Source organism: Desulfovibrio sp. X2 (genome assembly GCF_000422205.1).
Lineage (GTDB): Bacteria > Desulfobacterota > Desulfovibrionia > Desulfovibrionales > Desulfovibrionaceae > Alkalidesulfovibrio.
Genome location: NZ_ATHV01000055.1, coordinates 1 through 55225 on the forward strand (window position 1 = coordinate 1; position 55225 = coordinate 55225).

Below are 55225 nucleotides of genomic sequence, written 5' to 3' on the forward strand. Positions count from 1 at the left end.
GTGGAAGGTAGAAAACAAAAAAAAGCCGGGCCGGAAACGAGGGTTGCCGGCCCGGCTTTTTTTTGTAGTTTTTTGTCAGGCCACGTGCAGGAAATCCGTGCCTTCCACGTAGCCGCGCATGGCCAGGTACTCGCCGATCTCCTCGCGCGCGCCGCGGCTGCCCACGTAGCTCAGCACGAAGGTCTCGCCCGGCGCGGGCAGGTCCTCGCGGCCGATGACCGGCACGCCGTGCACGTGGTTGCCGATCTTGCGCGGGTCGATGTCCACGTAGGCGACGATGCGCGCCCCGTGCCCGCCGAGGAGCGCCGCCCTGCGCCGCGCCACGCGGCCCGCGCCCCAGACCGTCACCTCGGGCCAGGTGAGGGCGCTCTGCGCCAGCCACTGCGCCAGGTAGTCCGCCTTGGTCGCGTAGAAGGCCTCGGGCGCGTAGTTCTCGTGCGTGCGCGAGAGGCGGCCCGGCGGGTCGTTCCAGACCAGCAGCTCGTCCGGGCACTTGGCGAAGCGCGCGCCCAGGGCGAAGAGCCTGAGCCAGAGGTCGTAGTCCTCTGGAAAGCGCCCCTCCCGCCAGCCGCCGCATGCCCGCAGGAGGTCCGCCCGGACCATGGCCGAGGGGTGGGCCAGGGGCGCCTCCACGAAGCGCGCCTTGGCCATCTCCTCGTGCGAGAGGAGCGAGTTGATCCAGTCCACGTAGCCCGCATACCCGGCCGAGGCCGTCCGGCAGCCGCCGAAGCGCACCCGGCAGGAGGCCACGCCGAGGCCGGGGTCGTTCGCGAACAGGGCCGCCTGGGACGCGAGGCGGTCGGGCAGGCAGACGTCGTCCGCGTCCATGCGCGCGACGAGGCCGCCCCGGCAGTGCGAAAGCCCGGCCTGCAGCGCGGCCACGATGCCGCCGTGCGGGATGCGCAGGGGCCTCACGCGCGCATCGCGCGAGGCGAAGGCCGAAAGGACGTCCCAGGTGGCGTCGCTCGAGCCGTCGTCCACGGCGACTATCTCGAAGTCGGGAAGGGTCTGCCCCACGAGGCTTTCCATGGCGGCCGCCAGGGTGTCGGCGGCCTGGTAGCAGGGCATGAGCACGGAAACGAGCGGCATGACGGGCACTTACCCGAGATATGCAGCGAGGGGAAGGGGAGGGGGCGGCGTAAAAAAGAGAGGCGGCCGAAGCCGCCTCTCCCGGGATACCTGGTGATGCCTGGTGGTGCCTAATGATGCCTGGGGGGCCCGGCTCGGCTACATGCCGTTCATGTGCGCCAGGACCTTGTACAGCCCCTGGGTGCCCAGGTCCTCGTGGCCGAGCGCCTGCGCCGCGATGTAGAACTGGTGGGCCAGGGCGAGGCCGGGCAGGGAGAGGTTCATGGCCTTGGCCTCGGCCAGGGCGATGCCCATGTCCTTGACGAAGTGCTTGATGAAGAAGCCGGGGTTGAAGTCGCCCTTGGCGATGCGGCGGCCCAGGTTGTTGATGGACCACGACCCGGCCGCGCCGCTGCCGATGACGTCGATGACCGCGTCCAGGTCCATGCCCGCGCGCTGCGCGTAGAGCAGCGACTCGACCACGCCGATCATGGTCCCGGCGATGAGGATCTGGTTGCACATCTTGGTGTGCTGGCCCGCGCCCGCGCCGCCCATGAGGCGCACGTTCCTGCCCATGAGGTCGAGGAGGGGCTTCACGCGGGCAAACGTCGCCTGCTCGCCGCCGACCATGATGGCCAGTGTGGCCTCGCGCGCGCCGAGGTCGCCGCCGGAGACCGGGGCGTCCAGGGCCGTGAGCCCGGCCGCCCGGGCGGCCGCGTCGATGCGCTGGGCGAGCGAGGGCTCGGAGGTGGTCATGTCCACGACCACGGCGCCCTTGGGCGCGTTCGCGACGACGCCGTTCTCGCCCAGGATGACCTCCTCCACGTCGCGCGGGAAGCCGACGATGGAGAAGATGACGTCGCTCTCGCGGGCCACGTCGGCGGGCGAGTCGCAGACCACCGCGCCCTTGGCCGCGAGGTCCGCGGTCTTCTCCTTGGAGCGGTTGTAGACGCGCACCGGATTCCCGGCCGCGAGAAGATGCCCGCACATGGACCGGCCCATGACGCCGGTGCCTATCCAGCCAACGCGAACTGTCGCCATTTCGTGCCTCCGAAAATGTTTTGAGCGCTCAATGTACCGACATCCCGGGAGCATGTCACCCCGCATCGCCCGACTGCGGGTATCGGCGGCCCTCCGGCCCGTGCCGGTCCGCATGCCGCGCGCGAAGCGGGGCGACGGGGCATCCCGCGCGCGGGAGAGGCCGGGGAGGGGCCGCGGCCCCGTGTGGGGATGCTTCCTTCCCGGCCGCCGGAGCATCCCGCCTCCTTCCTTTCCTTTTCCTGCCTTATGCGAACAGCGCCCAGACCGTGGCGCCGACCATGAGGGTGGCGGCGGAGACGTTGCAGGCGGTGAGCACGCGCTGCGAGCGCAGGAGCTTCAGGAGCGAGGAGCCCGCGGTGAGCCACAGCGTGTGGAAGGTGGCCTGGCTGACGAGGAAGATGAGGACGAAGGCGCCGACCTGGGGCAGCAACGCGCGGCCCGGAGTCATGAACTGGGCCGCGCCGGTGAGCGACATGGCCAGGCTCTTGGGGCTCAGGGGGTGGAGCATGACGCCTTCGAGGAAGGTGAAGCGTCTGGTCGTGCGGGCCTCGCCGATCTGCATGCCGAGGATCTTGACGCCGAGGTAGACGATGTAGGCCGTGCCCGCGACCTTGAGCACGAGCCCGGCCGCGGGTGACGCGGCCACGAGCTGCCCCAGCCCCAGCCCGCCCACGCAGTTGAGCAGGCCCATGCCCAGGAAACAGCCGAGCAGGAAGGGCAGGCCGCTCCGAAAGCCCGTGCTCTGGCCGATGGCCAGCAGCGTGAGGTTGGCCGGTCCTGGCGTCCCGGTCATGAGGACCACGAAGATGATGAACGGACCCAAGTGCTCCAGCATGTCTGTCTCCTGTGGCGATGATTGTCATGGATGATTTCTATGATTGTCTGTGTATTGTTGACAGATTGTCTCGGTCAATGTATTTATTGTCACCATGACAACATGGATGCCGCATCTGCACGGAGGAGAGGGGCCGCTGTATCTGGCCCTGGCGGACGCCCTGGCCGCAGACGTGGCCGGGGGCTCGCTCAGGCCCGGGCAGCGGCTGCCCACGCACCGCGACCTGGCCGACGCGCTGGGCGTGACCGTGGGCACCGTGACCCGGGGGTATGCCGAGGCCCAGCGCCGGGGACTGGTCACGGGCACGGTGGGCCGGGGCACTTTCGTGGCCCAGGCCGTGAGCGTGGACCCGTCCATGGGCTCGGGCCATCCCTTCGAGCCCGGCATCGCCGAGCTCGGGCTGGTGGCGCCGCCGCCCGGCGATCCGGACCTGGGCGAGGGGCTGCGCCGCCTGGCCGGTAAACCCGGGATAGACAAGCTTCTACGGTACCATCTCACGCCCGGCCTGCCGCCGCACCGCGCGACCGGCGTGCGCTGGGCCGCGCGCTACGGCCTGGACGTGGATCCTGGCGCGGTGATCGTCGCCGCCGGGGCGCAGCACGCGCTCACCCTCTGCCTCATGGGGCTGCTCCGGCCCGGCGAGCGCATCGCCTGCGATCCGCTGACCTATCCGGGGCTCAAGACCCTGGCCGCGCAGCTCGGGATACTGCTCACGGCCGTGCCGGGCGACGAGGCGGGCATGTCGCCCGAGGCCCTGGACACGGCCTGCCGCCGCGACGAGATCCACGCCGTGTACCTCATGCCCAGCGTGCAGAACCCAACCACGACGTGCATCCCGGTCGGCCGACGCGAGGAGCTCGCCGCCGTGGCCGCTCGCCGCGGCCTGGTGATCATCGAGGACGACGTCTACGCCCTGACGCGGCGCGAGCAGGGGGTGCCGCTGGCCGCGCTGGCCCCGGAGCACACCGTGTTCATCGCGGGGTTGTCCAAGGTGCTCTGCGCCGGGCTTCGCATCGCCTTCATCGTGGCGCCTCCGGCCTATCGCCGCCAGCTTTCCGAGGCCCTGCTGAACACCATGTGGATGGCCCCGCCGCTGATGGCCGAGCTGGCCGCCATGTGGATCGACGACGGCACGGCGGACTCCGTGCGCGAGGCGCGGCTCCTGGAAGCCGAGCGGCGCAACGCCCTGGCGGTCGAGCTGCTGGGGGCGGGCGTGTCGCGGGGCTTCGCCAGCGGCTATTTCCGCTGGCTCACGCTGCCCGCGGGCTGGTCCGGGGCGCTTTTCGAGGCCGCGGCGCGCGAGGCCGGGGTCAACGTCTTCGCCGCGGAGCGCTTCGCCGTGGGCCATGCTCCCGTGGACCCGGCCGTGCGCGTGGCGCTCACCGCCACCGAGGGCCTTTCCGAGCTCGGCCGTGCGCTGCGCACGCTGGGAGACCTGATGGCGAGCGGCGAGAGCGGCATGGGGCCCGTGGGCACGGGACCCGTGTTCTGAAGACGTCCGCGCCGATTCCGCCCAAGGCCGATCCCTTCGGCGGTTCCCCGCCATGACAAAGGCCCGCCCGGACTATCTCCGGCGCGGGCCTTCTTCATTCGTCGGTCCCATGCAGCGGGACGCGACGGGCGTCGGCGTTTCCGCCGGGGCGTCAGCTTCTGCGGCGCAGGCGACGGCTGCCCATGCCCAGCAGGCCGACACAGACCAGAAGCATGCTGGCGGGCTCAGGTGTCGCGACCGGATCCACCACCACCTCTCGCTCCAGCTTCTGGAAGACCGCATCCTGGAAGTCTGCAAAGCTGTCCGCAACGGTTATGAAGCTGCCGGGGCCACCGATGACGTTGTTCTGGTACCAGGTGTCCAGCCCGCTTTCGCTGCCCAGGATCGGCAGGCCGTTGATGGTGAAGCCCGCGGCCACGGCCGCGTCGCGTGCTGCGCTGGTGCTGGTGCCGGAGTTCTGAGAGCCGTCGCCGGAGACGTCGATGACCAGACGGCTGCCCTCGAACCCGTTGCCGTCGAAGAGCGGCAAGGTGTAGTTGATGGCCGAACCGGGGGCTGTCAGGCCGCTGAATGCGCGGCTGGTGGCGGCCAGCGAGCTGGCAAAGGCCTGGGCGCTGACGAGATCGGTGATCAGGGTCCACTGCACGAGCTGCGCTTGCTCGGAGCTGCCCGCCCACTCGATGTAGGTCACCGCGAAGGGATCGAACGAGCCGAAGCTGGCGATGTTGTTGAAGACGTTGATGTAGCCGTTCTTCTGAAGCGCGTATTCGCTGCTGTCCACACTTCCGGACACGTCGACGAGCAAGGCCAGTTCGAGGCCGACGGGCAGGGCGCGGGCAGTCCCGGCGAGGCCCAGACAAGCCAGCAGAACGACAAGGACAGTAATCTTTTTCATTGTGAACCTCCTCTGGTGTTGTTTTCGGAGGCAACGCTGCAGAAGGTATGCCCTTCGTCAAGGCTTTGAAAAAATATGAAAAAGGATAATTTTTACTGTCGCCTGATGTAAAGATGGGCGACACCACTGTCGGACTGGCATGCGCCGGAAACTGATGATATTCAATTAATACAGCGTGATATTACCTCGACAATGGCGCGGACTGCAGAAGCTCTCACGGCATCCGCTACAGTGTTTCCCCCATATGTCCTGCGGGAACATGACACCATTGTTATGTCGTTCATGTCGGCTCGCATTTCGCTCGCAGAATTCTGCTTCGCAATGTCGAGCAGCATCAGTTCCGCAATGTATTTCACACAGAATCGTGGGAAGCATCCATCGCGGATGGTCGAGGGGAGAAAGTCCGTGTTTCCAGGACGAAAATGCGGGGATGGCGGGACGGACGCGAACGGCACGAACGTGCGGAACGCGCGGATAGATGAATTATCGCTGAATGTTTGTTCAGGCTGGAAGGCGGCCGGGCCAGGGCTGAAAAACGCTGCAGGACGGCTGGCGGGAGGGGGACGAGAGGAATCCCGAGGGATGCGGAAAAGGGGAGGCTGTGGCGCTTATGCGGGAGGGGCGGGGAGGAACCATCCTCACCGGGGCAAAGCCCCATGCGGATGATCCCTCGCCGCCTGCCCCGAGGCAATCCCGGCGGAGGGGAATGCCTGCCTTCATCAGCCTACTTCTGGCCGAGCCATTCCTTCACCATGTCCGGATTCTCGGCCATGAACTTCTTGGCGTTCTCGTAGCGGTCCGCGCCGGGCTGCTGGTTCCAGGCCATGACCATCTGGAACTGCTCCGGGCTCTTCCAGTGGAAGCGCTTCAGGAAGGCGTAGACCTCGGGCATGTCCTTCGAGAGGCCCTTGCGCACGATGGTGTCGATGTGCTCTTCCTTGCCCAGGGAGCCCTTGGGGTCCTTCAGGTACTTCAGGTGCCAGCGGCCGAACATCCAGTGCGGCGACCAGGCGGTGACCACGACCCACTTGTGGTTCTTGATGGCGTCGCCGAGCGCGGCGGTCATGGTGGCGCCGCTGCCTTCCATGAGCTCCATCTTGTTCATGTCGTAGTCCTTGAGCGCCTTCTCGGAGAGGCGCATGAGGCCCGAGCCCGGGTCGATGCCGATGACCTTGCCGTCGAACTTGTCGGCATTGGCGTTGACCTGGTCCATGGAGTCGATGGTCACGTAGTCGGGCACGGCCCAGCCGAGCTTGGCCCCGGTGGACACGACGCCGATGTCCTCGACCTTGTCCTTGACCTTGGCGTAGTAGTCCGCATGGGTCACGGGCAGCCAGGCGGTGACCATGCCGTCCACGTCGCCGGAGGCCACGGCCTGCCACATGGCGGCCGCGCTCACGGGCAGGGTCTCGACCTCGTAGCCCATCTTCTCCTGCAGCACGGCCTTGACCATGGCGGTGCTGGTGGCCGCGCAGTCCCACTCCACGTAGGCGATGCGGACCTTCTTCTTGGCCGCGGCGGCGGGCAGGGTGAGGCCCAGGCACAGGGCGGCCGCCAGGACGGCGGTCAGGATCTTGGTGATGCGCATGTTTCTTCTCCTCCTTGGGTTCGGGGGGGGGACGTGGGGCCTTCTCCGCCCATGTCCGACAGGGCGGGGCGGTCTCCCACTGGATGAGAGCCTGCGGGCAAAAGAAAGCGGGGAGGTTTTGGCCCTCCCCGCTCGCAGCTGACGCTCCTTGGAGCGGGACCGTCCGCGTTGTCCGAGGCTATTTCCGGCCGAGCCACTCCTTCACCACGTCAGGGTGCTCGTCCATGTACTTCTTGGCGTTGGCGTACGGGTCCGCGCCGGGCTCCTGGTTCCAGGCCATGACGGTCTGGAAGTCGGCCAGGCTCGGCCAATGGAAGCGCTTGAGGAAGGCGTAGACCTCGGGCATGTCCTTCGAGAGGCCCTTGCGCACGATGGTGTCGATGTGCTCGGCCTTGCCCAGAACGCCCTTGGGGTCCTTCAGGTACTTCAGGTGCCAGCGGCCGAACATCCAGTGCGGCGACCAGGCGGTGACCACGATCCACTTGTGGTGCTTGATGGCGTCGCCGAGCGAGGCGGTCATGGTGGCGCCGCTGCCCTCCATGAGCTCCATCTTGTCCATGCCGTACTCCTTGATGGCCTTCTCGGAGAGGCGCATGAGGCCCGCGCCCGGGTCGATGCCGATGACCTTGCCGTCGAACTTGTCGGCATTGGCGTTGACCTGGTCCATGGAATCGATGGTCACGTAGTCGGGCACGGCCCAGCCCAGGCGGGCCCCCGAGACGATGGGGCCCAGGTCCTCCACCTTGTCCTTGACCTTGGCGTAGTAGTCCGCGTGGGTCGCGGGCAGCCAGGCGGCGACCATGGCGTCCACGTCGCCGGTGCCCACGGCCTGCCACATGGCGGCCGCGCTCACGGGCAGGGTCTCGACGTCGTAGCCCATCTTCTCCTGCAGCACGGCCTTGACCATGTTGGTGCTGGCCGTGGCGCTGGACCATTCGACGTAGGCTATGCGGACCTTCTTCTTGGCCGCGACGGCCGGAAGCGCGAGTCCCAGGCTCAGGGCGGCCGCGAGGACGGCCGTAAGGATCTTCGTCATTTTCATGGTTACTCTCCTTCTTTTTCTCAGGGAGTTACTTCCCTCGTCTGCCCACGTGCTGCAGCACCCGGTCGAGCACGATGGCCACGATGACGATGCCGATGCCCGCCTCGAAGCCCGCGCCCATCTGCAGGCGCTGGATCGCGCGCCAGACCTCGCCGCCCAGGCCCTTGGCGCCGATCATGGCGGCGATGACGACCATGGACAGGGCGAGCATGACGGTCTGGTTGACGCCGGCCATGATGGTCGGCGTGGCCAGGGGAAGTTCGAGCTTCACGAGGCGCTGCCAGCGCGATGAGCCGAAGGCGTCGGCGCATTCGCGCAGCTCGCGCGGCACCTGCTGGATGCCCAGGCTGGTGAGCCGGATGGACGGCGGCATGGCGAAGATGACCGTGGAGAACACCGCCGCCACCTTGCCCAGGCCGAAGAAGGGGATGGCCGGGATGAGGTAGACGAAGGCGGGCATGGTCTGCATGACGTCGAGCACCGGCATGACGATGCGGCGCACGATGGTGCTCATGGCCGCGGCGATGCCCAGCGGGATGCCCAGGGCGATGGCCGTGAGGGTGGAGACGAGCACGAGCGCGATGGTCGAGATGGTCGCGTTCCACAGGCCGAGGTTCCAGATGAGACCCAGGCCGAGCAGGCAGAAGAGGCCGACGCCTTTCTTCTTCGTCAGCCGCCAGGCGATGGCCGCGACGATGATGATGAAGAGCCAGGGCGGAACCATCTCGAGCGTGGTCTCGGCTGCGTCGAGGCCGGACTCCATGACCGCCGAGAAGGCCTTGGTGGCGAAGGATATGTGCGTCGAGAGGAAGTCGATGGCGACTTCGATGCCGTGTCCGAGGGGAAGTCTAGGCAGAAACATCGGTCGCCCTCCCTCGCTCGGCCATGGCGCCGAGCAGCGCGCCGCGCACGATGACCCCGGCCAGCCTGCCGCGCGCGTTGACCACGCCCAGGGGGTAGGGCAGGTCGTGCAGGATCTGGATGAGCTCCTGCGCGGGCGTCTCCGGTGTCACGGTGATCACGTCCGTGCGCATGGTCGTCGTCAGGTCGCGGCTGCCGGATTCGATGAGCCGGGAGCATTCCTCGGCCGTGACGATGCCCGCGATGTGGTGCGCGGAGTCGAGCACGAAGAGGCTCGAGATGTTCTCCGAGCGCATCTTGCGCAGGGCCGAGCGCGGACCGTCGTGGTCCTGGTAGGCCACGGCCGCGGGCTTGCGCATGACCGATTCGGCGGTCAGCACCTTGGTGATGTCCACCTCGGCCACGAAACGCTCAACGTACTCGTTGGCCGGGCTGGTCATGATGTCCTCGGGCGTGCCGATCTGCACGATCCTTCCGTCCTTCATGAGCACGATGCGGTCGCCGAGCTTCAGCGCCTCGTCGAGGTCGTGGCTGATGAAGACGATGGTCTTCCGCATGTCGTCCTGCAGCGCCAGGAGCTCGTCCTGCATGTCGCGGCGGATGAGCGGGTCGAGCGCGGAGAAGGCTTCGTCCATGAGCAGTATCTCGGGATCGAGCGCAAGGGCGCGGGCAAGGCCCACACGCTGCTGCATGCCGCCGGAGAGCTGCCCCGGGGCCGAGTCCTCCCAGCCCGCGAGGCCGACCTTGGCCAGGGCCTCGTGGGCCTTGGCGCGGCGGGTGGCTGCGTCCACGCCCTTGATCTCGAGCCCGTAGGCCGCATTGTCGGCCACGCTCCTGTGCGGGAAGAGGGCGAAATTCTGGAAGACCATGCCGAGCTTCTCGAGGCGGAGCTTCCTGAGTTCGTCGGTGGGGAGTGCGGTCACGTCGCGCCCGTCGATGAGCACGCGGCCGCGCGTGGGCTCGATGAGCCGGTTGATGCAGCGCACGAGGGTGGACTTGCCGCTGCCGGAAAGCCCCATGACGACGACGATCTCGCCCTCCTCGACCTCGAAGGAGGCGTCGTTCACGCCCACGCCGAGCCCGGTCTTCTCAAGGATCTCCTGCTTGCCGAGGCCCTTGTCCAGGAGCGGAAAGGCCCGCTCCGGATGAGGGCCGAAGATCTTGAATACGTTTTCTAGTCGGATGTTTCCCATCTTGTCCTTGTGTCTATTAAGGTTTTTTTGTCTGGATGAGCAATTCCCGATCATACATGACGATATTGTTATGTCAACCTTGCGCATGGTAACACGTTTTACGGGATTGGTATAAGAGAAAAAGAAAAAAGATGATGTTGTAATTATGTTGTACTGCTGGATCGTATGGAGTAAAATCAGTAATTTTATTCAATAAAAATTGAATATTTTATTATTGCAATGAATATCGTATTATTTGTCTATCCGCTGAAATGCTTTGCTAGCGGAGATTGCTGAGCGTGATTAAAAATTATCTTTTAAAATTAATAAGATATGCAAGCATGTTGTTGGGCGCATAACGGTTCGCCAGGGGCTCTCGGGAGAGCCGGAAAAGATGGAAGAATCGGCGCTCAGGAAGGTCGGACGGCCGAGGTCGAACGGCCGAAGGTCGCGTGGCATGGGAGCGGCAGAAGGGTGCGGCAGAAGGGTGCGGAATGGAACGTGGGGAACGGGCGCCCGGGCGCACGGCGCCCGGGACGATGCGCCCTGTCCCGGTGGGGGTGAGGGGGAGGAGGCGCGAAAGCCCCGAAGGCCCATCGGCCCAATGCGGGCGCCGCCGTCCGGCGGCCGGGGCGCCGGGGCGGAGGGCTAGTGGTGCGAGAGCTGGAAGCGGCGCACGGCCCGGTTGTGGTCCTCGAGGTTGGTGCTGAAGACGTGCGTGCCGTCGCCCCGGGAGACGAAATAGAGGAACTTGGTGTCTTCGGGATGGGCCGCGGCCAGGAGCGAGAGGCGGCCGGGCGAGCAGATGGGGCCGGGCGGCAGGCCCGCGTGGCGGTAAGTGTTGTAGGGGTTGCTCGTGTCGTCGAGGTCTGCGCGGCGGAGGTTCCCGTCGAAGGACGGGCCGATGCCGTAGATGACCGTGGGATCGGCCTGCAGGAGCATGCCGATGCGCAGCCGGTTGGCGTAGACCCCGGCCACGGTGGTCCGCTCGCCGCCCTGGCCCGTCTCCTTCTCCACGATGGAGGCGAGCGTGACCGTGCGGGCGAGCTCGGCGGGCGCGGGCAGGCCCTCGGGCCAGACCTCGCGGGCAACGCGGAAGAATTCCTTGAGCATGGCCTCGACCACGGGGCGTGCGTCGTTGTCCGCGGGACGCGGCAGGGAGTAGGTCTCCGGGAAGAGGAAGCCCTCGGCCGTGTCGAAGGGGATGTTGTAGCGGGCGAGCAGCTCCTTGTCGCGGACGGCCCGCGCGAAGCTCTCGAAGCTGCCGAGCCCGGCCTCCTCGACCAGACGGCCCGTCTCCCACCAGGAGAGCCCTTCGCGCACCTGCAGCCGGTGCAGGATGGGCTGGCCCCGGGTCAGCTGCTCGAGCACGCGCGGGGCGTACCAGCCGGCGTCGACGGCGAACTCGCCTGCGCGCAGCCGTCCGCCCGAGCCGGTCAGCTTGGCCAGGAGCAGGAAGGCGCGCGCGTCGTGGATGAGCCCCTGGTCCTCCAGGGACTGGGCGACCTGGGCGAAGCTCTCGCCCGGCGCGACGAGGAAGACGGCCTCGCGCGGCTCGCCGCCCGCGGTCAGGAAGAGGTCCGTGGCCAGGGAGGCGGCCGCGAACATGGCCGCGGCCATGATCAGCAGGCCGAGGGCGATGGCCCGGCCGGGCGTGAGCAGGCCGCTCCCGGGACGGGGCAGGGCGGGCAGGCGCAGCTTCACAGGTCCTCCCCCGAAAGGTCCGGCATGTCCGGCGCGCATTCCGCGCTTCTGCCGCAGGCCAGGAAGCTTTCCAGGATCAGGGCCGCGGCCTCGGCGTCGAGCCGGGCCTTGGCCTTTTTGGAGCGCACCCCGGCCTCGCGCATGCGCGACTTGGCCTCGGACGAGGTCAGCCGCTCGTCCACGAAGTGCACGGGGAGTTTCGCGCGGGCGGCCAGCCGGTTGCCGAATTTTTTCGCCCGGCGCGTGGTCTCGGTCTCGGAGCCGTCAAGCGCCAGGGGCAGGCCCACCACCAGGGTGTCCACGCCCTCGCGCCCGATCAGCGCGCACAGTTCGGCGAAGAGCGCCTCGTCGCCCGCGGCCGGGCGCGGCAGGATGCCGCGCGGCAGGGCCATGCGGCCCGCCGGGTCGGACAGGGCCAGGCCGAGCTTCTTGGTCCCGAAATCAATGGCCAGGGCGCGCATGTGGGTCACCTGTGTGGCCTGTTTTCCGGCCGTGCGGCCGGTATAGTGAATCGTTCACGCGTGTTCGTGGCGATGCGCCGCTCGGATCTGCGGGTCAGATGGTCTGCGCCAGCCCCGGGACGAGCCGCAACCCGTCGTGGCCCGGGCTCGCGGCCAGGGCCCGCAGGAACTCGTCCTTCCAGGCCGGGCCGCCCGCCAGACGGGCCAGGAGCTCCACGGCGTGCAGCACCTCGCGCTCGCGTCCCGCGGCCTGCGTCCTGCCCATCTCGATGAGGCAGCGCTTGATGCCGATCTTGCACGAGGGGCAGCCCACGATGAGGGGCGCCTCGTCGCCCGCGCGCGCCAGATCCTGGTCCAGCTGCTCTTCCTTGCGGCTGCGCAGCTTGTTGTAGATGGCGGGCGAAGTCAGGGCGCCGAGGCCCGACTCGCCGCAGCAGCCGGGAGACAGGGCGACCTGCGAGCCGGTCAGGGAGGCCAGGGCCTTGCGGTAGGCCTCGGGCGCCTTGGAGGCGTTCTGGCCGGTCCATTCCGCGTGGCAGGCCGCGTGGTAGACGATCTTTTCCGGCGCGCCCACGAGGCCCTTGAGGCGTCCCGCGAGGAACTGCACGGCGTCGAGGTGCCTGGCCTTGGGGCCGAAGGTGGCCTCGATGCCCCAGCGCGAGAGCGACTCGCGGCAGGTGCCGCAGGAGGTGAGCACGGTGGTGGGCTTGAAGCCCTTGCGCGCCGCCTTCTCGAGGACCATGCGCAGCCGGGCCACGTTGTTTCCGTAGTTGTTGAGATAGTCCTCCTCGAGCCCCTGGGAGAGGAGGGGGTAGCCGCAGCACAGGTGGCGGTCCGGAAGGACGACGCTCACGCCCTGGCGCAGCAGGAGGTAGATCACGGCCAGGCCGATCTCGCGGTAGAAGAGCCCCGCGCCGCAGCCCGGGAAGTAGAGCGCGGTCTCGGGCACGTCGCGCGCGTCCTCGATCTCCTGCGGGGCGATGATGAAGGCGTCGGCGAGGCGCACGGCCTCGGAGAGGCTCGCCGAGCCGGGCACCGGGCCCGGGCCGCGCAGCATGGGGCTCTGGAAGCGCTTGCGCCAGGGCAGGGGGATGAGCCCCACGCCCATGTTGTTCAGCTTCTGGCCGAGCGAGGCGGCCTTGGCCGCCAGCGGCACGCGCTTCTCCGGCTCCTCGGCCAGGAAGTGCAGCACGCGGCTCTTCAGGGGGTGGCCGCCCGCCTGCTTCTCCTCCAGGAAGGCCCGCATGTGCAGGGCCACGTGGGAGGAGTCGATCTTCACCGGACAGACGCCGAAGCAGCGGCCGCAGGCCGTGCAGTGCTCCACGATGCGGCGAAGGCTCGCCAGGAGCCGCTTGTCCGGCTTCCCGGTGTGCAGGAGGGAGTAGTAGACCGCCTCTATGAGCGCGCCGAGCGAGATGTTCTTGTTGCGCGGGTGGAACATGAAGCCCGCGCGCGGATGGTACATGGCGCAGACCTGCTTGCACTTGCCGCAGCGCGTGCAGGTCTGGATGTTGGAAAGCAGCGTGATCAGCCGCTCCTTGTCCGGCAGGGCCGTGGTGGAGAGGTCCTGGATGAGCCGGTTGAAGGAGAAGGTGTAGGGCTCCACGGTGAGCGCGCGGCTGACGAGCTTGCCCGGGTTGATGATGCCCCTCGGGTCCACACGCGCCTTGTAGGCGCGAAGCGCCGCGATCTTCTCGTCCTCGAGGTGGCCGATCTTTGTGATGCCTATGCCGTGCTCGCCCGAGACCGCGCCGCCGAGCGCCATGACCTTGTCGAAGACCTTGTCCACGGCCTCGTGCACCAGGGCCAGCATCTCCTGGTCGTTGGAGTTGACCGGGAAGTTGACGTGGCAGTTGCCGTCGCCCGCGTGCATGTGGTTGGCGGCGACCACGCGCGTGGCCAGCATCTCGGCCAGGATGCGCTCCAGCGCCTCGCGCTCGCCCGCGTAGCGGCTGCGCAGGTCGTGGAAGAAGTAGGTGGCCTGGACCTCGAGCTCCTGGTCGGACAGCTCCTCGCGCGGCACCGCGCCGCGCAGCACGTCCTTCACGAAGCCGAACTCCTGCTCGATGAAGGGGTCCGAGGGGTCGACGGAAGCGAGGTCCGTGACCTTCTTCAGCGCCTTCCTGTAGGCCACGCCCATGTAATGGATGTTGAGCCCTTCCAGGAAGTCCGAGAATTCGGGGATCACGTCCGTGGGGATGACGATGTCCTCGTTGATCTTGAAGCCCGAGGTGCGCCTGGCGATGGCCGAGAGCTTGTGGCGGTCCTCCCAGAAGACCTCGGCCTCCTTCTCGCCCTGCGCGGCGAAGACGTCGGCGCCGTCCTGGCGGCCGACGATCTCCATGATCTCCTCGGCCGCGGCGTCGAGCGCCGCCTGGTCGTCCGAGTCGAGCTGCACGAGCAGCACGGAGATGGGCTCGCCCTCGTACTGCGAGGACTTCTTGGCGTAGTTGATGGCCTGCACGTACTTGGAGCCGAACTCCTCGAGCGCCGAGATCTTGACCAGGTCGCCCTGCTCGCGGATGCGGTCGCGCAGGGCGATGATGTCCTTGATGACCACCATGGCCGGATGCATGCTGCGGCCGAAGAATTCCAGGCACAGCGTGCGCGAGAGCGAGGGGCGCGGGTGCAGGGTGAAGGTGCCCTCCACGATGACGCCGTCCACGCCTTCCTTCTGCACGCCGGGCAGCCCGCCCAGGTACTTGTTGGAGACGTCCTTGCCGAGCCCGGTGCCGCGGATGTCGCCGCAGCCGAGCGAGACGGACTCCTTCACCACGCCGGACTCGTCCACGATCTCGAAGACCGCGGTCTCGCCGGGCATGATCTTGTGGCGCGGGTGGTTCACGCGGCGGACGGTGACGAGCTCGCCGTCGGGCATGACCATCCTGTAGGAGAGGATGTTGTCGAGCGTCACGCCGTACTCGAAGCAGAAGGGACCGCCCGAGTTCTCGGAAATGTTGCCGCCGATGCTCGAACCCGCCTTGGAGGCCGGGTCCACGGTGAAGAGCATCCCCCGCTCCTCGGCGGCCTTGATGGCCGTGAGGGTGATCACGCCCGCCTCGGCGGTGAGCGTCTGGTTCTCCTCGTCGATGTCGCGGATGGCCTTGAGCTTGGAGAGCGAGAGGATGGCCGTGCGCGGCGCGGCCGGAATGGCGCCGCCCGTGGCGCCGGTGCCGCCGCCGCGCGGGATGAGCGCCAGCCCCGTCTCCGAGGCCAGGCGGACGATGGTCTGCACCTGCTCCACGGTCTCGGGGGTGAGCATGAGCATGGGCAGCTCCATGCGCAGGTCCGTGGCGTCCGTGGCGCAGGCGATGAGGCTGCTCGGGTCGGTGACCACGGTCTCGGCCGGGAGCGCGGCGCGCAGGCGGGGGAGCACGTTCTCCCTGAAGGACTGGTCCGCGTCGAAGACCCGCCAGTAGGCGCGCACCCCCTCGTCCACCCGCTCGAAGTGGCCGCCGAGCGTGGGCCGGGCCTTGGCCAGGCTGTCCATGACGCTCGTGCGCACCAGCTCGGGGTCGATGAAGGGGTTGTAGCGCACCAGGAACATCTCTGCGGCGAGGTTCGTGGCGGCTTCGCGCACGCCCTCGGGCCAGGCCGAGAACTCGGGCGCCTTGATGCCCAGCACGCGGGGCACCAGGCGTTCCAGGGGGATGGAGATATGGGGGCCTTTATGGGGCATGGGTGGTATCGCTCGTCAGCAGTCTCGCGCCGCGGCGCGTCTTCGCGGGCCGGGCCCGGGTTCTCGCAGGGGGACGCGGAGGATCGCGCGGTCGTTCCCGGCTCCCCGGGCGGTCTTGCGCGGCGGTCTGGAGCGACGGTCTTGCGGGATGTCCTGAAGGGATGTTCCGGCGAGACGGTCGGCCGACGGGGGCGGGCTGCCCGGGGAAGGGCCTCCCTGCGGAAGAACGGGAAAGTAAGTGCAATATGTGGAAATGGCAAGTGGGCCGTGTCCGGCGCCGTCGGGAGCCGGGAGGCCGGGCCTTGCGGCTGCGTCCGGCCTCGGGCATATTCTGGCGATGCATATGTGTGGCCGCTTTCCCGGCCCATTGCCAAGGAACGGGGAACAGGCTAGGAGGCCGCGCTATCCGTCCGGCCCCGCGCCGGGAACAAAGGAGTGACTATGTCCGCGCATACTCTTTCGCGCCGCGGCCTGGCCCTCGCGGCCGCGGCCGTGCTCACGGCCGTCTGCGTCCTGTCCGCGACGACCAGGGCCCACGCCTCGGGCCATGCCTTCTCCTTCGACATGGTCAAGGCGCAGGCCAAGGCCCTGGCGACGAAGCCCTATACCCCGGACAGCTCGCCCCTGCCGGACTTCTTCAAGAACATGAAGTACCCGGCCTACTACGAGATCAAGTCCAACCTGGACAACCTGCTGTGGCGCAACGAGCGGCTGCCCTTCGCGCTCGGCTTCTTCCACCGCGGCTACCTCTTCCCGCGCAAGGTCGCGATCAATGTCGTGCAGAACGGGAAGTACGAGGAGATCCCCTTCTCCGAGGACCATTTCGACTACCGCAAGAGCCAGTACCCGGGCGGCAGGCTGCCCAAGGACATGGGCTACGCCGGATTCGTCATCTACCACGCCTACGAGGAGGGCGGCCGATACAAGGAATGCATGGTCTTCCTGGGCGCCAGCTACTTCCGCGTCAAGGGCGAGGACCAGGAGTACGGCGTCTCCGCGCGCGGCCTGGCCATCGACACCGTGGAGCCGCAGGGCGAGGAGTTCCCGGTCTTCCGCGAGTTCTGGGTGGAGAAGCCCGCCTCGGACGCGAAGAAGCTCGTCATCTACGCGCTCATGGACAGCCAGAGCGTGACCGGCGCGTACCGCTTCGTGCTCATCCCGGGGCTTCGGCCGCAGGTGGACGTGCAGAGCGAGGTCTTCGTGCGCAAGGACATCCACAAGCTCGGCGTGGCCCCGCTGACCAGCATGTACTGGTACGGCGAGAACACCGGCCGCTTCCCCAAGGACCCGCGCTACGTGGACGACTTCCGCCCCGAGGTCCACGACTCCGACGGCCTGCTCATGCACACCGGCGCGGGCGAGTGGATCTTCCGCCCGCTCATCAACCCCAAGCGCATCCTGGGCAACGCCTTCTCGGACAACAACCCGCGCGGCTTCGGGCTCATGCAGCGCGACCACGACTTCTCCCACTACCAGGACCTGGAGGCGCTCTACCACATCCGGCCGAGCGCCTGGGTGGAGCCGGGCGGCGGCTGGGGCCGGGGCCACGTCGAACTCGTGCAGATCCCCACGGACGCCGAGCGCTACGACAACATCGTCTCCTACTGGGTCTCGGACACCCCGGCGCGCAAGGGCGACATCCTGCACTACGACTATTCCGTGACCTTCGCCCACGACCAGATCCCCGGCGTGCCCCCGGCCGGGCGGGCGATCAACACCTTCCAGATGCGCGGCGGCATGTGCGGCTCCGATCCCTGCCCGGACGCGGTGCCCGGCTCGCACATGTTCGGCATCGACTTCTCCGGCGGCATCCTCGGCGACCTGCCGACCAAGGCGCCGGTGAAGCCCGACATCTGGGTCTCGGCGGGCAGGATCATCAAGCCCGTGGCCATTCCGAACCCCTACGACCACGGCTGGCGCGTCTACTTCGAGGTCGCGCCGCCCGAGGGCGACCCGAGGCCCATCGAGATGCGGGTCTTCCTCAAGCGCGGCGACGACATCCTGACCGAGACCTGGTCCTACGTCTGGATGCGCGACTGAGGCGTGACACCTCTCCACGGATGGTGGAGATAGGCGCGCTTCGCCGCGGACGATCAGCATGGCAAGACGCCCCGTCGGCCCTTTGGGGACGGCGGGGCGTCTTTTCGTTTGCGATTTCGAGCCATTTCGGCGTGATGCTTGCATTCCCTCGTCCTGATCGGATAGGTTTGCCTGCAAAGGAGGCCATATGCCCCTGACCGATTACGCCGAGACCCTGGACAGGCTCCAGAAGGGACTGGCCGCGCAGTACGAGAAGTTCCCCGGCATCCTGAACGAGCCGGGAACGTCCGTGGCCCTGAAGATCGACCAGAACTACTGGCTGGCCGTGGAGCCCCTGTTCAGCACGAGCCTGGCCAAGTGGAGCGGCGTCTTTCCCGAGACCGCGCTCACCACCCTGACGCGCACGGGCAACATGATCACCCGCGCAAGCGACAGGGCGCACAGCCTGCTCCTCGCGGTCACCTGGCCCGGGCGGCCCCAGGGGGCGGAGATACTGGCCTCCTTCGTCCTGGCGGAGTTCGTGGAGCGCGCGATCTCCCTCTACGGAGGCAGGGACGTGGCGCACACCCTCTCGGACCTGAAGGTCATGGCGGGGGAACGCGGGAAGGTACAGGCCTTCTTCGAAGGCAAGACGCCTCCTGGCAAATGGGTCTACGCCGCCCCGCGCTGAGAATGCGGATTTTTCGACAGAAAAGGCTTCGCTGGTAGCGTATCGATTCGGAATAACTTGGGATGGGCAGAGGAGCGCATTCTTCTTGCCTCGGCAGCCTCGCCTCGCTATAGAGGCGAAACTGCTGCGAATTTTTTTGTCAGGCGGTAACGACAATGCTCAAGAAGATCCACATCGACGATCTCGAGATCGGGATGTTCGTCGAGAAATACGGCTCCGGCACGTTCCGCGAGCCCTTCTCCTTTCCCAACCAGGAGATCACCTCCGTGGAGCAGATCGAGTCGCTGCGCGTCAGCGGCGCCACGGAAGTCTTCATCAATCCGGAGAAGGGGGCCTGCGTGGTGGTGGAGGCCGAGGCGGGCAAGCCGAGCACCTTCGTCGCCGTCGCGCCCAGGGTCGCCTTCGCCGACGAGATTCCCGTGGCCGCCAAGGTCTACACGCAGGCGTTGAAGCAGGCTCGTCAGATGATGGTCGCCGTGCGCCGCGACGGCAACCTCGGCGACGTGGCCGCCGCCGAGGACGTGGTGGGCGAGGTTGCGCAGAGCATCGCGCGCAACGAGTCCGCCGCCGTCTGTCTGGCCAAGCTGCGCGGACGCGACGAATACCTCCTGAGGCACTCGGTCAACGTCTGCGTGCTGGCCATGGTCTACGGCCGCCATCTCGGCCTCGACGAGGCGGCCGTGCTCCAACTCGGCATGGCCGGGCTCTGCCACGACGCGGGCAAGGCCAGGCTGCCCGAGAACATCGTCAACAAGCCCGGCGAGCTGACGCTGTGGGAGCGCAAGGTCGTGCACAGCCACGCCGTGGAGAGCTTCCGCCTGCTGCAGGGCCACCCGGGCGTGGCGCCCGAGGTCCTGCGCGCCGTGCTCGAGCACCACGAGCGCTTCGACGGCACGGGCTATCCCCGCGGCCTGCTCGGCGGCGAGATGCACCTCTACTCGCGCATCCTCTCCATCAGCGACGTCTTCGACGCCATGACCTCGGACAGGCCCCAGGCCAAGGCCAAGCCCGCGGCCGAGGCCTTCCGCCTGATGTATTCCCGGCGCAACAAGGATTTCGAGGATCGCTGCATCGAGCACTTCATCAAGGCGCTCGGCATTTTTCCTGTGGGCAGCTTCGTGCGCCTGAGCAACGGGCACTACGCCGTGGTCAGCGAGGTCAACTCCGACTTTCCGCTCAAGCCCTCGGTCAAGGTCGTGCTGGACGCCAAGCTCAGGCCCCGCCGCGCCGAGGTCGTGGACCTGTCCGTCACGCCGACCTCGGAGCTGCACGAGCGGCTCGAGATCGTGGAGTGCCTGGACCCGCGCACCTACAAGATAGACGTGCTCCGCCTCCTGAGCTGAGGGGCCGGTCCGGCCGGGCCTTCGGTCCGGCCGTGCGCGGCCGCCCGTCCCGCCTTTCGTCCCCTCACGCCCCGCGCGCGGCCGCAAGCGCCGTGCGGCAGGCGGCGTAGCCTTTCGGATTGCCCACGTCGTGCACCGTTCCCGGCACGCGCGCCCCGCAAAAGACGATCCCGTCATCGAGCATCAGGCGGCGGACCATGCCGTCCGTGACCTCGCCCTCGGGCGCGAGGCGCAGGCACGCGGCGCAGTATTCCAGGTAGGCCCGGCCCGCGAGGTAGATGCCGCAGGTGCGCAGCTCGCCCGCGAAGCGCGGCGTGAAGGGGCCGGGTCCCTTTGGCAGGAAGTCGAGGATGCGGAAGACCTCGCCCTTCTTCAGGGCGTGTTCTTCGAGGTCCACGCGGCCCGAGTCCGAGAGCCCGGCCATGTTCTGCGGCGTGACCTCCATGAGGGCCATGCAGTCCGGCACGCCCGAATCCCCGGCCAGGGCCAGGAGCGGCGCGAAGACGCTTTCGGCCTGGGGAGCCGAGAAGCGGCCGGGCACGGGGACGTTGTCCGGGTAGTGCACGGCCAGCGCGCGGCCGCGCAGCAGGGGGGCGGCGCAATGGATGGCGTCGGCCTCGCCGCGCCGGGCCGCCTGGGTGAAGAAGTGCAGCGCAATCCCCTCCCGCACGCGGGCGAAGGCCTCGGCCGCCTCGGGGAAGCGCGCCGCCACGGCCCGCTCGTCGCTCAGGACGTCGCGCAGCTCCTCCTTGCCCGGCCGCAGGATGACCGCGGCCTCGCGGATGCCCGCGGCCAGCGCCTCCAGGAAGGGCACCAGCAGGCAGGGAACCGAGAGGCCGGGGGGATGGCCGAGCACAAGCAGCTCCTTGGCGCCGCCGCCCGTGAGGGCGGCCATGCGCGTGCCGTATCCGGCAGCCGGGACCACGAGAACGGGAAGGTCGGGGGAGGTCATGATTTTTCCTACCGTCGCGGCGGCCGGGAGGCAAGGCGCGCCGGGGCCGCGGCCCTCAGCGCTTGACCTCGCTCCCTTCAGGGACCAGAACGGGGGCGGAGGTCGCCATGCAGTTCGCCTATCGTCCCATCGGCCATGTCCGCTCGCCGCACCAAAACCCCGAGGGCTCGCCCATCCAGCCCGCCGGAGCGCGCGGCGTGGCCGGGCGCATCGAGATCCTGCCCGAGTTCGCGGCAGGCCTCGCGGACCTTGCGGGCTTCTCCCACGTGATCGTGCTCTACCATTTCCACAGGAGCGAGGGCTTCTCCCTCAGCGTGACGCCCTTCCTGGACGGCGAGCCGCGCGGCCTGTTCGCCACGCGCGCGCCCAAGAGGCCCAATCCCATAGGCATCTCGGTGCTGCGCCTGGAGAAGGTGGAGGGCAACGTGCTGCATCTCGTGGACGTGGACATCCTCGACGGCACGCCCGTGCTCGACGTGAAGCCCTACGTGCCCGCCTTCGACACGCCCGAGGGCGAGGTGCGCACCGGCTGGATCGGCGAGCGCGGGGCCAGGCAGGTCGAAAACGCCCGCTCGGACGACCGCTTCTCGCGGGAGTGAGGCGGAGGGAAGGGCGGCTACTCCAGGCCCAGGAGCCTCGCCCCGGCGCCCAGGATCTCTTCGAGCTCGTCGTCGGAGAGGCGCAGGCGCGCCTTGAGCTTCTTCGCCTCCTCGCCGGGATCGAAGAGGGGGTAGTCCGACCCGAAGAGGATGCGCTCGCGCGGGTGGCGCTCGAAGATCTCGAAGAGGAGGTCGTCCGGGATGAAGTCCAGGGTCGAGGAGGTGTCGAAATAGACGTCGCGGCCCACGAGCTGGTCCAGGGCCCACTTCCAGTGCATGAACCCGCCCATGTGCGCGGCGATCATCGTGGTCTCGGGGAAGCGGTCTAGGAGGCGGGCCATCTTGAAGGGGCAGGAGGGGTTCTGCTCCGGCGGCAGCTTGTCCCCCACGTGGAAGATGACCGCGAAGCGTCCCCTGGCCGCCTCCATGACCCGCAGGAAGCGCGGATCGTCGAGGAAGAATCCCTGGAAGTCCGGGTGGAACTTGAGCCCCCGGATGCCGCCGCGCTCGAGCCGCGCGAACTCCTTGTCCATGTCCACGAAGCCCGGATGCATGGTCCCGAAGGCCACGACCTCCGGGTGCTCCTTCTGCAGCTCGATGGCCCAGCTGTTGGCCGGGATGACCTGGGAGGGGTCGGTGGCGGCGCTGAAGACGACGACCTTGTCGAACTTCGCGCGGCGCACCCTGGCCAGCAGGTCGTCCATGGTGCCGGTGCCCACGGGGCTGATGCCGTAATGGCCCTCGAGCTGTTCGACGACCTTGTGGGCGACCTTGGGATGAAAGGCGTGCGTGTGGATATCGATGCGCATGGCGATCAATCGGATGAAGGGGGTGAAAGGGAAAGGATCAGGCGGAGAAGAGGCTGCGCAGCCAGTCGGGGATGCGCAGGGGCTTCCAGTCCGGCCCCACCGCGGCGTGCTCGGTCTCGCCGGTGGCGAGCAGCACGGAGCGCTCGGGCGGTCCCCAGACCTGGTAGGCGAAGGTCATGCTGGCGCGGCCCCAGGCCGAGATGCCGCAACGTACCGCGACCTCTTCGTCGTAGCGCGCGGGGCGGACGTAGCGCACCTCGGCGCGTCTGACGGGCAGGAGCACGCCCCGCTGCTCGACCTCGGAATAGCTCATGCCGTGGTCTCGGATGAGGAGGCCGCGGGCCTTCTCGAACCAGTGCAGATACTCGCCGTAATAGACCACACCCGCGCAGTCGGTCTCGCCGTAGGAGACGTGCATGGTGAGCCAGGTATCGGGCCGGGGGAAGTCGTCGCGGGGTGTCGTCATCTGCATTTCCTGCTGAAAATGGGACTGTATAACCTTTCAGTGCGAGGGGCAAGGCGCGGAGGACGGATTCGTCCCATCTCGCGCATTCCGCGCACCGGATGGTCTCCTCGGGCGCACGACGGCGGAACGGGAAGAGGGGCGGGACTTACGCCCCGCGGTTCATTCGGGATCGTTCTGGGGCAGGGGGGCGCCCAGGGGAGGCAGGTGCACGCCGAGATCGCGCATCTCCTGGGCGCGCTGTTCGAGTTCCTGGCGGGCGTTCTCGATCTGTCGGCGCTTGATCACGGCCTGCACGCTCATCCAGCAGGCGCCGGCGAGGGCGCCGCCGAGGGCGAAGCGTCCGGTCAGCGCGAAGTCGTAGCCCGTGGCCACGTAGATCGCGAGCAGGATCGCCGAAGCGGTCAGGCCGCGGAAGATGGAGGCGTATTCGCTGCGCCGCGCCGTGAGCAGGAAGGACGAGGCCAGGAGGAGGACGTTCAGGCGCTCGATGCGTCGTTCGCGGGCCGTCTCCGTTTCCGGGGCCTGGCTTCCGTGCTGGGCCTGGCTGGGCGTATCGCAATCGGCGTGTGTCATGTTCGTGCACCTCATTGCTGGAAACATGCTAGCACGGCGCATACGGGAAAACATGATTTTTTCGCTCGGGTAATGTTGACAAAGATAAACAGGCGTGCAAAGGTCGCGGCAACACGAGAGCGGAGGAACATGTGACCCAGAATACGTTCGAGGAGTTTTTCAGGCGAGTGCAGGAAGCGGCGGGCGTCGCCTCGCAGCTCGAGCTCGCCTCCCTGCTCGGGGTCAACCGTTCCGCCGTGACCCAGGCCAAGCGGCGCGGGGTCGTGCCGCGCAGCTGGGCCGACAGGATCGGCCGGGCCTTCGGCCTGGACGCCGAGTGGCTCGAGAGCGGGCGGGGCGACCCCCGCGGCGGCTGCCGCAGCGAGGATTTCGCCGAGGTGCCCAAGGTCCGCGCCAGGCTGTGCGCCGGGGGCGGCTCCTTCGAGACCGGCGCCGAGATCGAGGACTACTACGCGTTTCGCCGCGAGTGGCTGGCCCGCAAGGGCAGCGCCGTGCACATGGTGCTCATGGACATCTTCGGCAACTCCATGGAGCCGGAGATCAAGGAGGGCGACACGGCCCTTATCGACCAGTCGCAGAAGGACGTCCTGGCCGGCGGCATCTACGCCGTGGGGCTCGAGGACACGGTCATGGTCAAGCGCCTGGAGAAGCGCCCCGGCGCCCTGGTGCTGGTCAGCGACAACCGGGACTACGCTCCGGTGGTGCTCCAGGGGGAGGAGATCTCCCAGGCCCGCATCATCGGCAAGGTCGTCTGGATAGGCCGGGAGTACCGCTAGGCAAGGCCTGCCGGGCCGGTTCCGGGGGAGACTTCGGGACGGACTCGGCAGGCGGCGAATTTCCCCGGCCGCGCCGTGCGGCCGGGAGACACCGCAAGGCGCCGCAACGGGCCGGATGTTCCGGCCTCGCGACGACGGCGCCGGAACCGCCCAGACCATCCGGATCCTCCGGGCCGGGGCGGAAGGAGAGAAGGACATGAACGCTCAGCTTGGGCAGCAGCCCTTTTTTTCGACCCCTGTTGTTAATATTGATGAACATGGCGATACTGAAAGTGAACGGGAGGACACGGTCATGCAGCGCAGGACGTGCGAATGCGGCAGGGACATCTGGGTGCAGTACAGGATTCAGGAAGGCACGTGCCGTCCGGTCTTCTGGTCGGTGACCATCCAGGCCGGACGCAAGGTGCACGTCTGCCCGTCCTGCGGGGCCTTCCTGCACATCGACGCGCTGCACTAGCGCCTGCGCGTCGTTGCCGGTCGCGCCGCTTCCCCGCACCCTGGGGGCAGGGCGGGGTGGAGACATGGCGCGCCTCGGTTCGCGCCGGTCCCAGGCAGGAACAGCCGCGGGCGCGGCCGTCGAGAACATGGCCTTCGTCCGGACGCGGGATGCGCCAGGATACGGGATGCGCCAGGATGTGGGAGACAGGCCTGCCTGACCTCGGGTCACCCAGGGAGGAAATCGCAGACGAGACTGGCGTCCTGCGCGAGGATGGAGTAGGGTGGGGATAATTTCCGCATTCCGTCCATGGAGGTCACCATGTCCCGCGTTCTCTACCTCAAGGCTTCTCCCCGCGCCCGTTCCCACTCCGTGGCCGTGGCCGACGCCTTCGTCGAGGCCTACAAGGCCGCCCACCCCTCCGACGAGGTGGTCGTCCGCGACCTCTTTCGCATCGAGCTGCCGCCCTTCGACGGCGCGACCCTTCAGGGCAAGTACAACCTCATGCACGGCCGACCGTATTCCGAGGAGGAAGAGAAGGCCTGGACCACGGTCACCGGCATCATCGAGGACTTCGCCTCTTTCGGGAAGTACGTCCTGGCCGTGCCCATGTGGAACTTCATGATCCCCTACAGGCTCAAGCAGTTCATCGACATCATCTGCCAGCCGACGCTGACCTTCCTGTCCAAGCCCGACGGGAGCTACGAAGGGCTCCTCAAAGGCAAGCGCTGCTACGTCAGCTATGCGCGCGGCGGCGTCTATCCGCCCGATTCTCCTGCCGACAACCTCAATTTCCAGGCCCGCTATCTCGAGTTCATTCTCGGCTTCATGGGCATCACCGACGTGCGCACCACCGCGGTGGAAGGCACGCTCGCGGGGCCGGAGGTGGCCCAGGCCAACCATGCGTCGGCGCTCGAAAAGGCCCGCACGCTGGCCGCCACCTTCTGATCCCCGCATCCTGACCGGCGTCCAGCGGCTGGAGGGACGGTCCCTCCTCCGCCCTCCTCACCGGGGGAGGCCTACCGGCCTCCCCCGGATGACTTTCGAGCAGAGGACCATCCGGCGGACGACTTTCGGACGAACGCCGTTGCGGCACGGCGCTTCGCGCACCGTGCCCAGATGATGCGTATTGGGCGGAGAGGCGGGGCCCGCGGGCTTTCAGCCGCCGAGCCCGAGGATGTTCCGGGTCCACTCCGTGGCCGAGAGGCGCTCCATGGCCGCCGTCTCCATGTCGATGGAGCGCGCCTGGAGGATCGCCTGGGCGTCGTCGAAGCGTCCCTCCTCGAGGGCCAGGAGGCAGTCGAGCCATTCGCGCTCCTGGGTCGCCTCGCCGAGGAAGGCGCCGCGAATGCCCGGCTCCAGGGGGATCTGCGCCATGATCTCGAGCATGGGCAGGTTCATGAGCACGTCGAGCCGCGAGAGCAGCCCGAGCAGGAACATGGAGCCCTGGGACAGGGCCGGTGCAGGGCGCATGAGGCCTGCGAGCTGCTCGAGGAAACGCCCCCTGAGCACGGAGAGGAAGGTGATCTCCTGCGCCGCCGGGCTCGGGTTCAGGTCGGCCACGAGCACGACGGTCAGCCACTGGCGCACGGGATTCTGCCCGAGCAGGGTGATGGCCTGGCCCACGGACTTCACCTGCTGGCGCAGCCCGAAGCCTGCCGCATTGATGTACTTGAGGAGGCGGTAGGTCAACGAGACGTCGCAGGAGATGGCGTCCGAGAGTTCGCGCACCTCGAAATCCTTGCCGAGCATGGAGAGGAGCTGGGCCTTCACCTGCTGCGCCGAGGAGACCTTGGTGCCGGTGACGACCTCGGGCCTGCTGAAATAGAAGCCCTGGAAAAGATCGAATCCTGCTTTCACGCAGTCCTCGAACATCTCCTTCGTCTCGATCTTCTCGGCCAGAAGCCGCGCATCGAAGCGCTTGAGCCCGGCGGCCAGGGCCTGCAACGCGGCGGAGGTCATGCCGAGGACGTCGACTTTGACGATGTCCACGAGCCGCATCAGCTCCTCGTAGCCGTCCTGCCCCACGTAGTCGTCCAGGGCCAGCGTGTAACCCGAGTCCTTGAGCCGCCTGCAGGCCGCGAGGATATCTTCGGTCGGTTCCACGTGTTCGAGGATTTCGGGGATGCACTGCTGCCGTGGCAGGGCGAAGGCCGCTCCCGAGAGGATCAGATTCTGCGGAAAGTTGATGAGCATGAACTTCCCGGCCGTCGACTGCGCCTGGGCAAGCGCGTATCCGTCGGCGATGACCCGGGCGGTCGCCACGTCCTGGTCCGCGATCAGGGCGGTGGCAGCAGCCCCGCTGTGCCTGAAGAAGAGCTCGTAGCCCCAGATTCGCCTGTCGGTGGTGAAGATCGGCTGCCGCGCGACGAAGATGGGCTCAGCGGTCTGTCCCTGCTCGGGGGCCGGATTCCCGTCGGTCGGTTGGACTTGCGACATCGTTGTTCCTTGCTGCGCAGGGTGTGGGGGAAGAATGATATTGGCAAATGATCGAGATTGCAATTGACTTATTTAGTTCCTGATATGCCGGGATGATATTGGAGCGGCAAAAAACGCTCGGCAGGAGTGGACGCTGTTCAGCTGCTCCGATTCCGGAGCCGATGGGCCGAAGATGTCGGACAGCAGGCCCGCTCGGCGGTCGGCAGGATATCGGATCCGGGGGAGGTGAGGCAGGCGGGCCCGGCGGTCGTGGGCCCAAGACGCGGGCCCAAGACGCGGGGAAGATCGGGAAGACGCCCCGGACCGGGCGCACTGCGCCCGGGACCGGGAAGCGCAGACTGTCGTTAGTGCAGGGTTTCGGCCTTGCGGAACTCGGCCATGCGGGCGCGGATGTAGTTGGCCACGATCATGCCGCCGTCCTCGTCCGAGGAGTGGGCCAGGCCGTAGGCCTTCAGGTCCTCGGCCATCTGGCGCTCCATGGTCGCGGACTCGAGGTACATGAGGAAGACGAGGAGCAGGGCCGCGTCGTTCTCGCGCGTGCCGCTGCACAACTCCTCCACCTGGGCGGCGGGAACCGTCTCCAGCAGGCGGTCGGCGAACATGCCGATCCACTTGGCGTAGAGTTCGGGCAGGAGCGGCGGCACGAGGTCCGCGAGGTTGGCGGCGGCCGTCTCCTGCACGCCGGGACAGGAGACCGCCAGGTACTCGCGCACGGCCTCGACCCGGCGCTCCTCGCTCTCGCAGACGCGGGCAAGGAGCTTCGCGCGGATCTTTTCGTGCAGGGGATTCGCGCTCATTCGTCCCTCGCCGTGCTCTTGGGGCAGGAGGAGCGCAGGAAGCAGACGCGGCAGCCTCCGGCGTAAGGCATGGGCGTGAACACGGCGTATTGCCGGTTGACCGTGCCCTCCTCGTTCCACTCCAGGCCGAGGCGCTCGAAGGCGCGCCGCAGGTCCTTGGTCGGCCGGGTCAAGGGCGCGCAGCCGCCCTCGGCCACCTTGGGGATGAGCGAGGCCGTGGTCTGCATGACCAGGGAGATGGCCAGGTTGTGGGCGGCCATCCCGTCCGAGGGCGAGGTCTGCCAGAGCTCCTCGATCTCCTCCTCGACCGGGGCCTCGAGGAAGGCGATGAGGTGTCCGCTGGCGCGGGTGTCGCCGGGCGCCGCCAGGCGGTAGGCCTTGAGGTGGGGGAGCCATTTCGCCCACAGCGGCTCGAGCATCTCCAGGCGGGACTGCTCGATGCGCGTCTCGCCGCAGAGGCTCATGTAGTACATGATGTCGAATTCGGGCGCGGGCTTCAGCGCCTGGGCCGTGATCTTGCTCAACGTGCGCTCCTGTTCTCTCGGCTAGAAGGGGATGCCCTTCAGGATGTTGATCTTGTCGAAGGCGCTTTCGTATTCCTGCTGGTCCAGGACGCCGTCGTGGTTCGTGTCCATGGCCTTGAAGGTCTCGGGCGGGATGCGGTTCGAGGCGGCCTCGGAGGCCGAGACGGTGCCGTCCTTGTCCAGGTCGAGGGTCGAGAAGGGACGGGCGAAGTCGGCGGCCACGGCCTGGCGGCAGACGATGTGCGTGCGGTCCAGGTCGTAGTCCACGGCCAGGGTCTCGCCCGGGGAGAGGTAGATCTTGCGGCAGGTGGTGCCGGACCACTCGTCCGGCGTCCTGGGATCGAGACGCACCACCTTGACCTTGGCCGTGCCGTCGGACTTGTCGAAGCAGAGCTTCTGGGCCGCCGGGCAGGTGAAGGCGTCGATGGTGCGCGGCGCGACCTCGAGGAAGGTCAGGGTGCCGGTCTTGCTCTCCACGCGCACGGTCTCCCCGGTCAGGTTGACCACGGCGAAGGACGGCTCGACAGCCGCGGCGGCCTTGGGCGCGGGCTTGGCCTTGGCCGCGAGGGCGCCGTGGGGAAGGCCGAGGCAGAGCGCGGCCGCGAAAAGGGGCAGAAGGGCCAGGGTGACGGGCAGGGAGGCGTGTCGCATGGGCGTCTCCATAGGGTTCCGCAGGGTGCTTCGGATGCGCGCCGGATGCGCACCGGATGCGTACCGGATGCGTGGGTGATAGCGGGGCATAGGGGGGGCGTCAACCTGTGCGGCGCGGCTTTACAAGGCGAACGGAACCACGTACGGACGGCCGAAGGACCGGGAGGCCCGCCGTTCATGGGAACGCTCACCTATTTTCTCTTCTTCGTCGTCACCGTGCTGCTGCTGTTCATGTACCTCTACGGCCGTTTTTCGCAGTACAACAGCACTGTCAGCGCGCGGCAGGCCGAACTCGAGGTCAAGGAAGAGAAGGTCCGTCGGCGCATCGAGACCCTGGACGCGGAGATCAAGGTCAAGCGCGACGAGATCAAGGTCGTGAGCGAACGTCTGGAAGGCCTGCGCAAGGCCGCGGGCATCTGAGGACGACGGGATGCTCTGGCTGGTCCTTCTCGCCGCCGCGCTCCTGGCCGCCGTCTTCGTGGCCAGGTCCATGGCCAAGTGGCACGCCAATGCCATGCGCGAGGTCAAGCGCCGCGACGCGGTGCTGAACGTGACCCTGCGCCGCAAGCGCCGCGAACTCGACAAGGTCTCCAAGGCCCTGAACGACCTGCGGGAGCAGGAGAGCAGCTTCGCCCGGCTCGTGGCCAACAACCGCTACGGCCAGCCGAGCGACCCCGGCGAATGGCTCCTGGACAACCGCCACATCACCCTGTCGCTCTACCTCAAGGCCAAGAAGCTGGCGCAGCGCAAGGAGATCGACATCGTGGGCGCTTGCCTGGAGCTCGGGGCCATCGACAAGAAGCTGGCGCGCGAGGCGCTCATGGTCGCCCGGGGCGAGAACCCGGAGGCCGGAGAGCCCGGAGCGGGCGGAACGCCCCCGGCCAGCGGCTCGGACCGCGCCTAGCCCGCCTTCGCCGGACCTTTCCCGGCCGGACCTTTTCCGAAAGACCGCGTCCTCCGCACGATCCGCAGCCGCGCTAGCGGCCGCAGCACTTCTTGTACTTCTGCCCGGAGCCGCAGGGGCAGGGCTCGTTGCGGCCGACCTTGGGGGCGCGCGGCGCCTGCCCGGCCGTGCGCGGCAGGCCCTGCACGTAGTACCACTTGCCGTCCTCGCGTACGAAGAGTCCGCGCTCGGGCATCTCCTGGGGCGCGCCCTGGTGGCTGAAGCGGGCCACGAACTCCACCTCGCCGCGCTCGTCGCCCTCGCCGCCGCCCACGACCTCGACGATCTCGAGCCCGGTCCATTCGCAGGAGGCGGACCAGCGCTCGGCCGCCTTGGGGTCGAAGCGCCTGCGCTTGTCCGGGTGCAGGCTCTCGCGCAGGTAGTCCACGTCGCCCTCGGCATAGGCGGTGTAGCGCGAACGCATCAGGGCCTCGGCCGTGGGCGCGGGCGTGCCGGCCAGGATGGGGCCGCAGCATTCGTCAAACGGCTTGCCGGAAGAACAGGGGCAGAGCTTCATCGAAAATCCTCCAGGGACTGTTTGTCCGCAATTGTTGGCGCTTGCCTGTCGGCCGCCTCGCTTACAGGTCCGCGTCCCCGTCGTCAACGGGGCCGCCGTTCTCCCGGCCCGCAAGGCCTTCGGCGCCTTCTCCGTCTCTTTCCTCGGCCGCAAGCACGGCCTCGATGATCCAGTAGTCGAACTCGCCGCCCAGCGCCTCGGACAGGGGGCGAAGCCGCCTCCCCTCGCGCAGGAAGACCTCACGCGCCGCGGACAGGATGCGCTCGGGGGCGTCGGCCGGAAGCGGGGCGACCTCGGAAAGCTCGCAGAGCCCCAGGCGCACCGCCTCCACGAGATGGCGCTGCACCGAGACGAGGCCGAGGCCGCGAAGCTGCGCGGTCTCCTCCATGGACCCCGTCTCGCGCACCAGGCGCAGGCTCTCGAGCACCGTGGGCGAGGGGCCGTCCGCGCCGCGCCGTTTGCGCCTGCGCGCCGGGCGCGGCTCGCGCCCGGCTGCGCCGCTCCCCGGCCCGCCTGTCTCGTCGGCAAGCCTGCCCGGCGTGCGGCCGTGCTCCTCGTAGAAGGCGCGCAGAATCTCCAGAAGCTCGTCGCCGTAGCGCTCCACGCGCTTGCTGCCGAGGCCCGAGGTGGCGGCCAGCTCGGCCAGGCCGTCGGGCTGGCGCACGGCGATCTCGAGAAGCGTGCGGTCCAGGCAGATGACGTAGGGCGGCACGTCCTGCTCCTTGGCCTGGGCCGTGCGCCAGCCGCGCAGCCGCTCGAAGAGGGCGGCGCGCTCCGGCGTGTCGAGCAGGCTGTCCAGCCAGGCGGCCTTGCGGCCGCGCCCGCCGCGCGGGCCCTTCCTCTTCACGCGCTCCGGGTCGCGTCGCAGCGCCACGGCGCGCGTGCCGCGCAGCACCTCCCAGGAGGCCGCGTTCAGCCGCACCGCGCCATGCATGGCCAGGTCCACGTCGGCCAGCCCCTGGGCCACGAGCTGGCGGAAGACCGAGCGCCAGCCGGAATCGTCGAGCTCCGTGCCGATGCCGAAGGTGCTGACCGCGTCGTGGCCGAGCCGTTCGATGGCCGCGGTGCGCCTGCCCGTGAGCACGGCCGCGAGGTGCGCCGTGCCGAAGCGCTGGTCCGTGCGGAAGACGCAGGACAGGGCCTTCTGCGCGATGACGCTGCCCTCGAACGTCTCCACCGGCTCGAGGCAGGTGTCGCAGTTGCCGCAGGGCTCGGCGAGGCGCTCGCCGAAGTGGCCGAGCAGGGCCTGTCTGCGGCAGCCCGCGGTCTCGCAGAAGCCGAGCAGGGCCTGCAGCTTGTCGAGCTCGATGCGCTTGTGCTCTTCCACGCCCGTGCCCACGCCGAGCACGCTGCGCAGCTTGATCACGTCGCCCAGGCCGTAGGTCATGAAGGCGTCGGCGGGCAGGCCGTCGCGTCCGGCGCGTCCCGTCTCCTGGTGGTAGGCCTCGAGGCTTTTCGGCGGCTCGAGGTGCACCACGAAGCGCACGTCCGGCTTGTCCACGCCCATGCCGAAGGCCACGGTGGCGACCATGACCAGGCCGTCCTCGCGCATGAAGCGCTCCATGTTCTGCCGCCGCTCCTCGTCGGGCAGTCCGGCGTGGTAGGGCAGCGCCTCCATGCCGCGCTCGCTCAGGAAGGCGGCCGTGCGCTCGACGTCGCGCCGGGTCATGCGGTAGACGATTCCGGCGTCGCCCGCGTGCTCGGTCCGGATGAAGTCCAGGAGCTGGCGCTCGGCGTGGTCCTTGGGGACGACGCGGTAGCGGATGTTGGGCCTGTCGAAGCCGGTGACGAAGATCTCGGGATCGCGCAGCCGCAGCTGGCGCACGATGTCCTCGCGCGTCTGCGCGGCCGCGGTGGCGGTCAGGGCCAGGCGGGGCACGTCCGGGAAACGCTCGGCCAGCACCGCGAGCTGGCGGTATTCCGGCCGGAAGTCGTGGCCCCACTGCGAGACGCAGTGCGCCTCGTCGATGGCGAAGAGGCAGATCCGCAGGCGCGTAAGGCCCTCCAGGAACGACGGCTGCAGCAGCCGCTCCGGGGCCACGTAGACGATGTCGAGCTCGCCCGCGCGAAGGGCCCGCTCGGCCCGGCCGCGCTCGGCCGCGTCGAGCGCCGAGTTGATGGACGCGGCGCGCACGCCCGCCTGCAGCAGCCCGGCCACCTGGTCCTGCATCAGCGCCACCAGCGGCGAGACGACCACGGCGGTGCCGGGCATGGCCAGGGCGGGCACCTGGTAGCAGACGGACTTGCCGCCGCCCGTGGGCATGACCACCAGGGCGTCGCCGCCGGAGACGACGCGCCCTATCACGGCCTCCTGGCAGCCGCGGAAGGCGGCGTGGCCGAAGACGTCGCGCAGGATCTCTGAGGGCAGGGGCCGGGAGTGCATGGAGTCGGAGGGTTCCTCGTTCACTTTCGTGCCTCGGGCTTATATACGATTGCGGACGGGGTCAATGCACGGAGCCGTGGGCGAAGGCATGCCCGAAAAGGGACGCGGAGACAGGCGATGAGGGATGCGGCAGGAACGGAGCGCAAGGGCGCGGCACACGGGAGCGGCGAAGGCTCCCGCGATCTCGGCGATTCCGCGGGCCGCGCGGCGTCCGGCGTTCCCTGCGGGCTGGACCTGACCAGGGGCGCGGTGGGGCCGCTCGTGCGGCGCATCGCCGTGCCCGCGGGCGTGGGCTACCTCTTCCACACCATGTTCAACGTGGTGGACACCTGGTACGCGGGCCGCATCTCGACCACGGCCCTGGCCGCGCTCTCGCTCTCCTTTCCGGCCTTCTTCCTGATCCTCGCGCTGGGCAGCGGCATGGCCACCGGGGCCACGGCCCTCATCGGCAACGCGCTGGGCGCCGGGAACCGCGAGGAGGCCTCGGGCTTCGCGGCCCAGGGCATCGTCTTCGGGGTCCTGGTCTCCGGCCTGCTCACGGGCGTGAGCCTCGCCGCGGCGCGTCCGCTCTTCGTCTCGCTCGGAGCGCACGGGGCCTATCTCCAGGCCTGCCTGGACTACATGGTGCCCATCTTCTGGTGCAGCTGCCTGTTCATCGGCATCTACCAGCTGAACGCCGGGCTGCAGTCCCAGGGCGACACACGCTCCATCCGCAACTTCCTGATCATGGGCAGCCTGCTCAACGTGGGGCTGGACCCGCTCTTCATCCACGGTTTCACGGTGCGGGGAGTGGGCCTGCCCGGCTTCGGCGTGCCGGGCATCGCCTGGGCCACGGTGGCCGTGCAGGCCATGGGCTGCGTCTATCTCTCGGCGCGGCTCGCGCGCTCCGGGCTCATGGACGGGCTTCGCGCGCGCGACTTCCTGCCCAGGTTCGCGACCATCCGCGCCATCGCGGGCCAGGGGCTGCCCGCGAGCCTGGACTATCTCTGCGTCGGACTCGGCATCTACATCATCATCTGGTTCATCTCGGGCTACGGCGAGGCGGCCGTGGCCTCCTACGGCATCGCCACGCGCATCGAGCAGATCGTGCTCCTGCCCTCCATCGCGCTGAGCGTGGCCACCCTGGCCATGACCGCCCAGAACATGGGCGCGCGCCGCTTCGAGCGCGTCCTCGAGACGCTGGGCACCACGCTGCGCGGCGGCTTCTACATCATGTGCCTGGGCACGGCCTTCGTGGTCCTGGGCGCCGCGCCGCTGATGCGCCTGTTCACGGACGATCCCGCCGTGGTGGCCGCGGGCGCGGGGTATCTGCGCATCGAGGGCTTCGCGCTCTACGGCTACGTGCTGCTCTACGTGCACATCTCGGCTCTGCAGGGGGCCAAGCGGCCCGTGTTCGCCGTCTGGATGGGACTCTTCCGGCAGATCGCGGCGCCCGTCCCGGTCTTCTACCTGGCCACGCGGGTCATCGGCATGGGGCTCACGGGGCTTTGGTGGAGCATCTTTGCCATCGTCTGGTTCTCGGCCGTGGCGGCCTTCTTCATCAGCCGCCGCATCCTGGCGCGGACCATCCGCGAGTCCGCGGCCCGGGCCAGGGAAGAGCCCGGGATCGAAACAGGAACCGAAACAGGAACCGAAACGGGCGCCGAGGCGGAAGCCGGAGCAGGCGCCGAAGCGAGGGAGGAAAACGCATGAGCCTCAACGTCCGTCCGGGCCTGTCCATACCCCTGGACGAGATCGAGCTTTCCTTCGCCCGTGCCGGTGGCCCGGGCGGGCAGCACGTCAACACCACGAGCACGGCCGTGGCCGCGGTCTTCGACGTGGCCGCCTCGCCCTCGCTCTCCGAGGAGCAGCGTGCGCGCATCATGGAGCGTCTGGCCTCGCGCCTGGACGGCAGGGGACGGCTTCGCGTCGTGGCCCGGGACACGCGCAGCCAGTTCACCAACCGCGAGGCCGCGCTCGAACGCCTGGCCGCGCTCCTTGCCACCGCGCTCGCGGAGCGCCGCGCACGCCGTCCGACCAGGCCGGGCAAGGCCGCCAAGGCCCGCCGCGTGGCCGCGAAGAAGCTTCGCGGCAGGAACAAGACGCTGCGCCGCACCCCCTCCGGCGAAGACTGAACGCCTCTCTTTCGCCTCGGCCGGAAAGCGGCCTCGAAACTTCGTCACAAGGGCGGCATGTCAAAACAGCCTGCGGCATGCAGTGTTGCGGCAGAAGCTTATACTTTCGCATGTCGCGGCCATTTTTTTCTTTACAGCGGTATGGCGCGGGCGTAAAAAGGAATCAATGCTGAAGATGTACTTCGGCAGATGGTAGCAACGGCAACGGAGGATACTTCTCGTTAATTCATTTCCCCATAACAGGCAAGAGAGTGCCGCAACGGATTCGCCAGTCCGCGCGTAAGTTCCCTGCTCCCGATCTCTGTGTTCGCAGCGGGAAATCTCCGGGTAAACCGGAACAGAGCGCGGCCCAAGGCGAATCCTTTTTGTGCCGCAGATTTTTTCATTCATTCCGCAGCGTTTTTGCAGCCCGCTTCTCCGCTCAATCCATATCCTTTCGATTCCACAGATTTTTCCTCCCTGGCAGGCACCCGTGCGCTCCGGCGGCAGCCATGCGCGGGCGATGCGCCCGCATCCGCCGCGGTTCCAGGATCGCGCTCGGTTGGCAGCCGCAGTTCGGGCGTGATAGCCTGGGGTCCTGACGTGGTGTCGTATCAAGCTGCAGAGTTCGGGCTGACGGCACGGGGAGGAGAAGACGCATGGACAGGCTCGGCAAGGTGCTGATCGCGGGCGGGCTCGTGCTCGCCGCCGTCGGGCTCGCGGTCCTCCTCTGGGACAGGCTGCCGCCCGACTCCCTGCTGCGCCGCCTGGCGCCCGGCCGCCTGCCCGGCGACATCGTCATCCGGCGCGGCGGCTTCACGCTCTACCTGCCCATCGGCACGTGCATCGCCGTGAGCATCGTGCTCACGCTGCTCTATCGTCTCTTCAGGAAATGACGGACACGGCCGGGAAGGCCGCGCGTCCGGCGATTCGACCGTACGCTAGAGCTTGACCCAGGTGAGTTCGTGCTTGTTCTGCGAGAGATGGATGAGGCGCGAGCCGGGGACGGCGCGGAACTTCCGGAGGATTTCGAGCGTCGCCGCGTCCATCTCGCCCTGCAGCTTGACCGTGCAGGCGAAGCGGCGGCACTCGCCGAGCTCGAGCCAGCGCTCGACCATCTGAAAGAGCCGCTCCGGGTAGCAGATCACGTCCGAGAAGAGCCAGTCCACGGCACCGGCGTGGCGCGGGTCCAGGCCGAAGGCGCTGCCCTGGCAGCTCTCCACCAGGGGATCGGCGGCCACCCGAGGGTCGAGCGGCGCCTTGTCGATGCAGAAGACGCGCGCGCCGAGCGAGGCGAGTACGAAGGCCCAGCCGCCCGGGCTGCCGCCGAGGTCCAGGCAGAGCTGGCCCGGCCCCGGGCGCTCGGGCAGGATGCTCAGGAGCTCCCAGAGCTTGAGGTAGGCCCTGCTCGGCGGTCCCTCCCGATCCTCCACGAAGCTTGGCTCGCCGTCCGGAAAGGGGCTCGAACATTCGGGCGAGGCCAGGATGGTCCCTTCGTCCCAGAGCGTCCAGGAGCCGAGCGGCGCCGTGGGCACGGGCTCCCCGAAGACCAGGGGCCGCGCCGCGACCCGGGGCAGCTTCTCGGCGATCAGGGCCGCGCGCCGGAAGTGGTCGAGCGGCACCAGGTGCCAGTTGCGCTGAAGGGCTTTGAGCTTCTTTGCGCCGTCCGCGATGGATTCGATGGGGATGGCCGCCGGAGCGCGCCAGACGTTCTGCGCCCAGGCCGGAGAGCGCGGCGGCCCCTCGGCCAGGAGCAGGGGACCGCGGCGGATGAAGTCGGCAGGGCGGGACGGCGCCTCGTCCCCCGACTCGGCCGCGATGAGGTCCGCGAGCTCGGCGGCCAGGGCGTCCATGTATTCCGGCCGCGTCTGGTAGACCGCGAAGGGGCCCTCGGGCAGGCGCGGGGCCGGGCCGGACACCGCCTGCGCCTCGGGGAAGGGGCGCTGCCGCTTGCCGCACGAGGCATCGCGCGAAGCAGGCGACGCCTGGCGCGACGCCTGCGGCTGCGCCTTCGGAGTCGCTTCCGATTCCGTCCGGGGGGCTTTGAAACGTCTGGTCTTCATGGGCGGGCGGACCATACGCTGCGGTCGGTCGGGGCGCAAGGCCGGGTGCCGGGCCGCCTGCGCCGGAATCCGTCTCAGGCCGCGCCGCTGCGCAGGGCGCTCAGGGTGGCGGCGAGGCTCGCGTCCACGTCCTCGGCGATGGACGGCAGGTCGGACAGCGGCAGACCGACCCGCTCCCAGGCCCCCTCGGCCAGGGGCGGCAGCAGGAACTCGTCCTCCAGCGCCGGGTGCAGGGCCTTCATCAGCCAGTCCGCCACGTGCACCACCGCCGCCTCCTCGCGGGCGTCCTCGCGCGTGGGGTCATGGTGGCGCAGCACGGCCAGGGCCAGGGAGAAGGGCAGGTTCCACTTGCGCAGCAGCATGCTGCCGAAGGCGGCGTGGTCTATGCCTGCGGCCTGGCTCTCGGCCTGGCGCAGGGGGATCGCCCGCCGCCGCGACTCGGCCAGGGCCGCGCGCACGCGCTCCGGGGCCACGCTGCACAACGCGAGGCGGCCGATGTCGTGCAGCAGCCCGGCCACGAAATGGCGCTCCGGGTCGTTCAGGCGCAGGCGGCGGGCCAGCGTGCGGGCCAGGATGCCCACGCCCACGCTGTGCCGCCAGAAGGTCTCGAGCCGTATGGTTTCGGCGGGCGTCTCGCCGAAGATGCGGGCCACCACGCCGCCCGTTGCCAGCATGGCCAGCTGGCGCTGCCCGATCACGGCAACGGCCCTGGGCACGGTGTCTATTCGCCTGGGAAAGCCGTAGAAGGCGCTGTTGACCATGCGCAGGAGCAGCGCGGCCAGGCCCGGATCGCGGGAGACCACCGCGGCCATGTCCGTGGCTGAGCTCCTCGGGTCCTCGGCCACCTCGTAGAGTTCGAGGAGCACCGAGGGAAGGCTCGGCAGCTTTATCTCGTGCTGCAGAAGCTCGACCGCGTCGGCGGCATCCGCCGCGCGTGCGTCTGACGGTCCGGAACGTGTCGCGGAGGGTGATGCACCGGATGATGGGGTGGACGGTTGTGGAGGCCGAGCGGCAGGCCGCCGACTGGACTCCGTATTCATGGCATTCGTGGCGGGTTTCGCTGCCGCGCGCCGTTCGCACAAGGCGCGGACGGCCTGTGTGAAGGGATCGTTCCGCTCGACTCCGGCGAAGCGCCGGGCGCAGGTTTCGCCGCTGCGAGACGGTTCAGGCGGCGGTTGGGCGGTCCGCATCATGGGGGCTCCTTTGCCCCCACGATAGCATGTCCGGTCGGTCCGGCAAAGTGGGGCTTTCCCCCACCTTCCGCTCTGGCCGACCGCGTCTTAGATCTTGCCCGCCAGCCCCCGGTTGCCCAGTTCGCGTTCCTTGTACAGGTCGAAGTTGATCCGCTGCACGGCGTCACTCCGTCCCTTCCCGCGTCTGGTGAGCCGCAGGGCGATGAGCAGCGCTCCGGCCGTGCCGAGGGAGATGAGCATAATGATGGCGTCCATGACATCCTCTCCGGTTGAGGTCCGCGCCTCTCCGGCCGAGGCCCCGCGGGAGCCGCCGGAGTGTGGAGCTTGCTTCAATTCCTACACGACCCGGCGGGTTTTGTCTGCCTGGGCGCAGAGAAAAAATGACTCGGCGCAGCGCCTGGCGGCCTCAACTCCCTGCGGCACAGGCCGGAGCGCCGGGAAAAAAATTTTTCTCCTGGAATTTCGGCAAAAATGTCTGTGAACGCCTGCTGTGTGACGATTTCGGAGCTTCTTTGCCCCGCTATTCTGCCCCGGATTCCTCGACCCAGCGGTTCAAGGTCTCGACGATCATCTTCGCCTGCTTGGCGCTCGAGATGGTGAACTTGGACTGCGGCTTGAAGCTGCCGCTCATCTTGCGGTAGCGGCGGATGGAGTAGCGGTCCGGGCCGAAGTCGTCGAGCTTCGGGTCGTACTGGCGGTAGCGGAAGAGGATGGTCGTCCACTGCCCCTTGGAGAGCACGACCTTGTCCATTTCCTGGACGAGCTGGCGCCCGTCCTCTTCGTAGTCCACGGTGATGTCGTCGATGTTCTCGAACATGGTTCCTCCAATTGTGCCCGGACGGTCCCGGGCGTTTAGGGAAATCTACTCGTCCGCGCAGGGGAAGGCGGCGGCGATCACGGGGAAGAGCCCCATGCCCACGGTGAAGCCGCATTCCGCGCGGGAGAAGGCCTGGGCCTTGGGGCCGAGAAGCACGCCGTCCGGCGTGAAGCCCACGTGAAGCGGCGCGGAGAGCTTCTCGCCCTCGTCGCACAGCCCGGTCTTGCTGCCCGGCTCGAACAGCCTGCGGCCGCCGTCCGGCAGCTTCACGGTGACCGTGTTCACCGGGGTGAGCAGGCCGGCCAGGCTGCCGTCCGGCGCGAAGCGCACGGAGTTCACGTCGCCGCAAAGCCCCTCGGGGTCCGGATCGAAGGCGGTCATGCGGCCGATGGGCGTCTCGATCTCCATGGGCGCGGCGGGCTCGAAGGACTCGAGGCTCCCGTCGTCGTGGAAGGAGGCACCGATGCGCGCCGTGGCCGGACCGAGCGGCGTCAGGAGTTCCAGGGTCTCCTCGGGCCAGAGCGTCAGGCTCTTCAGCCTGCCGGACTCGTGGAAATTGATGTTGATGAAGGCGACCGTGCGCTCTCCCTGGGGCGTCTCCACGCGCATGGCCTCGGTCAGGCGGCGCTCGTCGCGCCAGCTCCAGAAGCCCGTGAGCTTGCCGTTCAGCGGGAAGAGGCGGCAGAGGCGGCCGGAAGAGTAGAAGGTCAGGAGCTCGGCCGGGTAGTCCCCGAGCGGCGTCCGGATAACGGTCCGGCTCTGCAGGGGCAGGGACTTCAGGGTGCCGTCGCGGTGGAAGTGGATGGGTTCCACGCGCAGGTGGCGTTTCTCGTCCGCCTCGTAATGCGGCACCAGGGGGCCGAAGGGGGTCTCGAGGACGTTCCTGCGTATCACGACCACGCTGCGCGGCGTGCCGTCCGGCCACACGGCCGCGGCGTCCACGCCTTCCAGAAGGCCGTAGCGGGTGGAGACGGAGTGCATGGGATCAGACCTCCTTGCGGGTCGCGGCCCAGGTTATGGCGGCCCGGGGGCGGGGCGGGATGCGCGCGTAGCGCAGCGCGGGCCGCCCGAGCATCAGCCCGCCGCACATGGCGTGGCCTTCGGGCACGCCCAGGGCGCGCAGCAGCGGCTCGTGGCGGGCGGCCGCGATGGTCACGAAGCCCGCCCAGCAGGCTCCGAGACCGGCGGCGTGGGCCGCGATCTCGAGGTACGTCAGGGCGGTCAGGGCGTCCTCGCGCGGGGTGATGCCGGTCTCGGGCGCATGGGCCACCACCAGGCAGGGCGCGCTGCGGCAGATGAGGTCGCGGCCGCGGGCCAGGGCCCTGAGAAGCCCGGGCAGGTGGAAGCGCGCGGCGAGCTCGGGCGAGCGCTCGGACTCCAGGCGCATCCACTGCGCCGTCTCTTCGGCCACGCGGGACACGGCCTCCCTGCCGTGATGCACGCAGAAGGCCACGGGCCGGGCGTTGTGCCCGGAGGCGGCCCACTGCGTGTCGTCCAGCAGGCGGACGAGGAGCTCCCTGTCCGGCGGCTCCGGCTTGAAGAGGCGCACCGAACGGCGCGTGCGCAGGAGCTGCTCGGCCTGCTCGAGGCTCACGCAAAGCTCCTTTCGGATCGGCTCGCCGGGGCCTGCGTTCTCCCATCCGTCCGCCTCGCCGAGCGACAGCGCACCGGCCGGACAGACGGCCACGCAGTGGCCGCAGCGGATGCAGCGTCCGGCCATGGCGGGCTCGGCCACGGCCAGCCCGTCCTCGGCCCGTCCGATGATGGACAGGGGGCAGACCATGGCGCACAGGCCGTCGCGTCGGCAGAGCTTTGCGTCGATGCGCACGGGGAGGAGGGCGGGCCGTTCGGGGGACTGCGTGGAAACTGGCTTCATGGGGGATTTCTCTCCTGGGCTGTGCCTGCGGGACGTAGGCCCGGGACGCGCCATCGGGTTGCCGGGGAATTTCGAGCAGGGGCCGGCGGAAAAAATAATCAGGCGCCAAGTGTCTATAGGGGGCGGGGGCTCCGATGGCAAGCGGGAGGGGAATCCGCTTGCCGCATCTTGCCTTTCGCAAGGGAAAACGACATTATCCGCCCCCTCGGGGGGAATCCTTTTAGTGTCTGATTCCGGCAAGATATCCATGAAGACGGAAAACGAAGAGCGTTTCGCCGGGGCCTTCTCGATCCTGCAGAGCAGCAAGGTGGGGGCGGGCACCACCGCGCAGAAGCACGTGCAGACCATGAACGTGTATGCGGAGGAGAAGGCGGACGGGACGTTCTCCCTGCGCTACCTGAACGACAACTTCGTTCCGGTAGGCAAGGCCTGGACCGTGGACAAGGATACGCTGCTGACGGAGTACACGCCTGAGCCGGACCTGTACATGAACAAGGTCTACCCGGCCATGCGCGAGCTTTCCAAGACCATCGCGCACGCCGAGCGCCTGCGCGAGAGCAACCAGACCTACAGCGCGGAATACGAGTTCAAGCGCGCCCTGCGCATCGACGAGACCAACATCCGGGCCACCTTCGGCTTCGGCCTCGTCTACCTCGACCGCAACGACGCCGAGAAGGCCGAGCTGGTCTTCCGCCGCCTGGTGACCCTGGAAGCCGCCTTCGACAGGGAGCACAAGCACCTCTTCAACGAGTTCGGCATCAAGCTGCGCCGCGCGGGCCTGCTCGACCAGGCCCTGGAATTCTACGGCCGCGCCGAGGAATACTCGCACAACGACGAGAACCTGCACTACAACCGCGCCCGGGCCTTCGAGGCCAAGGGCGAGGTGGGCGAGGCGCTTTCGAGCCTCGAGAAGGCGCTGGCCATCAGGCCGGATTTCCACGAGGCCAGGAAGTTCCGGGACGGCCTGCGCAAGGGGCCCTCGGCCGGACGCAAGGCCGTCTCCGGCGGCCGAAACGGCATGGAGTAGGGCGGAGGAGACATGGACGCCAACTTCATCGGACTCTATCTGGTGCGCAACGGCATCATCACCGAGGGACAGCTCTCCGAGGCCATCGAGCGCCAGCGCCGGAGCAACAGGCGCATCGGCGACATGGCCGTGGCCCGGGGCATGCTCTCCGAGGCCGAGGTCCACTCCATCTCCACGGCGCAGCGGAAGAAGGACCGCCCCTTCGGCGAGATCGCCCTGGAGCTCGGCCTGCTCGACGCGGACCAGCTCGACTATCTGCTTTTCAGCCAGAGCATCCACAACAGCCATCTGGGGGAGATACTGCTCGACATGGGGGCGCTCTCGGACGACCAGATCGGACCGCTGATCGAGGCCTACCATGCCGGAGAGGCCTGCCGCTGCGCCGAGGTCGAGGCCCGGTTCGGCGGCGGGCACGGTGCCGAGGCGGTGCGGGCCGTGGTCAGCGCCTTCGAGCGGGCCTTCCTGCGCTTCATGGGCGAGGAGGTCAAGGCCTGCATCGGCCCGGCCTGCGACACGAAGGACGACGGCGGGCTTCCCTGCCGCCTGGGGATCCGCCTGCACGACGGCCTGGCCCTGGAGCTCGGCCTGCGCCTGCCCGAGGATGTCGCGGCGCGCGTTCTGGGGCATCGGGCCCCGCCGGAGCCCGGCGGCCCGTCCGGGGATTTCTTCGCCACCGTGGCCCACTACGCGGGCGAGACGGTGCAGGCCCGGGGGCTGCGCGTCGACTCGCTCGAGATAGTGGCCGGAGAACATCCGGCCGTGGACGATCGGGGAGAAGAGGTTGCCTTCTGCCTGATGACCCCGTCCGGCGTGCTCATGCACGTGCGCGGCAGAATGCACGACGCCTCCTGATCCTCCGCATTTCCCGTCTTTTCCACCACGGCCGCATCTTGTGCGCAGAATTTCCTTCTGCACCGCATAAGCGTCTGCGCATTGACGCCTTCCTGCAAAAGGGGCACACAGGCAACATCAACAACCCCTCCCTTTCAGGTCGGACATGGAGGCGCCGATGCCGGATGCGCACGTTCCCGATACGGAGGCAACTCTCGCGGCCCTGACGTCACACTACGTCACCGCCGCCGAAGAGGTCGTTCCCTGGTTCTTCGCCAACATGCCGGAGTTCTACTTCCGGACGCATCCTCCGAAGGACCGCCTCATGCATCTGAAGGCCGTGGTGGCCGGGCGCTTCACAGGCGAGGCCCGCACCGTCGTCTTCTCCAGTCCGGACGGCACCCGCCACACCTTCATCAGCCCCGGACGCTGGATCAAGGAGTTCCTGAACGTGCTCGCGCCCTTCGAGCACGTCTGCATCGAGTGCCTGCAGGCCATGTCGAGCGCCGACGAAGGCCTGCGCATCATCGACCTGACCACCGGGCCCGGACTCAGGGTCAATCCGCGCGGCGGAGACTGGCGCCGGGCCATGGCCGAGATCAAGCGGCAGAAGCTCGTGCCCGACGAGGACATGCCCGCGCTCTCCGCCTTTTTGCGCAGCGCCGGGCCGGACTATCTGGCCCGCTTCGAGGCCGCCCGGGTGCTGCGCCATTTCGAGGCCTCGCGCCGCATCTCGCGCAGGGAGAAGGTGGAGGTGGGACTCGAGCAGCTGCCCTCGGGCGAGGAGCGGCTGACCGTGTACATGGCCTCGCCGCCCGCCGCGGGCATCGTGCCGCGCCTCGTGCGCATCCTGGCCAGGCATGCCGTCGACATCACCCGGGCCTATTGCGACCGCTTCGTGAGCGAGGACGAGACCCTGCTCCTGTGCAGCTTCTACGTGCGCTGCGGCGAAGTCTGCCTGTCGCGCGAGCCCGAGCGCCTCAAGTCGGTGCAGGATGCCCTGCGCATGGCCAAGTGGCGCGCCCCGCACGCGCTCGAGGAACTCATCGAGGAGGACGGCTGGAGCTCCGAGCGGGTGGAGTGGCTGCAGGCCATGTGCGAGTTCGCGCACCAGACCCTGGTCAAGCGCGACCTGCACGCCTTCACCTCCGAGAACATCGTGCGCGCGGTCCTGGCCCGGCGCGACGCGGCCGCCCTGCTGGCGGACCTCTTCGCGGCCCGCTTCGACCCGGAGCTTCGGGAGCGCGAGGCCGAGATCGCGCGCGTGGAGAAGCGGCTGACCGACCTGCTGGGCCTCGAGGACAACGACACGACGCGCCGCATCATCGAGGCCATGCGCTCCTTCATCGTGCGCACGCTGCGCACCAACGCCTTCGTGCCCGGCAGGCTCGGCCTCTCCTTCCGCCTGGACCCCGATTTCCTGGACGAGCCCATCGCCGGGCAGTGGCCCTACGGGGTCTACTTCTTCCACGTGCCGCACGGCCTGGGCTTCCACATCCGCTTCCGCGACACCGCGCGCGGGGGCCTTCGCATCGTGCCCACCAAGAGCCAGGCGCGCTTCGAGCTGGAGTCCAACCGCCTCTTCGACGAGTGCGCGGCCTTGGCGCGCACGCAGCAGGACAAGAACAAGGACATCCCCGAGGGCGGGGCCAAGGCCGTGCTCCTGCTCGGGCCGCAGGCCGACCCGGACGTGGCCCTGCGCGCCATGGTCGACTCCTTCCTGGACCTCCTGCTGCCCGAGGGCGAGGCCCCGGTGCGGCGCGAGGTGACGGACTACCTGGGCAGCCGTGAGATCATCTTCCTCGGCCCGGACGAGAACATCACCCCGGAGCGCATCGCCTGGATCGTGGAGCGGGCCGCGCTGCGCGGCTACCAGTGGCCGCAGGCCTTCATGAGCTCCAAGAGCGAGACCGGCATCAACCACAAGCAGTACGCCGTGACCTCGCGCGGCGTGGTCGTCTTCCTGGAGGCGCTGCTGCGCGCCCTCGGCATAGACCCCGAGCGCGACCCCTTCAGCCTGAAGATGACCGGCGGGCCGCGCGGCGACGTGGCCTCGGGCGTCATGAAGCTCATGGCCGAGCGCTGGCCCGGGACCGGCCGCATCGTGGCCGTGGCGGACGGCAGCGGCTCGGCCTGCGACATGCAGGGCCTGGACATGGGCGAGCTGTTGCGCCTGGCCGCGGCCGAGCAGAGCATCGCCGCCTTCGACCCGGCCAGGCTGCGCGGGGAGGGGGCCTGGGTCCGGCGGGCCGACACGCCCGAGGGCGTGCGGCTGCGCAACACCCTGCACGACGTGGTGCCCGCGGACGTCTTCCTGCCCGCCGGAGGACGGCCGGACACCATCAACGTGCGCAACTGGCGGGCCTTCCTGGACGGGGAGGGCAGGCCGTCCGCGCGCGGCGTGGTGGAGGGGGCCAACATCTTCCTCTCGGACGAGGCGCGCGAGCTTCTGGAAGAGAACGGCGTACTGATCATCCCGGGCGCCTCGGCCAACAAGACCGGGGTCATCTGCTCGTCCTACGAGATCCTCTCCGGCCTGGCCGCGGACGAGGCCGACCTGAGGAGCGTGCACGCCCGCTTCGTGCGCGAGGTCATGGACATCCTCATGCTGCGGGCCGGGAACGAGGCCGCCGCCCTCTTCGCCGAGCACCGCGCGTCCGGCGGGAGGCGCACCCTCTCGGTCATCTCGCGGCAGATATCCGAGGCCGTCAACGGCCTGGCCGACCGGCTGCTGGCCGCGCAGGCGCGCGGAGAAGGGCCTCTTTGCGACGCGAAGCTTGTCCGGGACCTGGTCATGGAGTATTGTCCCGAAGTATTGGTCGAGCGTTTTGCGCAGCAGCTCATGGAGCGCGTGCCCGAGGGGCACCTCCTGGCCCTGGCCGCGCACTACGCGGCCGCGAGCCTGGTCTACGCCGAGGGGCCGACTTGGCTCGAACGGATGACGGCCGTGCGCGATCCCGCCGAGGTGGCCGCCGTCTGGCTCGCCGGGCGGGCCGAGGCGCGGGAGCTTCTGCGCAGCGTGCGGCACAGCCGACTGCCCGGCAGGGAGGCGCTCGACGAGATCGTGCGGTCCGCCGGGCTCAAGCATCTGACGATGCGCGGCCTGGGACTGGGCTGAGCGCGGGGAGGGACGAGGTCCATGGATCAGGTCGAGCGGAAACGGTTCGTGAACGACGACTCGCGGCTTCGCGAACGCGCCGCGGAGATGGTGGAGAGCCGCCGCGCCGCGGGCCTCGACGGCCTTGTCGGCGGGCTCGAGACGGTGATCATCTGCGTGGAGCCGCACAACCTGCGCGCCGCGGCCGGGGAGCTTCTGCGCACCACGGGCCTCTCGCACCGCGAGACCTACGAGGACGCGGCCCGCGTCGCCTGCGTGCTCGGCCTGGAGGGCTCGGCCGACTTCCTCGTCACCTGCCGCACACGCGGCGAGAATCCCTTCCTGCCCTACAACCTCGCGCCCAAGTCGCGCCGCCTGCCGAACTCGCGGCTCGAGACCTTCGTCTACAAGTGCCGCGACATCGACGCCTTCGCCCGCATCCAGAAGGAGCGCGGCGTGCGCTTCATGACCGAGGAGCCGCTGCGCCTGGGGAGCTACGACTACATCCAGACGCCGCCCTCGCCCTACACCGGCAACGCGCTCGGCTTCATCCAGTGGCGGGGAGAGGAGGGCCGCTACCTGCACGACCGGGCACGCGCCCTCACCTGGCGCTTCGAGAAGCCCGACCTGCCCTTCCTTTCGGACATCAGACAGCTGGACCACACGGCCACGCGGGTCAAGGCGGAGGAGCGCGACGAGGCCATCCTCGAGTTCATGTCCCTGACCGGCTACGATTTCGACTTCGCCATCTACGTGGAGTCGCTCAACTCCATCACCAGCGTGGCCCGCCTCTCGCGGGACGACTACGCCCAGGTCTTCACCTCGGGCATCACCGCCTTCACCGACCTCGACCACTCGGGCCCCACGGAGAAGTACATCCACAACTACGGGCTGCGCGTGCACCACATGGCCTTTCACACCGAGAACATCGACGAGGTCTTCGCCGGGCTCAAGGCCGACGGCATGAAGTTCCTGGTGGAGCTCGTGGGCTCGCCCGAGGACGGCCTCAAGCAGACCTTTTCCGAGACGAGCCCCTTGACCTTCCTGGTCAACGAGTACATCCACCGCTACGGTGATTTCGACGGCTTCTTCACCAGGTCCAACGTGACGGAGCTGACCCGGGCCACTGACAAGCAGTAGGCCCGAAACGGGAGGGAGACGGAATATGGCCGGGGAGAGGCCCTATTTCATCCAGCGCCGCACGGTCGTGGCGGAGACGCCGCGGCTGCGCGTGGCCGAAATGACGCTCGGCCCGGGCGAGCACGTGCCTCTGCACAAGCACAGCCGGGCCAGCGACGTCTTCTACTGCCTGGCGGGGCGCCTGCGCCTCGTGGCCGGACAGCCCGGGGAGCGAGACGGCGAGGAGGCCGTCCTGGCGCCGGGCGAGTCCTTTTCCGTGGCGGCCGGGCGGCCTCACATGGCCGTCAACGACGGCGCCGACACCTGCCGTTACCTGCTCGTGCAGCACGGCGAAACGATCGACTACGTCCCCCTGGGGGAAAACGAGGAGGCATGATGGTTGCGACCGCGAACAAGGGAGGCATCGTTTCCGGAGCGATCTGGATGACGCTCATCTCCGTGCTGCTCTTCTGGCTGCCCATCTTCGGGCCGCTGCTGGCCGGCGTGGTGGGAGGCAAGAAGGCCGGCGGCGTGGGCAACGCCATCCTGGCCGTGTTCCTGCCCGGAGTGATTCTGGCCATCGTCCTCGGCCTGTCCTCCACCTTCCTCACCGGCCTGCCCGCCGTGGGCACCATGATGGCAGCGACCGGCTTCCTCTTCTACGTCATCAACATCGGCCTGCTGCTCGTGGGCGCCATCGTCGGCGGCGTGCTGGCCTGAGGCGCGCCCCTGAAGGGAGGGGCCGCGAAGACATGGCGGGGCTTTACAAGCGGGCGCGAGGGACCTAGAGAAACGTGCTTTAACTCCTGCGCAAGCGAGGAACCGCCATGTCGTCCACTCCCCTCGACGAATTCACCGACCTGAAGCTGTTCATCACCGGCCCCACCTGGCTTCGGCCCGAGGTGCGCCAGGCGGGCTGCCTGCCGGAGTTCGGCCACCGCGACAGCGAGAACGTGAAGCGCCTGGGCCCGGCCATGGCCCACCTGAAGACCCTGGCAGGAGCGGGCCCCGAGCACGAGGTCATCCTCTTCAACGGCTCCGGGTCGACGGCCATGGAGGCCGCCGTCAGGAGCCTCGTGGCCGACGGCGAGACCGTGCTGCACGTGGTCGTGGGCGCCTTCGGCGACCTGTGGCGCAACATTTCCCTGGCCAACGGCAAGAAGGCCGAGCTGCTGAGTTTCGCTCCCGGCGAGGCCATGGACCTGGACCGCCTGGACGCGGAAGTCGCCCGCCTGCGCCCGGCCGTGGTCGCCGTGACCCACAACGAGACCTCCACCGGCGTGATCAACGACCACCTGGCCGCCTGCCGCCTGATCCGCGGGCGCGGCGCCCTGCCCCTGGTGGACGGCGTGAGCGTCTTCGGCGGCGCGCCCGTGGATCTCGCGGGCTCTGGCTGCGCCTTCTACGCCTCGGCCACGCAGAAGAGCCTCGGGCTGCCCGCGGGCTTCGGCATCGCCGTGGTCTCGGCCGAGGCCCTGGAGAAGGCGGGGAAGGTGGCCGTCCGCGGCTACTCCTCGGACATTTTGCGCCAGATCGAGCGCGCCAGGAAGAACCAGACCCTGACCACGCCGAGCGCCACCCTGGCCAACCAGATGGCGGTGCAGCTCGACTACATCGTCAACCAGGAGGGCGTGGCGGCCCGCTTCGCGCGGCACGAGAGGCTGCGCGACCAGGCCCGCGCCTTCGTGGCCGGGCTTTCCGGCTTCGACTTCTTCGCGCCCGAAGGCCACCGCTCGCCCACCGTGACCGCCGTGCTCGCGCCCGAGGGCTGGACCATGGCGAAGCTCAAGGAGGTCAAGGAGGCCATGCGCGCGCGGGGCTACCTCTTCGATCCCGGCTACGGCAAGCTCAACCAGGACCTCGAGGCCGCCGGGCGCCGCGTCTGTTTCCGCATCGGCCACATGGGCGACATGCAGGAGCAGATGCTGGGCACCTATCTCGCCGAACTGGGAGAGGTACTCTCCCGGATCTGATTCCGGACATGGCCGGGACCCGGCCGTGCAACCGAGCAAGGAGACTGTACGATGAACATGCTGCGCACCCTCTGCCTGACCTTCGCCCTGGTGACCGCGTTCGCCGTCTCGGCCCGCGGCCAGGCCCCGGCCGCAAGCGGCGCACAGGCCGCGCCGGGCGTCACCGCGCCCGCTCCGGCCCAGCACAACCCCCACGTCCTGCTCAGCACCACGCAGGGCGACATGCTCATCGAGCTGTGGCCCGAGGTGGCGCCGAAGACCGTGGCGAACTTCCTGCATTACGTGAACACCGGCCGCTACGACATGACCATCTTCCACCGCATCATCCGGGACTTCGTCATCCAGGGCGGCGGCTACGACGGCAGGATGCAGGAGGTCGAGACCTTCGATCCCGTCAAGAACGAGTCCCGCGTGGACGTCAAGAACCTGCGCGGCACCGTGTCCATGGCGCGGACGAGCGACCCGGACAGCGCCACGAACCAGTTCTTCATCAACGTGGTCAACAACGAGGACCTGGACAAGCGGGCGAACGATCCCAAGCATCCCGGCTACTGCGTCTTCGGCAAGATCGTGAAGGGCATGGCCACGGTCGAGCGGCTGAATCGGCTGCAGGTGAAGGACCAGGGCAACTTCTCGAACGTGCCGGTCGATCCGGCCGTGATCCTGAGCGCCAAGCAGGTGGACTAGCCCGCCCGCGGCGCGCGGCGTACGCACCGCGCCGCATCGGCCCCTTCGGCGGCCGGTGCGGCGCGTTTTTTTGCTTCACTTTTCGCCCCGGATGCCTGATAGAGCAGTGGCTTGTCCGGCCCTTCGCCGGTAAAGGAACAACCATGCGACTGCTCGAATTCGGCACCTATCTCTTCGATCCCCTGCACTCCCTCCTCGAGCGCGAGTCCACCCATCGCCGCATCACCGCCGGGCTGGTGATCGTCTTCCTGCTGGGCCTGGCAGGCATCGAGCTCAAGCGGCAGGGGCTTCTGCCCCCGCCGCTGGCCGCGCTCACCCCGGACAACCACTTCCACGCCGTGCACCTGGCCTTCACCCTGCTCCTGGCGCTTGAGGTGGTGGGGCTCATCTTCTCGCTGCCCTGCTCGGTCTCCAAGTCGGTGGGCAAGCAGTTCGAGATCCTGGCGCTCATCCTGCTGCGCGGCTCCTTCGAGGAACTGGTCAACTTCCCGGAGCCCGTGCAGCTCGAGGGACGCTTCGACGCCCTGTGGCACATCGTGGCGGACGGCGTGGGCGCGCTGGCCATCTTCGTCATCCTCGGCTTCTACTACCGCATCCAGCGCCACCGCACGGAGATCATGCGGCCGCAGGACCGCTTCGCCTTCGTGGCCTCCAAGAAGATCGTGGCCCTGATCCTGCTCGTGGTCTTCGCCTGCATGGCCGCCTGGAACGTGTGGCTCATGGCGCGGGGCGAGCCGCACTTCGACTTCTTCGACAGCTTCTACACGGTGCTCATCTTCTGCGACATCCTGCTGGTGCTCATCTCCCAGCAGTACCTGCCCGCCTTCCACGCCGTGCTGCGCAACTCGGGCTACGCCGTGGCCACGCTGCTGCTCAGGCTCTCCCTGACCGCGCCGCCCATCGCCAACGCGGCCATCGGCGTGGGCGCCGGGCTCTTCGCCCTCTGCCTGACCTACGCCTACGACCACCTCTACATGCAGAGCACCAAGGCCGGGGTGTGACCGCGGCGCGGGCCGCCGGGCGCGGAGATGAACTCCGCGCCCGCGCGCCCGTCCCGTTTCCGTCTCGTGATCGCTAGCGGACCACGTGCACGGGCACGGGCGAGGCTTCCAGCACCCGGCTGACGATGTGCGACAGCCGGGGCTCCACTGCGTCGCTCTGCTGCCCGTACTCGCCGCCCGTCAGGACGATCATGTCCGCGTGGAGCTCCTTCGCGGCCTTCAGGATCTCCGGGGCCGCGCTGCCCGAGACCAGCCTGATCTCGACGTTGGGGCAGGCCGAGAGGTCCTCGGCGCAGATGCCCTCCATCTTCTTCTTGGCCTGCTCGATCTCCCAGCTCTGGAAGCGCTGCATCTCGTCGGCGCTCGGATAGTTGCCGTAGGCCGGGAAGTAGGCGCACAGGTCCACGGCCACGTAGAGCAGGTAGATCTTCGCGCCGTATTTCTCCGCCAGCGAGACCACGTGCGGGGCGGCCTTGCGCGAGTGGGCCGAGAGGTCGGTGGGCCACAGGATTGTCTTCACGTCCATGTCCATAGTCGTGCCTCCTTGGGAGCTTGCGTGTGCTGATCTCGGCCCGTGGGGCCGGGCAGGACCCTGCCGGTCCTGTAGCACAGCGGCGCGATCATGGAAACCGGCGAGGGAGGATCGCGCGCCGTCTTTTTCGCAGGGCGCTCGGGCTGCAAAATTGTCGCATTGCACGGGGCGAACAATTCATAATTGTCATAAAAATTATAATATGTTGAAATATTTCAATTTAGCTACAGATGGCAGACCGAGGCATGCAAAAGTGTGAACAGCGTTCGAGTCCTTGTCGCAAGCGCATGTTTCCGATTAAAAATCCCCTCCCTGTTTGCATGAACAAATTGTCAGGCTGATTTTTTACGCATTCTGTGAATTACAAAAAAGGAAAAAAACTTTTTGTGGCGTGAATTTTCAGATGCCATTGTTTCAAAATTGTGGACAATGCAAAAGTGAAGTGCTAGTTGAGCCCCTGATTTCATCTCATTCTCCACGGGAGGCACTCCTATGAACGCGGCAGACACCTGTTTCGTCCTCATCAGCGCGGCCCTGGTCATGTTCATGACTCCGGGCCTGGCGCTGTTCTACGGCGGCATGGTCCGCAGCAAGAACGTGCTCGGCACGCTCATGCAAAGCTTCATCATGCTCGGACTCGTCAGCGTGATCTGGGCGCTCGTGGGCTACACCCTGGCCTTCGGGCCGGACATGGGCTCGCTCATCGGCGGGCTGGACTTCGCCTTCCTGAAGAACGTGGGCATGGACGTGGCCCCGGGCAGCGCCCTGACCATTCCGCCGCTCGCCTTCATGGTCTTCCAGTGCATGTTCGCGGTCATCACCCCCGCGCTCATCACCGGCGCCTTTGCCGAGCGCATGCGCTTCGGGCCCTTCCTTGTCTTCGCCTCGCTGTGGATCATCTTCATCTACTGTCCCATGGCCCACTGGGTCTGGGGCGGCGGCTGGATGGCCCAGATGGGCGCGCTGGACTTCGCAGGCGGCGCCGTGGTGCACATGAGCTCCGGCTCGGCGGCCCTCGCCGCCTGCCTGGTCCTGGGCAAGCGTCGCGGCTACGCGAAGGAGCCCCACATGCCGCACAACCTGCCCATGACCATCCTCGGCGCGGGCATCCTCTGGTTCGGCTGGTTCGGCTTCAATGCGGGCTCCGCCCTGGCCGCCAACGGCATCGCGGCCAACGCCTTCGTCACCACCCACCTCGCCGCGGCCGCCGCGGCCCTGTCCTGGATCGGCATCGAATGGCTGCACCGCGGCAAGCCCACCACCCTGGGCGCCGCCTCGGGCGCGGTCGCCGGGCTCGTGGCCATCACTCCGGCCGCGGGCTTCGTCACCGCCATGCCCGCCATCATCATGGGCCTGGCCGTGGGCCTCATCTGCTACGGCGCGGTCCTGGCCAAGTCCCGGTTCGGCTACGACGACTCCCTGGACGTGGTCGGCATCCACGGCGTGGGCGGCACCTTCGGCGCCCTGGCCACCGGCCTCTTCGCCAGCATCGGGGCCAAGGGGCTGTTCTACGGCAACCCCCACCAGCTCTGGATCCAGTTCGTCTCCGTGGTGGCCACCTGGACGTTCTGCTTCGGCGGCAGCCTGATCCTGCTGAAGCTCGTGGACGCCTTCCTCGGCCTGCGCGTGAACGGAGACGACGAGCTGCGCGGATTGGACGTTGCCGAGCACAGCGAAGCCGGTTACCAGTGGTAGCAAATCGAGGGAGCGCGACATGAAGAAGATCGAGATCATCATCCGGCCGTTCAAGCTGGAGGAAGTCAAGGACGCCCTGACCAGCGTCGGCGTCAAGGGCATGACCGTGAGCGAGGTCAAGGGCTTCGGCCGCCAGCGCGGCCACAAGGAGGTCTACCGCGGGGCCGAGTACCAGGTGGACTTCGTGGCCAAGGTCAAGATCGAGGTCGTGTGCGAGGACACCCACGCTCCCCAGGTCGTGGAGGCCGCGCGCAAGGCAGCCGCCACCGGCCAGGTGGGCGACGGCAAGATATTCGTCTCTCCCGTGGACGAGACCGTGCGCATCCGCACCGGCGAGACCGGGAACGAGGCCGTGTAGCAGACGTGGCCATGGCCGGGACACAGGGCCTCGTCCTTCCGCCCGCGGCGGCCGAGCTCGCCGAGCGGCGCGCCCGGCTCCTGACCGAGGGAGGCTGCGGACGCGCCTACGAGATCGCCCACGCCCGGCTCTTCGACGAGTACTTCGCGCGGCGCCTGCGGGAGGAGGAAGCCCTCCTTCCGCGGGCGCCGTATCTTTTGCTCGCCCAGGGCGGATACGGCCGCGGCCGCATGAGCCCGCACTCGGACATCGACCTGACCATCCTCTTCATCGACGGCGTGCCGGACGGGGCCGAGGCCCTGGCCAGGGCCCTGTTCTATCCCCTGTGGGACCTGGGCATGACGCTCGACTACAGCCTGCGCTCCCAGGCGGAGAGCCTGGCCCTCGTGCGCAGCGACCCCAAGGTCCTGGCCGCGCTGCTCGACGCCCGCCCCCTGGCGGGCTCCGGCGGCGACTCCCTGTGGCAGGGCTTTCACGCCGCCTTCCTCGACGAACTCGCGGGCCGGGCCCGCGAGGACTTCCTCGCCTGGCTCGCCCGGGTCGACGAGCCCAAGGCCGCCGAGCACGGCGAGGGCGCCTCGCTGCTCGAGCCCGACCTCAAGGAAGGGCCGGGCGGCCTTCGCGACTGGCAGCAGATCGGCTGGCTCTCGCGCCTCTTTCCGGGCCGCGAGGGCGCCAACCTCTTCGAGCTCGGCCTGCTCGAGCCGAGCGAGATCTTCGCCCTGAGCGAGTCGGCCGAGCGTGTGGCCCAGGTGCGCTGTGCCCTGCACCGCGTCACCGGGCGCCGCCAGGACCTCCTCTATTTCGAGCTCCAGGAGGAGGTGGCCGCGGTGCTCGGCGACGACGGCGGGCCGCGCGCGGCCGCGGCGCTGCTCTCCGGCCTGCAGCCCGCCATGGCCCGCATCCGCCTCGCGCGCGAGGCCATGACCCGCGAGGTGGAAGGGCGGCTGGCCGGGCACGGCAGGCTGCACGCCCTGCCCGAAGGGCTGGCCGACACCCCGGGCGGGCTCGGCTTCGTCGAGGACCCGCTGAAGAACCCAGGCCTCGTGCTCTCCCTTTTCGAGACCGCGGCCTCGACCGGCCGCATGCTTTCCTTCTCGGCCATGAGCGCGGTCAGGCGCAGCCTGCCCGCTGTGGGCGAGAAGCTTGGGGGCGCGCTCGGGGTCTACCACTACCTGCCGCGTCTGCTGGCGCTCGAGGGCGGGCGCGCCGCGGGCCGCGCCTTCCTCGAGCTCGGCGTGCTCGGCGCGCTGGTCCCGGAGATCGGCGCGGTGCAGAACCTCGTGCAGCGCGACGGCTTCCACCGCTTTCCCGTGGGCAGGCACAGCCTGCGCACGGCGCGCATCCTGGCCCGGCCGCAGGAAGAGGAGGACGCGCCCGAGGCGCTGGCGGAAATCCTCGCCGAGACCGAGGACAGCGAGGTCCTGGTCTGGGCCGGGCTGCTGCACGACGTGGGCAAGGGCAACCCCGCGCACGAGCGCGTGGGCGAAGGGCTTGCCCGCGCGGCGCTTTCGCGCATGGGCGTCTCGCCCGGCCGCATCGAGGAGGTCGCCTTCCTCGTGCGCTCCCACCTGCTGCTCATGGAGACCGCCACCCGCCGCGACCTGGGCGACGTGTCCACGGCAGGGCGCGTGGCCGCCCTGGTGGGCGGGGCCGAGCGGCTGCGCGCCCTGACCGCCCTGTCCATGGCCGACGCCATGGCCACCGGCCCCATGGCCTGGAACGGCTGGAAGGGCATGCTCATGACCGAGCTCTACCGCAAGGCCATGCGCCTTCTGACCTCCGGCCCCCTGGCCGAGCCCCTGGCCGGACGGCAGGTCATGGAGCGCAGGGACCAGGTGCGCGCCCTGGCCGTGGCCTCGGAGTACCGGGACATCCTGGAGGATTTTCTCGACGCCCTGCCGCCGGACTGCTTCCTGCGCCTGCCCCCGCAGGCGGTGAACCGCCACCTGGGACTCTACGCCCGCTACCGCCAGGCCCTGGAGGAGGACCGCCAGCTGCGCACCGGCAAGAACGCCGGGCGCGGGCTCACGGTGCACGAGGCGCGCCACCTGGAAGGCGTGGGCGCCTGGGAGTTCGCGGTCATGGCCCCGGACCAGCCGCGCCT

53 protein-coding genes (1 of these 53 cut by a window edge) are annotated in these 55225 nt (G+C 68.5%); 25 read left to right on the forward strand and 28 right to left on the reverse strand.

Annotation, left to right across the window (positions count from 1 at the left end):
- Positions 1-75: 75 nt before the first annotated feature.
- The 3 genes from DSX2_RS13145 to DSX2_RS13155 all read right to left on the reverse strand — a co-directional run bounded on the left by DSX2_RS13145 (position 76) and on the right by DSX2_RS13155 (position 2944).
- Complete coding sequence (locus tag DSX2_RS13145; protein WP_020881437.1) at positions 76-1089, reverse strand: glycosyltransferase; 1014 nt, start codon at positions 1087-1089, stop codon at positions 76-78.
- 138 nt (positions 1090-1227) lie between these two features.
- On the reverse strand, positions 1228-2325 hold the full coding sequence (locus DSX2_RS13150; RefSeq protein WP_328285333.1) for an NAD(P)-dependent oxidoreductase: 1098 nt from the start codon (positions 2323-2325) through the stop codon (positions 1228-1230).
- A gap of 28 nt (positions 2326-2353) precedes the next feature.
- Positions 2354-2944 (reverse strand): LysE family translocator, encoded by a 591-nt coding sequence (locus tag DSX2_RS13155; protein WP_020881439.1) that lies wholly within the window; start codon positions 2942-2944, stop codon positions 2354-2356.
- Between the two features lie 106 nt (positions 2945-3050).
- Here DSX2_RS13155 and DSX2_RS13160 point away from each other — a divergent pair, with 106 nt between their 5' ends.
- Positions 3051-4436, forward strand: coding sequence for a PLP-dependent aminotransferase family protein (locus DSX2_RS13160; RefSeq protein ID WP_236615124.1), 1386 nt, complete (start codon positions 3051-3053; stop codon positions 4434-4436).
- A 151-nt stretch (positions 4437-4587) separates the two neighbouring features.
- On the opposite strand, the gene DSX2_RS13165 is transcribed toward DSX2_RS13160, so the two are convergent.
- From DSX2_RS13165 to DSX2_RS13200, 8 genes are all read right to left on the reverse strand, one after another.
- Entirely contained in the window at positions 4588-5331 is a 744-nt protein-coding gene (locus DSX2_RS13165; RefSeq protein ID WP_020881441.1) for a DUF1194 domain-containing protein, read from the reverse strand.
- A gap of 724 nt (positions 5332-6055) precedes the next feature.
- Entirely contained in the window at positions 6056-6919 is an 864-nt protein-coding gene (locus DSX2_RS13170) for a glycine betaine ABC transporter substrate-binding protein (protein ID WP_020881442.1), read from the reverse strand.
- A gap of 178 nt (positions 6920-7097) precedes the next feature.
- The gene (locus tag DSX2_RS13175; protein ID WP_035042530.1) at positions 7098-7955 is read right to left on the reverse strand and encodes a glycine betaine ABC transporter substrate-binding protein; all 858 of its coding nucleotides are present in this window, start codon (positions 7953-7955) and stop codon (positions 7098-7100) included.
- 34 nt (positions 7956-7989) lie between these two features.
- Positions 7990-8823, reverse strand: coding sequence for a proline/glycine betaine ABC transporter permease (locus DSX2_RS13180; protein ID WP_020881444.1), 834 nt, complete (start codon positions 8821-8823; stop codon positions 7990-7992).
- Entirely contained in the window at positions 8810-10015 is a 1206-nt protein-coding gene (locus tag DSX2_RS13185; protein WP_020881445.1) for a glycine betaine/L-proline ABC transporter ATP-binding protein, read from the reverse strand. Before DSX2_RS13185 ends, DSX2_RS13180 begins: the two co-directional genes overlap by 14 nt.
- Positions 10016-10642: 627 nt before the next feature.
- A complete protein-coding gene (mltG, locus tag DSX2_RS13190) occupies positions 10643-11698 on the reverse strand; it encodes an endolytic transglycosylase MltG (protein ID WP_020881446.1) in 1056 nt (351 codons plus the stop codon).
- Positions 11695-12159 carry a Holliday junction resolvase RuvX gene (ruvX, locus tag DSX2_RS13195; RefSeq protein ID WP_020881447.1) on the reverse strand — a complete coding sequence of 155 codons (465 nt, stop codon included), beginning with the start codon at positions 12157-12159 and terminating at the stop codon, positions 11695-11697. Before ruvX ends, mltG begins: the two co-directional genes overlap by 4 nt.
- A gap of 94 nt (positions 12160-12253) precedes the next feature.
- A complete protein-coding gene (locus DSX2_RS13200) occupies positions 12254-15838 on the reverse strand; it encodes an FAD-binding and (Fe-S)-binding domain-containing protein (protein WP_020881448.1) in 3585 nt (1194 codons plus the stop codon).
- 441 nt (positions 15839-16279) lie between these two features.
- Between DSX2_RS13200 and DSX2_RS13205 the strand changes: the two genes are divergently transcribed.
- From DSX2_RS13205 to DSX2_RS13215, 3 genes are all read left to right on the forward strand, one after another.
- Positions 16280-17878, forward strand: coding sequence for a glucan biosynthesis protein (locus DSX2_RS13205; RefSeq protein WP_020881449.1), 1599 nt, complete (start codon positions 16280-16282; stop codon positions 17876-17878).
- A 187-nt stretch (positions 17879-18065) separates the two neighbouring features.
- Positions 18066-18548, forward strand: coding sequence for a hypothetical protein (locus DSX2_RS13210; protein WP_020881450.1), 483 nt, complete (start codon positions 18066-18068; stop codon positions 18546-18548).
- Positions 18549-18703: 155 nt separating this feature from the next.
- Positions 18704-19891 carry an HD-GYP domain-containing protein gene (locus tag DSX2_RS13215; RefSeq protein ID WP_020881451.1) on the forward strand — a complete coding sequence of 396 codons (1188 nt, stop codon included), beginning with the start codon at positions 18704-18706 and terminating at the stop codon, positions 19889-19891.
- 64 nt (positions 19892-19955) lie between these two features.
- On the opposite strand, the gene DSX2_RS13220 is transcribed toward DSX2_RS13215, so the two are convergent.
- On the reverse strand, positions 19956-20843 hold the full coding sequence (locus tag DSX2_RS13220) for a hypothetical protein (RefSeq protein WP_020881452.1): 888 nt from the start codon (positions 20841-20843) through the stop codon (positions 19956-19958).
- A gap of 107 nt (positions 20844-20950) precedes the next feature.
- Between DSX2_RS13220 and tsaA the strand changes: the two genes are divergently transcribed.
- Positions 20951-21442 (forward strand): tRNA (N6-threonylcarbamoyladenosine(37)-N6)-methyltransferase TrmO, encoded by a 492-nt coding sequence (gene tsaA, locus DSX2_RS13225; protein ID WP_020881453.1) that lies wholly within the window; start codon positions 20951-20953, stop codon positions 21440-21442.
- A gap of 17 nt (positions 21443-21459) precedes the next feature.
- Here the strand turns inward: tsaA and DSX2_RS13230 are convergent, their stop codons facing one another.
- From DSX2_RS13230 to DSX2_RS13240, 3 genes are all read right to left on the reverse strand, one after another.
- On the reverse strand, positions 21460-22251 hold the full coding sequence (locus DSX2_RS13230; RefSeq protein WP_020881454.1) for an amidohydrolase family protein: 792 nt from the start codon (positions 22249-22251) through the stop codon (positions 21460-21462).
- Positions 22252-22288: 37 nt separating this feature from the next.
- Positions 22289-22717, reverse strand: a complete 429-nt coding sequence (locus tag DSX2_RS13235; RefSeq protein ID WP_020881455.1) for a thioesterase family protein — start codon at positions 22715-22717, stop codon at positions 22289-22291.
- A gap of 159 nt (positions 22718-22876) precedes the next feature.
- Positions 22877-23290 (reverse strand): hypothetical protein, encoded by a 414-nt coding sequence (locus DSX2_RS13240; RefSeq protein WP_020881456.1) that lies wholly within the window; start codon positions 23288-23290, stop codon positions 22877-22879.
- Between the two features lie 131 nt (positions 23291-23421).
- Between DSX2_RS13240 and DSX2_RS13245 the strand changes: the two genes are divergently transcribed.
- The 3 genes from DSX2_RS13245 (at position 23422) to DSX2_RS13255 (ending at position 25450) form a co-directional block, all read left to right on the forward strand.
- The gene (locus DSX2_RS13245; protein ID WP_020881457.1) at positions 23422-24066 is read left to right on the forward strand and encodes a S24 family peptidase; all 645 of its coding nucleotides are present in this window, start codon (positions 23422-23424) and stop codon (positions 24064-24066) included.
- 292 nt (positions 24067-24358) lie between these two features.
- Complete coding sequence (locus DSX2_RS18615; RefSeq protein WP_020881458.1) at positions 24359-24523, forward strand: hypothetical protein; 165 nt, start codon at positions 24359-24361, stop codon at positions 24521-24523.
- Between the two features lie 300 nt (positions 24524-24823).
- Positions 24824-25450, forward strand: a complete 627-nt coding sequence (locus tag DSX2_RS13255) for an FMN-dependent NADH-azoreductase (protein WP_020881459.1) — start codon at positions 24824-24826, stop codon at positions 25448-25450.
- A 210-nt stretch (positions 25451-25660) separates the two neighbouring features.
- Here DSX2_RS13255 and DSX2_RS13260 read toward each other — a convergent pair whose 3' ends face one another.
- The 4 genes from DSX2_RS13260 to DSX2_RS13275 form a co-directional block, all read right to left on the reverse strand.
- A complete protein-coding gene (locus DSX2_RS13260; RefSeq protein ID WP_020881460.1) occupies positions 25661-26941 on the reverse strand; it encodes an EAL and HDOD domain-containing protein in 1281 nt (426 codons plus the stop codon).
- A gap of 344 nt (positions 26942-27285) precedes the next feature.
- Positions 27286-27738, reverse strand: a complete 453-nt coding sequence (locus tag DSX2_RS13265; RefSeq protein WP_020881461.1) for a hypothetical protein — start codon at positions 27736-27738, stop codon at positions 27286-27288.
- Positions 27735-28262: a hypothetical protein gene (locus DSX2_RS13270; protein ID WP_020881462.1), complete on the reverse strand. Its 528-nt coding sequence runs from the start codon at positions 28260-28262 to the stop codon at positions 27735-27737. The genes DSX2_RS13265 and DSX2_RS13270 overlap by 4 nt, the downstream gene beginning before the upstream one ends.
- A 21-nt stretch (positions 28263-28283) precedes the next feature.
- Complete coding sequence (locus tag DSX2_RS13275) at positions 28284-28913, reverse strand: EF-Hand domain protein (RefSeq protein ID WP_020881463.1); 630 nt, start codon at positions 28911-28913, stop codon at positions 28284-28286.
- A gap of 177 nt (positions 28914-29090) precedes the next feature.
- On the opposite strand from DSX2_RS13275, the gene DSX2_RS13280 reads away from it, so the two are divergent.
- Complete coding sequence (locus tag DSX2_RS13280) at positions 29091-29333, forward strand: hypothetical protein (protein WP_020881464.1); 243 nt, start codon at positions 29091-29093, stop codon at positions 29331-29333.
- 10 nt (positions 29334-29343) lie between these two features.
- Positions 29344-29817, forward strand: a complete 474-nt coding sequence (locus tag DSX2_RS13285) for a hypothetical protein (protein ID WP_020881465.1) — start codon at positions 29344-29346, stop codon at positions 29815-29817.
- A 73-nt stretch (positions 29818-29890) separates the two neighbouring features.
- Here the strand turns inward: DSX2_RS13285 and DSX2_RS13290 are convergent, their stop codons facing one another.
- Together DSX2_RS13290 and recQ are read right to left on the reverse strand one after the other, a co-directional pair.
- Positions 29891-30373: a YchJ family protein gene (locus tag DSX2_RS13290; RefSeq protein ID WP_020881466.1), complete on the reverse strand. Its 483-nt coding sequence runs from the start codon at positions 30371-30373 to the stop codon at positions 29891-29893.
- Positions 30374-30434: 61 nt separating this feature from the next.
- Positions 30435-32780 carry a DNA helicase RecQ gene (recQ, locus tag DSX2_RS13295; RefSeq protein WP_020881467.1) on the reverse strand — a complete coding sequence of 782 codons (2346 nt, stop codon included), beginning with the start codon at positions 32778-32780 and terminating at the stop codon, positions 30435-30437.
- A gap of 93 nt (positions 32781-32873) precedes the next feature.
- Between recQ and DSX2_RS13300 the strand changes: the two genes are divergently transcribed.
- From DSX2_RS13300 to DSX2_RS13310, 3 genes are all read left to right on the forward strand, one after another.
- Entirely contained in the window at positions 32874-34448 is a 1575-nt protein-coding gene (locus tag DSX2_RS13300) for an MATE family efflux transporter (protein WP_020881468.1), read from the forward strand.
- Positions 34445-34870 (forward strand): alternative ribosome rescue aminoacyl-tRNA hydrolase ArfB, encoded by a 426-nt coding sequence (arfB, locus tag DSX2_RS13305; RefSeq protein ID WP_020881469.1) that lies wholly within the window; start codon positions 34445-34447, stop codon positions 34868-34870. The genes DSX2_RS13300 and arfB overlap by 4 nt, the downstream gene beginning before the upstream one ends.
- A 638-nt stretch (positions 34871-35508) precedes the next feature.
- Complete coding sequence (locus DSX2_RS13310) at positions 35509-35745, forward strand: DUF2905 domain-containing protein (protein ID WP_020881470.1); 237 nt, start codon at positions 35509-35511, stop codon at positions 35743-35745.
- Between the two features lie 45 nt (positions 35746-35790).
- Here the strand turns inward: DSX2_RS13310 and DSX2_RS13315 are convergent, their stop codons facing one another.
- The 6 genes from DSX2_RS13315 to DSX2_RS13335 form a co-directional block, all read right to left on the reverse strand.
- Complete coding sequence (locus DSX2_RS13315; protein ID WP_020881471.1) at positions 35791-36768, reverse strand: SAM-dependent methyltransferase; 978 nt, start codon at positions 36766-36768, stop codon at positions 35791-35793.
- Between the two features lie 218 nt (positions 36769-36986).
- Positions 36987-38105, reverse strand: a complete 1119-nt coding sequence (locus DSX2_RS13320) for an HDOD domain-containing protein (protein WP_328285334.1) — start codon at positions 38103-38105, stop codon at positions 36987-36989.
- Between the two features lie 87 nt (positions 38106-38192).
- Positions 38193-38360, reverse strand: a complete 168-nt coding sequence (locus DSX2_RS18620; protein WP_020881473.1) for a hypothetical protein — start codon at positions 38358-38360, stop codon at positions 38193-38195.
- A 265-nt stretch (positions 38361-38625) separates the two neighbouring features.
- Positions 38626-38922 (reverse strand): hypothetical protein, encoded by a 297-nt coding sequence (locus tag DSX2_RS13325; protein WP_020881474.1) that lies wholly within the window; start codon positions 38920-38922, stop codon positions 38626-38628.
- 45 nt (positions 38923-38967) lie between these two features.
- Entirely contained in the window at positions 38968-39903 is a 936-nt protein-coding gene (locus DSX2_RS13330; RefSeq protein WP_020881475.1) for a hypothetical protein, read from the reverse strand.
- A 4-nt stretch (positions 39904-39907) separates the two neighbouring features.
- A complete protein-coding gene (locus tag DSX2_RS13335; protein ID WP_020881476.1) occupies positions 39908-40798 on the reverse strand; it encodes a nitroreductase family protein in 891 nt (296 codons plus the stop codon).
- 247 nt (positions 40799-41045) lie between these two features.
- Between DSX2_RS13335 and DSX2_RS13340 the strand changes: the two genes are divergently transcribed.
- The 9 genes from DSX2_RS13340 to DSX2_RS13380 all read left to right on the forward strand — a co-directional run bounded on the left by DSX2_RS13340 (position 41046) and on the right by DSX2_RS13380 (position 50533).
- Positions 41046-41825, forward strand: coding sequence for a Tfp pilus assembly protein PilF (locus DSX2_RS13340; protein WP_152512951.1), 780 nt, complete (start codon positions 41046-41048; stop codon positions 41823-41825).
- Between the two features lie 12 nt (positions 41826-41837).
- Positions 41838-42677, forward strand: a complete 840-nt coding sequence (locus tag DSX2_RS17730) for a hypothetical protein (protein WP_020881478.1) — start codon at positions 41838-41840, stop codon at positions 42675-42677.
- Between the two features lie 157 nt (positions 42678-42834).
- Positions 42835-45774 carry an NAD-glutamate dehydrogenase domain-containing protein gene (locus DSX2_RS13350; protein ID WP_020881479.1) on the forward strand — a complete coding sequence of 980 codons (2940 nt, stop codon included), beginning with the start codon at positions 42835-42837 and terminating at the stop codon, positions 45772-45774.
- Positions 45775-45795: 21 nt separating this feature from the next.
- Positions 45796-46893 (forward strand): hypothetical protein, encoded by a 1098-nt coding sequence (locus tag DSX2_RS13355; RefSeq protein ID WP_020881480.1) that lies wholly within the window; start codon positions 45796-45798, stop codon positions 46891-46893.
- A 25-nt stretch (positions 46894-46918) separates the two neighbouring features.
- Positions 46919-47269 (forward strand): cupin domain-containing protein, encoded by a 351-nt coding sequence (locus DSX2_RS13360; RefSeq protein WP_020881481.1) that lies wholly within the window; start codon positions 46919-46921, stop codon positions 47267-47269.
- Positions 47266-47592, forward strand: a complete 327-nt coding sequence (locus DSX2_RS13365) for a hypothetical protein (protein ID WP_236615125.1) — start codon at positions 47266-47268, stop codon at positions 47590-47592. The genes DSX2_RS13360 and DSX2_RS13365 overlap by 4 nt, the downstream gene beginning before the upstream one ends.
- 107 nt (positions 47593-47699) lie before the next feature.
- Positions 47700-48845, forward strand: coding sequence for an alanine--glyoxylate aminotransferase family protein (locus DSX2_RS13370; RefSeq protein WP_020881483.1), 1146 nt, complete (start codon positions 47700-47702; stop codon positions 48843-48845).
- A gap of 51 nt (positions 48846-48896) precedes the next feature.
- Positions 48897-49532, forward strand: coding sequence for a peptidylprolyl isomerase (locus tag DSX2_RS13375; RefSeq protein WP_020881484.1), 636 nt, complete (start codon positions 48897-48899; stop codon positions 49530-49532).
- A gap of 143 nt (positions 49533-49675) precedes the next feature.
- Positions 49676-50533: a hypothetical protein gene (locus tag DSX2_RS13380; RefSeq protein ID WP_020881485.1), complete on the forward strand. Its 858-nt coding sequence runs from the start codon at positions 49676-49678 to the stop codon at positions 50531-50533.
- Positions 50534-50606: 73 nt separating this feature from the next.
- On the opposite strand, the gene DSX2_RS13385 is transcribed toward DSX2_RS13380, so the two are convergent.
- Positions 50607-51059: a universal stress protein gene (locus tag DSX2_RS13385; protein WP_035042562.1), complete on the reverse strand. Its 453-nt coding sequence runs from the start codon at positions 51057-51059 to the stop codon at positions 50607-50609.
- A 498-nt stretch (positions 51060-51557) separates the two neighbouring features.
- Here DSX2_RS13385 and DSX2_RS13390 point away from each other — a divergent pair, with 498 nt between their 5' ends.
- The 3 genes in view from DSX2_RS13390 to DSX2_RS18900 are tightly spaced (at most 19 nt apart) and all read left to right on the forward strand, a layout consistent with a single transcriptional unit that may run on beyond the window.
- A complete protein-coding gene (locus DSX2_RS13390) occupies positions 51558-52760 on the forward strand; it encodes an ammonium transporter (RefSeq protein ID WP_020881487.1) in 1203 nt (400 codons plus the stop codon).
- Between the two features lie 19 nt (positions 52761-52779).
- On the forward strand, positions 52780-53118 hold the full coding sequence (locus tag DSX2_RS13395) for a P-II family nitrogen regulator (protein ID WP_020881488.1): 339 nt from the start codon (positions 52780-52782) through the stop codon (positions 53116-53118).
- Between the two features lie 11 nt (positions 53119-53129).
- Positions 53130-55225, forward strand: partial view of an HD domain-containing protein gene (locus DSX2_RS18900; RefSeq protein ID WP_020881489.1) — the 5' portion only. It continues 526 nt past the right edge of the window; the window shows 2096 of its 2622 coding nt (coding positions 1-2096); the start codon lies at positions 53130-53132; its stop codon lies off the right edge, out of view.

Bases quoted from the DNA above. Each gene is read 5' to 3' on its own strand.
- DSX2_RS13160 (WP_236615124.1), top strand. From the start codon at position 3,051: ATGCCGCATCTGCACGGAGGAGAGGGGCCGCTGTATCTGGCCCTGGCG.
- DSX2_RS13165 (WP_020881441.1), bottom strand. From the start codon at position 5,331: ATGAAAAAGATTACTGTCCTTGTCGTTCTGCTGGCTTGTCTGGGCCTC.
- arfB (WP_020881469.1), top strand. From the start codon at position 34,445: ATGAGCCTCAACGTCCGTCCGGGCCTGTCCATACCCCTGGACGAGATC.
- DSX2_RS13395 (WP_020881488.1), top strand. From the start codon at position 52,780: ATGAAGAAGATCGAGATCATCATCCGGCCGTTCAAGCTGGAGGAAGTC.
- DSX2_RS13335 (WP_020881476.1), bottom strand. From the start codon at position 40,798: ATGAAGCCAGTTTCCACGCAGTCCCCCGAACGGCCCGCCCTCCTCCCC.
- DSX2_RS18620 (WP_020881473.1), bottom strand. From the start codon at position 38,360: ATGGACGCCATCATTATGCTCATCTCCCTCGGCACGGCCGGAGCGCTG.
- DSX2_RS13360 (WP_020881481.1), top strand. From the start codon at position 46,919: ATGGCCGGGGAGAGGCCCTATTTCATCCAGCGCCGCACGGTCGTGGCG.
- DSX2_RS18615 (WP_020881458.1), top strand. From the start codon at position 24,359: ATGCAGCGCAGGACGTGCGAATGCGGCAGGGACATCTGGGTGCAGTAC.
- DSX2_RS13230 (WP_020881454.1), bottom strand. From the start codon at position 22,251: ATGCGCATCGATATCCACACGCACGCCTTTCATCCCAAGGTCGCCCAC.
- DSX2_RS13175 (WP_035042530.1), bottom strand. From the start codon at position 7,955: ATGACGAAGATCCTTACGGCCGTCCTCGCGGCCGCCCTGAGCCTGGGA.
- DSX2_RS13170 (WP_020881442.1), bottom strand. From the start codon at position 6,919: ATGCGCATCACCAAGATCCTGACCGCCGTCCTGGCGGCCGCCCTGTGC.
- DSX2_RS13235 (WP_020881455.1), bottom strand. From the start codon at position 22,717: ATGACGACACCCCGCGACGACTTCCCCCGGCCCGATACCTGGCTCACC.
- DSX2_RS13330 (WP_020881475.1), bottom strand. From the start codon at position 39,903: ATGCACTCCGTCTCCACCCGCTACGGCCTTCTGGAAGGCGTGGACGCC.
- DSX2_RS13205 (WP_020881449.1), top strand. From the start codon at position 16,280: ATGTCCGCGCATACTCTTTCGCGCCGCGGCCTGGCCCTCGCGGCCGCG.
- DSX2_RS13185 (WP_020881445.1), bottom strand. From the start codon at position 10,015: ATGGGAAACATCCGACTAGAAAACGTATTCAAGATCTTCGGCCCTCAT.
- DSX2_RS13370 (WP_020881483.1), top strand. From the start codon at position 47,700: ATGTCGTCCACTCCCCTCGACGAATTCACCGACCTGAAGCTGTTCATC.
- DSX2_RS13200 (WP_020881448.1), bottom strand. From the start codon at position 15,838: ATGCCCCATAAAGGCCCCCATATCTCCATCCCCCTGGAACGCCTGGTG.
- ruvX (WP_020881447.1), bottom strand. From the start codon at position 12,159: ATGCGCGCCCTGGCCATTGATTTCGGGACCAAGAAGCTCGGCCTGGCC.
- tsaA (WP_020881453.1), top strand. From the start codon at position 20,951: ATGCAGTTCGCCTATCGTCCCATCGGCCATGTCCGCTCGCCGCACCAA.
- DSX2_RS13145 (WP_020881437.1), bottom strand. From the start codon at position 1,089: ATGCCGCTCGTTTCCGTGCTCATGCCCTGCTACCAGGCCGCCGACACC.
- DSX2_RS13210 (WP_020881450.1), top strand. From the start codon at position 18,066: ATGCCCCTGACCGATTACGCCGAGACCCTGGACAGGCTCCAGAAGGGA.
- DSX2_RS13180 (WP_020881444.1), bottom strand. From the start codon at position 8,823: ATGTTTCTGCCTAGACTTCCCCTCGGACACGGCATCGAAGTCGCCATC.
- DSX2_RS13350 (WP_020881479.1), top strand. From the start codon at position 42,835: ATGCCGGATGCGCACGTTCCCGATACGGAGGCAACTCTCGCGGCCCTG.
- DSX2_RS13290 (WP_020881466.1), bottom strand. From the start codon at position 30,373: ATGAAGCTCTGCCCCTGTTCTTCCGGCAAGCCGTTTGACGAATGCTGC.
- DSX2_RS13340 (WP_152512951.1), top strand. From the start codon at position 41,046: ATGAAGACGGAAAACGAAGAGCGTTTCGCCGGGGCCTTCTCGATCCTG.
- DSX2_RS17730 (WP_020881478.1), top strand. From the start codon at position 41,838: ATGGACGCCAACTTCATCGGACTCTATCTGGTGCGCAACGGCATCATC.
- DSX2_RS13285 (WP_020881465.1), top strand. From the start codon at position 29,344: ATGCTCTGGCTGGTCCTTCTCGCCGCCGCGCTCCTGGCCGCCGTCTTC.
- DSX2_RS13300 (WP_020881468.1), top strand. From the start codon at position 32,874: ATGAGGGATGCGGCAGGAACGGAGCGCAAGGGCGCGGCACACGGGAGC.
- DSX2_RS13320 (WP_328285334.1), bottom strand. From the start codon at position 38,105: ATGATGCGGACCGCCCAACCGCCGCCTGAACCGTCTCGCAGCGGCGAA.
- DSX2_RS13265 (WP_020881461.1), bottom strand. From the start codon at position 27,738: ATGAGCGCGAATCCCCTGCACGAAAAGATCCGCGCGAAGCTCCTTGCC.
- DSX2_RS13375 (WP_020881484.1), top strand. From the start codon at position 48,897: ATGAACATGCTGCGCACCCTCTGCCTGACCTTCGCCCTGGTGACCGCG.
- DSX2_RS13215 (WP_020881451.1), top strand. From the start codon at position 18,704: ATGCTCAAGAAGATCCACATCGACGATCTCGAGATCGGGATGTTCGTC.
- DSX2_RS13280 (WP_020881464.1), top strand. From the start codon at position 29,091: ATGGGAACGCTCACCTATTTTCTCTTCTTCGTCGTCACCGTGCTGCTG.
- DSX2_RS13385 (WP_035042562.1), bottom strand. From the start codon at position 51,059: ATGGACGTGAAGACAATCCTGTGGCCCACCGACCTCTCGGCCCACTCG.
- DSX2_RS13150 (WP_328285333.1), bottom strand. From the start codon at position 2,325: ATGCTCCGGCGGCCGGGAAGGAAGCATCCCCACACGGGGCCGCGGCCC.
- DSX2_RS13155 (WP_020881439.1), bottom strand. From the start codon at position 2,944: ATGCTGGAGCACTTGGGTCCGTTCATCATCTTCGTGGTCCTCATGACC.
- DSX2_RS13325 (WP_020881474.1), bottom strand. From the start codon at position 38,922: ATGTTCGAGAACATCGACGACATCACCGTGGACTACGAAGAGGACGGG.
- DSX2_RS13220 (WP_020881452.1), bottom strand. From the start codon at position 20,843: ATGACCTCCCCCGACCTTCCCGTTCTCGTGGTCCCGGCTGCCGGATAC.
- DSX2_RS13240 (WP_020881456.1), bottom strand. From the start codon at position 23,290: ATGACACACGCCGATTGCGATACGCCCAGCCAGGCCCAGCACGGAAGC.
- DSX2_RS13380 (WP_020881485.1), top strand. From the start codon at position 49,676: ATGCGACTGCTCGAATTCGGCACCTATCTCTTCGATCCCCTGCACTCC.
- DSX2_RS13390 (WP_020881487.1), top strand. From the start codon at position 51,558: ATGAACGCGGCAGACACCTGTTTCGTCCTCATCAGCGCGGCCCTGGTC.
- DSX2_RS13355 (WP_020881480.1), top strand. From the start codon at position 45,796: ATGGATCAGGTCGAGCGGAAACGGTTCGTGAACGACGACTCGCGGCTT.
- DSX2_RS13365 (WP_236615125.1), top strand. From the start codon at position 47,266: ATGATGGTTGCGACCGCGAACAAGGGAGGCATCGTTTCCGGAGCGATC.
- DSX2_RS13255 (WP_020881459.1), top strand. From the start codon at position 24,824: ATGTCCCGCGTTCTCTACCTCAAGGCTTCTCCCCGCGCCCGTTCCCAC.
- DSX2_RS13275 (WP_020881463.1), bottom strand. From the start codon at position 28,913: ATGCGACACGCCTCCCTGCCCGTCACCCTGGCCCTTCTGCCCCTTTTC.
- DSX2_RS13260 (WP_020881460.1), bottom strand. From the start codon at position 26,941: ATGTCGCAAGTCCAACCGACCGACGGGAATCCGGCCCCCGAGCAGGGA.
- DSX2_RS13310 (WP_020881470.1), top strand. From the start codon at position 35,509: ATGGACAGGCTCGGCAAGGTGCTGATCGCGGGCGGGCTCGTGCTCGCC.